The organism is Erwinia typographi (genome assembly GCF_000773975.1).
In the GTDB taxonomy this organism is placed as follows: domain Bacteria; phylum Pseudomonadota; class Gammaproteobacteria; order Enterobacterales; family Enterobacteriaceae; genus Erwinia; species Erwinia typographi.
Genome location: NZ_JRUQ01000016.1, coordinates 57,672 through 113,281 on the forward strand (window position 1 = coordinate 57,672; position 55,610 = coordinate 113,281).

Annotated in this window: 59 protein-coding genes (2 of these 59 cut by a window edge); 29 read left to right on the forward strand and 30 right to left on the reverse strand. The window is 54.0% G+C overall.

All coding sequences use genetic code 11. The features are described from left to right. The 6 genes from NG99_RS03515 to pyrE form a co-directional block, all read left to right on the forward strand. Window positions 1-1,557: the 3' portion of a lysophospholipid acyltransferase family protein gene (locus NG99_RS03515; RefSeq protein ID WP_034888477.1), read on the forward strand. The gene continues 138 nt to the left of window position 1, outside the view; the window shows 1,557 of its 1,695 coding nt (coding positions 139-1,695); the start codon falls outside the window, past its left edge; its stop codon occupies window positions 1,555-1,557. Window positions 1,558-1,607: 50 nt separating this feature from the next. Then, complete coding sequence (locus tag NG99_RS03520; RefSeq protein ID WP_034888479.1) at window positions 1,608-2,570, forward strand: HlyD family secretion protein; 963 nt, start codon at window positions 1,608-1,610, stop codon at window positions 2,568-2,570. Beyond that, entirely contained in the window at window positions 2,563-3,486 is a 924-nt protein-coding gene (locus NG99_RS03525; RefSeq protein WP_034888481.1) for an ABC transporter ATP-binding protein, read from the forward strand. The genes NG99_RS03520 and NG99_RS03525 overlap by 8 nt, the downstream gene beginning before the upstream one ends. Continuing rightward, a complete protein-coding gene (locus NG99_RS03530) occupies window positions 3,467-4,606 on the forward strand; it encodes an ABC transporter permease (protein WP_034888483.1) in 1,140 nt (379 codons plus the stop codon). The genes NG99_RS03525 and NG99_RS03530 overlap by 20 nt, the downstream gene beginning before the upstream one ends. 152 nt (window positions 4,607-4,758) lie before the next feature. After that, window positions 4,759-5,475, forward strand: coding sequence for a ribonuclease PH (gene rph, locus NG99_RS03535; RefSeq protein WP_034888484.1), 717 nt, complete (start codon window positions 4,759-4,761; stop codon window positions 5,473-5,475). Window positions 5,476-5,529: 54 nt separating this feature from the next. Continuing rightward, a complete protein-coding gene (gene pyrE, locus NG99_RS03540; protein WP_034888485.1) occupies window positions 5,530-6,171 on the forward strand; it encodes an orotate phosphoribosyltransferase in 642 nt (213 codons plus the stop codon). 37 nt (window positions 6,172-6,208) lie between these two features. Here pyrE and slmA read toward each other — a convergent pair whose 3' ends face one another. From slmA to coaBC, 3 genes are all read right to left on the reverse strand, one after another. Beyond that, window positions 6,209-6,805: a nucleoid occlusion factor SlmA gene (gene slmA / locus NG99_RS03545; protein WP_034888487.1), complete on the reverse strand. Its 597-nt coding sequence runs from the start codon at window positions 6,803-6,805 to the stop codon at window positions 6,209-6,211. Between the two features lie 120 nt (window positions 6,806-6,925). Continuing rightward, on the reverse strand, window positions 6,926-7,384 hold the full coding sequence (gene dut, locus NG99_RS03550; RefSeq protein ID WP_034888489.1) for a dUTP diphosphatase: 459 nt from the start codon (window positions 7,382-7,384) through the stop codon (window positions 6,926-6,928). Beyond that, a complete protein-coding gene (gene coaBC / locus NG99_RS03555; RefSeq protein WP_157032542.1) occupies window positions 7,362-8,573 on the reverse strand; it encodes a bifunctional phosphopantothenoylcysteine decarboxylase/phosphopantothenate--cysteine ligase CoaBC in 1,212 nt (403 codons plus the stop codon). The genes dut and coaBC overlap by 23 nt, the downstream gene beginning before the upstream one ends. Before the next feature lie 198 nt (window positions 8,574-8,771). On the opposite strand from coaBC, the gene radC reads away from it, so the two are divergent. From radC to mutM, 4 genes are all read left to right on the forward strand, one after another. After that, window positions 8,772-9,443 carry a RadC family protein gene (radC, locus tag NG99_RS03560; RefSeq protein WP_034888615.1) on the forward strand — a complete coding sequence of 224 codons (672 nt, stop codon included), beginning with the start codon at window positions 8,772-8,774 and terminating at the stop codon, window positions 9,441-9,443. Window positions 9,444-9,726: 283 nt separating this feature from the next. Next, window positions 9,727-9,963 carry a 50S ribosomal protein L28 gene (gene rpmB, locus NG99_RS03565; protein WP_034888493.1) on the forward strand — a complete coding sequence of 79 codons (237 nt, stop codon included), beginning with the start codon at window positions 9,727-9,729 and terminating at the stop codon, window positions 9,961-9,963. A gap of 16 nt (window positions 9,964-9,979) precedes the next feature. Further along, window positions 9,980-10,147 (forward strand): 50S ribosomal protein L33, encoded by a 168-nt coding sequence (gene rpmG, locus NG99_RS03570; protein WP_001051798.1) that lies wholly within the window; start codon window positions 9,980-9,982, stop codon window positions 10,145-10,147. A gap of 85 nt (window positions 10,148-10,232) precedes the next feature. Next, window positions 10,233-11,042, forward strand: coding sequence for a bifunctional DNA-formamidopyrimidine glycosylase/DNA-(apurinic or apyrimidinic site) lyase (gene mutM, locus NG99_RS03575; RefSeq protein ID WP_034888494.1), 810 nt, complete (start codon window positions 10,233-10,235; stop codon window positions 11,040-11,042). 8 nt (window positions 11,043-11,050) lie between these two features. Here mutM and coaD read toward each other — a convergent pair whose 3' ends face one another. The 8 genes from coaD to NG99_RS03615 all read right to left on the reverse strand — a co-directional run bounded on the left by coaD (window position 11,051) and on the right by NG99_RS03615 (window position 19,423). Further along, window positions 11,051-11,533: a pantetheine-phosphate adenylyltransferase gene (gene coaD, locus NG99_RS03580; protein WP_034888496.1), complete on the reverse strand. Its 483-nt coding sequence runs from the start codon at window positions 11,531-11,533 to the stop codon at window positions 11,051-11,053. Then, window positions 11,530-12,315, reverse strand: a complete 786-nt coding sequence (locus NG99_RS03585; protein WP_034888497.1) for a glycosyltransferase family 2 protein — start codon at window positions 12,313-12,315, stop codon at window positions 11,530-11,532. The genes coaD and NG99_RS03585 overlap by 4 nt, the downstream gene beginning before the upstream one ends. After that, complete coding sequence (waaA, locus tag NG99_RS03590; protein ID WP_034888498.1) at window positions 12,316-13,590, reverse strand: lipid IV(A) 3-deoxy-D-manno-octulosonic acid transferase; 1,275 nt, start codon at window positions 13,588-13,590, stop codon at window positions 12,316-12,318. A 102-nt stretch (window positions 13,591-13,692) separates the two neighbouring features. Beyond that, entirely contained in the window at window positions 13,693-14,826 is a 1,134-nt protein-coding gene (locus NG99_RS03595; protein ID WP_034888500.1) for a glycosyltransferase family 4 protein, read from the reverse strand. Beyond that, the gene (gene rfaQ / locus NG99_RS03600; protein WP_034888501.1) at window positions 14,819-15,901 is read right to left on the reverse strand and encodes a putative lipopolysaccharide heptosyltransferase III; all 1,083 of its coding nucleotides are present in this window, start codon (window positions 15,899-15,901) and stop codon (window positions 14,819-14,821) included. The genes NG99_RS03595 and rfaQ overlap by 8 nt, the downstream gene beginning before the upstream one ends. 76 nt (window positions 15,902-15,977) lie before the next feature. Next, window positions 15,978-16,979: a glycosyltransferase gene (locus NG99_RS03605; protein WP_034888502.1), complete on the reverse strand. Its 1,002-nt coding sequence runs from the start codon at window positions 16,977-16,979 to the stop codon at window positions 15,978-15,980. Between the two features lie 2 nt (window positions 16,980-16,981). Beyond that, complete coding sequence (locus tag NG99_RS03610; protein WP_034888503.1) at window positions 16,982-18,085, reverse strand: glycosyltransferase family 9 protein; 1,104 nt, start codon at window positions 18,083-18,085, stop codon at window positions 16,982-16,984. Window positions 18,086-18,334: 249 nt separating this feature from the next. Next, window positions 18,335-19,423, reverse strand: a complete 1,089-nt coding sequence (locus NG99_RS03615) for a glycosyltransferase (protein ID WP_034888617.1) — start codon at window positions 19,421-19,423, stop codon at window positions 18,335-18,337. Window positions 19,424-19,746: 323 nt separating this feature from the next. Between NG99_RS03615 and NG99_RS03620 the strand changes: the two genes are divergently transcribed. After that, on the forward strand, window positions 19,747-20,817 hold the full coding sequence (locus NG99_RS03620; protein WP_232298157.1) for a polysaccharide deacetylase family protein: 1,071 nt from the start codon (window positions 19,747-19,749) through the stop codon (window positions 20,815-20,817). On the opposite strand, the gene NG99_RS03625 is transcribed toward NG99_RS03620, so the two are convergent. From NG99_RS03625 to rfaD, 5 genes are read right to left on the reverse strand one after another with little or no spacing between them, the layout of a single operon-like run. Further along, window positions 20,814-21,974, reverse strand: a complete 1,161-nt coding sequence (locus NG99_RS03625; RefSeq protein WP_034888505.1) for an O-antigen ligase family protein — start codon at window positions 21,972-21,974, stop codon at window positions 20,814-20,816. The two genes, NG99_RS03620 and NG99_RS03625, sit on opposite strands and share 4 nt — an antisense overlap. Beyond that, window positions 21,961-22,854: a sugar glycosyltransferase gene (locus tag NG99_RS03630; RefSeq protein ID WP_034888507.1), complete on the reverse strand. Its 894-nt coding sequence runs from the start codon at window positions 22,852-22,854 to the stop codon at window positions 21,961-21,963. Before NG99_RS03630 ends, NG99_RS03625 begins: the two co-directional genes overlap by 14 nt. 3 nt (window positions 22,855-22,857) lie before the next feature. Continuing rightward, a complete protein-coding gene (rfaC, locus tag NG99_RS03635; RefSeq protein ID WP_034888509.1) occupies window positions 22,858-23,823 on the reverse strand; it encodes a lipopolysaccharide heptosyltransferase RfaC in 966 nt (321 codons plus the stop codon). Continuing rightward, on the reverse strand, window positions 23,811-24,872 hold the full coding sequence (gene rfaF / locus NG99_RS03640) for an ADP-heptose--LPS heptosyltransferase RfaF (protein ID WP_034888511.1): 1,062 nt from the start codon (window positions 24,870-24,872) through the stop codon (window positions 23,811-23,813). The genes rfaC and rfaF overlap by 13 nt, the downstream gene beginning before the upstream one ends. Before the next feature lie 12 nt (window positions 24,873-24,884). Then, window positions 24,885-25,817, reverse strand: a complete 933-nt coding sequence (rfaD, locus tag NG99_RS03645) for an ADP-glyceromanno-heptose 6-epimerase (RefSeq protein WP_034888513.1) — start codon at window positions 25,815-25,817, stop codon at window positions 24,885-24,887. A gap of 255 nt (window positions 25,818-26,072) precedes the next feature. On the opposite strand from rfaD, the gene NG99_RS03650 reads away from it, so the two are divergent. Next, a complete protein-coding gene (locus NG99_RS03650; RefSeq protein WP_232298159.1) occupies window positions 26,073-27,245 on the forward strand; it encodes a glycine C-acetyltransferase in 1,173 nt (390 codons plus the stop codon). 11 nt (window positions 27,246-27,256) lie between these two features. Then, entirely contained in the window at window positions 27,257-28,285 is a 1,029-nt protein-coding gene (gene tdh / locus NG99_RS03655) for an L-threonine 3-dehydrogenase (RefSeq protein ID WP_034888514.1), read from the forward strand. Between the two features lie 40 nt (window positions 28,286-28,325). On the opposite strand, the gene NG99_RS03660 is transcribed toward tdh, so the two are convergent. From NG99_RS03660 to envC, 4 genes are read right to left on the reverse strand one after another with little or no spacing between them, the layout of a single operon-like run. Then, on the reverse strand, window positions 28,326-29,234 hold the full coding sequence (locus tag NG99_RS03660) for a hypothetical protein (protein ID WP_034888515.1): 909 nt from the start codon (window positions 29,232-29,234) through the stop codon (window positions 28,326-28,328). Then, a complete protein-coding gene (locus NG99_RS03665) occupies window positions 29,227-30,462 on the reverse strand; it encodes a glycosyltransferase (protein ID WP_034888516.1) in 1,236 nt (411 codons plus the stop codon). Before NG99_RS03665 ends, NG99_RS03660 begins: the two co-directional genes overlap by 8 nt. A gap of 54 nt (window positions 30,463-30,516) precedes the next feature. After that, window positions 30,517-31,449 (reverse strand): divergent polysaccharide deacetylase family protein, encoded by a 933-nt coding sequence (locus NG99_RS03670; protein WP_034888518.1) that lies wholly within the window; start codon window positions 31,447-31,449, stop codon window positions 30,517-30,519. Window positions 31,450-31,452: 3 nt separating this feature from the next. Beyond that, window positions 31,453-32,760 carry a murein hydrolase activator EnvC gene (gene envC / locus NG99_RS03675; protein WP_034888520.1) on the reverse strand — a complete coding sequence of 436 codons (1,308 nt, stop codon included), beginning with the start codon at window positions 32,758-32,760 and terminating at the stop codon, window positions 31,453-31,455. A gap of 326 nt (window positions 32,761-33,086) precedes the next feature. Between envC and NG99_RS03680 the strand changes: the two genes are divergently transcribed. The 4 genes from NG99_RS03680 to cysE all read left to right on the forward strand — a co-directional run bounded on the left by NG99_RS03680 (window position 33,087) and on the right by cysE (window position 36,034). Beyond that, on the forward strand, window positions 33,087-33,518 hold the full coding sequence (locus NG99_RS03680) for a rhodanese-like domain-containing protein (protein ID WP_034888522.1): 432 nt from the start codon (window positions 33,087-33,089) through the stop codon (window positions 33,516-33,518). Between the two features lie 142 nt (window positions 33,519-33,660). Then, a complete protein-coding gene (gene secB, locus NG99_RS03685) occupies window positions 33,661-34,125 on the forward strand; it encodes a protein-export chaperone SecB (protein WP_034888523.1) in 465 nt (154 codons plus the stop codon). Further along, window positions 34,125-35,144 (forward strand): NAD(P)H-dependent glycerol-3-phosphate dehydrogenase, encoded by a 1,020-nt coding sequence (gene gpsA / locus NG99_RS03690; RefSeq protein WP_034888525.1) that lies wholly within the window; start codon window positions 34,125-34,127, stop codon window positions 35,142-35,144. Before secB ends, gpsA begins: the two co-directional genes overlap by 1 nt. A 68-nt stretch (window positions 35,145-35,212) precedes the next feature. Then, a complete protein-coding gene (gene cysE, locus NG99_RS03695) occupies window positions 35,213-36,034 on the forward strand; it encodes a serine O-acetyltransferase (protein ID WP_034888526.1) in 822 nt (273 codons plus the stop codon). Between the two features lie 3 nt (window positions 36,035-36,037). Here cysE and trmL read toward each other — a convergent pair whose 3' ends face one another. Genes trmL through cpxR form a run of 3 tightly spaced genes read right to left on the reverse strand, consistent with a single transcriptional unit; the run spans window position 36,038 to window position 38,626 of the window. Then, complete coding sequence (gene trmL, locus NG99_RS03700) at window positions 36,038-36,511, reverse strand: tRNA (uridine(34)/cytosine(34)/5-carboxymethylaminomethyluridine(34)-2'-O)-methyltransferase TrmL (protein WP_034888527.1); 474 nt, start codon at window positions 36,509-36,511, stop codon at window positions 36,038-36,040. Between the two features lie 43 nt (window positions 36,512-36,554). Beyond that, window positions 36,555-37,931 (reverse strand): envelope stress sensor histidine kinase CpxA, encoded by a 1,377-nt coding sequence (gene cpxA, locus NG99_RS03705; RefSeq protein WP_034888529.1) that lies wholly within the window; start codon window positions 37,929-37,931, stop codon window positions 36,555-36,557. Next, window positions 37,928-38,626, reverse strand: coding sequence for an envelope stress response regulator transcription factor CpxR (gene cpxR, locus NG99_RS03710; RefSeq protein ID WP_034888531.1), 699 nt, complete (start codon window positions 38,624-38,626; stop codon window positions 37,928-37,930). The genes cpxA and cpxR overlap by 4 nt, the downstream gene beginning before the upstream one ends. Window positions 38,627-38,777: 151 nt before the next feature. Between cpxR and cpxP the strand changes: the two genes are divergently transcribed. The 7 genes from cpxP (at window position 38,778) to NG99_RS03745 (ending at window position 45,078) form a co-directional block, all read left to right on the forward strand. Continuing rightward, window positions 38,778-39,287, forward strand: a complete 510-nt coding sequence (gene cpxP / locus NG99_RS03715; protein ID WP_034888533.1) for a cell-envelope stress modulator CpxP — start codon at window positions 38,778-38,780, stop codon at window positions 39,285-39,287. A 217-nt stretch (window positions 39,288-39,504) separates the two neighbouring features. Further along, window positions 39,505-40,149: a metal-binding protein ZinT gene (zinT, locus tag NG99_RS03720; protein WP_034888535.1), complete on the forward strand. Its 645-nt coding sequence runs from the start codon at window positions 39,505-39,507 to the stop codon at window positions 40,147-40,149. A gap of 352 nt (window positions 40,150-40,501) precedes the next feature. Next, entirely contained in the window at window positions 40,502-40,801 is a 300-nt protein-coding gene (locus tag NG99_RS03725; RefSeq protein ID WP_052130539.1) for a hypothetical protein, read from the forward strand. 115 nt (window positions 40,802-40,916) lie between these two features. Further along, on the forward strand, window positions 40,917-41,819 hold the full coding sequence (gene fieF / locus NG99_RS03730) for a CDF family cation-efflux transporter FieF (protein WP_034888537.1): 903 nt from the start codon (window positions 40,917-40,919) through the stop codon (window positions 41,817-41,819). A gap of 209 nt (window positions 41,820-42,028) precedes the next feature. Next, window positions 42,029-42,991 (forward strand): 6-phosphofructokinase, encoded by a 963-nt coding sequence (pfkA, locus tag NG99_RS03735; RefSeq protein WP_034888539.1) that lies wholly within the window; start codon window positions 42,029-42,031, stop codon window positions 42,989-42,991. 140 nt (window positions 42,992-43,131) lie between these two features. Further along, window positions 43,132-44,124: a sulfate ABC transporter substrate-binding protein gene (locus tag NG99_RS03740; protein ID WP_034888541.1), complete on the forward strand. Its 993-nt coding sequence runs from the start codon at window positions 43,132-43,134 to the stop codon at window positions 44,122-44,124. Window positions 44,125-44,313: 189 nt separating this feature from the next. Beyond that, window positions 44,314-45,078: a CDP-diacylglycerol diphosphatase gene (locus tag NG99_RS03745; protein ID WP_034888543.1), complete on the forward strand. Its 765-nt coding sequence runs from the start codon at window positions 44,314-44,316 to the stop codon at window positions 45,076-45,078. Between the two features lie 39 nt (window positions 45,079-45,117). Here the strand turns inward: NG99_RS03745 and yhjD are convergent, their stop codons facing one another. Next, window positions 45,118-46,122 (reverse strand): inner membrane protein YhjD, encoded by a 1,005-nt coding sequence (gene yhjD, locus NG99_RS03750; protein WP_034888545.1) that lies wholly within the window; start codon window positions 46,120-46,122, stop codon window positions 45,118-45,120. Window positions 46,123-46,179: 57 nt separating this feature from the next. Next, window positions 46,180-47,079 (reverse strand): LysR family transcriptional regulator, encoded by a 900-nt coding sequence (locus NG99_RS03755; RefSeq protein WP_034888547.1) that lies wholly within the window; start codon window positions 47,077-47,079, stop codon window positions 46,180-46,182. Between the two features lie 115 nt (window positions 47,080-47,194). On the opposite strand from NG99_RS03755, the gene NG99_RS03760 reads away from it, so the two are divergent. After that, the gene (locus NG99_RS03760) at window positions 47,195-47,953 is read left to right on the forward strand and encodes an SDR family NAD(P)-dependent oxidoreductase (RefSeq protein WP_034888548.1); all 759 of its coding nucleotides are present in this window, start codon (window positions 47,195-47,197) and stop codon (window positions 47,951-47,953) included. Between the two features lie 109 nt (window positions 47,954-48,062). Here NG99_RS03760 and NG99_RS03765 read toward each other — a convergent pair whose 3' ends face one another. From NG99_RS03765 to NG99_RS03775, 3 genes are all read right to left on the reverse strand, one after another. Then, window positions 48,063-48,914 (reverse strand): PhzF family phenazine biosynthesis protein, encoded by an 852-nt coding sequence (locus NG99_RS03765; RefSeq protein WP_034888550.1) that lies wholly within the window; start codon window positions 48,912-48,914, stop codon window positions 48,063-48,065. Between the two features lie 137 nt (window positions 48,915-49,051). After that, window positions 49,052-49,450, reverse strand: coding sequence for a VOC family protein (locus tag NG99_RS03770; protein WP_034888552.1), 399 nt, complete (start codon window positions 49,448-49,450; stop codon window positions 49,052-49,054). Window positions 49,451-49,522: 72 nt separating this feature from the next. Further along, window positions 49,523-50,197 carry an EthD domain-containing protein gene (locus NG99_RS03775; protein ID WP_034888556.1) on the reverse strand — a complete coding sequence of 225 codons (675 nt, stop codon included), beginning with the start codon at window positions 50,195-50,197 and terminating at the stop codon, window positions 49,523-49,525. A gap of 140 nt (window positions 50,198-50,337) precedes the next feature. Between NG99_RS03775 and NG99_RS03780 the strand changes: the two genes are divergently transcribed. From NG99_RS03780 to NG99_RS03790, 3 genes are all read left to right on the forward strand, one after another. Continuing rightward, complete coding sequence (locus NG99_RS03780; RefSeq protein WP_034888558.1) at window positions 50,338-50,904, forward strand: TetR/AcrR family transcriptional regulator; 567 nt, start codon at window positions 50,338-50,340, stop codon at window positions 50,902-50,904. Between the two features lie 153 nt (window positions 50,905-51,057). Next, the gene (locus NG99_RS03785) at window positions 51,058-51,387 is read left to right on the forward strand and encodes a YciI family protein (RefSeq protein ID WP_052130540.1); all 330 of its coding nucleotides are present in this window, start codon (window positions 51,058-51,060) and stop codon (window positions 51,385-51,387) included. A gap of 161 nt (window positions 51,388-51,548) precedes the next feature. Next, the gene (locus tag NG99_RS03790) at window positions 51,549-52,172 is read left to right on the forward strand and encodes a glutathione S-transferase family protein (protein WP_034888561.1); all 624 of its coding nucleotides are present in this window, start codon (window positions 51,549-51,551) and stop codon (window positions 52,170-52,172) included. A 2-nt stretch (window positions 52,173-52,174) separates the two neighbouring features. On the opposite strand, the gene NG99_RS03795 is transcribed toward NG99_RS03790, so the two are convergent. Continuing rightward, window positions 52,175-53,632: an aminotransferase-like domain-containing protein gene (locus NG99_RS03795; RefSeq protein ID WP_034888563.1), complete on the reverse strand. Its 1,458-nt coding sequence runs from the start codon at window positions 53,630-53,632 to the stop codon at window positions 52,175-52,177. 135 nt (window positions 53,633-53,767) lie between these two features. Between NG99_RS03795 and NG99_RS03800 the strand changes: the two genes are divergently transcribed. After that, entirely contained in the window at window positions 53,768-54,352 is a 585-nt protein-coding gene (locus NG99_RS03800) for a LysE family translocator (RefSeq protein ID WP_034888565.1), read from the forward strand. 42 nt (window positions 54,353-54,394) lie between these two features. On the opposite strand, the gene mqo is transcribed toward NG99_RS03800, so the two are convergent. Beyond that, window positions 54,395-55,610, reverse strand: partial view of a malate dehydrogenase (quinone) gene (gene mqo, locus NG99_RS03805; RefSeq protein WP_052130541.1) — the 3' portion only. 404 nt of this gene lie beyond the right edge of the window; only the last 1,216 of its 1,620 coding nucleotides appear in the window; its start codon lies beyond the right edge, outside the window — the gene reads right to left on this strand; it ends in the stop codon at window positions 54,395-54,397.

Below are 55,610 nucleotides of genomic sequence, written 5' to 3' on the forward strand. Positions count from 1 at the left end.
GTGGAATGGGTTGCGGCAGCAGCAAAAACCCTCAGATTTCACTGTGAGATTGACGATGATGATTATCATAATCTTCCTCGTAGCGGTCCGGTAATCATCATTGCTAATCATCCTACCGTCATGGATGGGATGGCCGTCATTAATACCCTTTCCAGAGTCAGAAAAGATGTGAAAATTGTCGCCAATCATGTTTTGTCTCTTATTTTTCCTGCGACGAAGTCTGTCTCTGTTGGCATCAGAAATATGCACGGGAAAATGAGCCATAAACAATTTCGGGAGATGAACGATCACCTGAAGCAAGGTGGCGTATTGGTGATTTTCCCGGCTGGGCGGCTGGCAAAACTGACTCTCAGGGGGCTACGCGAGTCACCCTGGCAGGCTGGATTTATCCAACTGGCAATGAAAAACAATGCGGCCATTGTTCCGGTACATCTTAAAGGCTACAACACCCTTCGCTATTACCTCACCGCGTTAATCTGGCGCCCGTTATCCAACCTGATGATTATTCATGAATGCCTGCGGCATCGGGGGAAAACCCTCCGCGTGAAAATTTGTCAGCAAATCGATCTTTCCACGATCGATCGCCGTGAAATTGACTTCTCACAGACCACGTCAGAACTCCAGCGGCATCTACAGCAGACTGGCAATAACTTGCCAGGCCTTGTGCCCACCCGGCCTCCGCTGTCTGGCCCAGTCGACCGAAGTGAACTGACTACTATTCTGGAACGATGCGAAGTGATGAAAACGTGCTGCGATGGGAAAAGGCTTTATCTTTTTCTTTATCAGGATGAAGTTGACCTTCCCCTGCTTCACGAACTGGGGCGTCTCAGAGAGTTCTCCTTCCGCGCTATTGGGGCTGGCACTGGAGAGTTGCGCGATAACGATATCTACGATCGGCATTATTATCACGTTATCCTCTGGGATACGGAACGGCTGGAAATTGCCGGTTCTTATCGACTGGCTCCCGCAGGGGAGCAACTGGCAAAAAAAGGCCTTGCGGGCCTTTACAGCCACAGCCTGTTTAACTACCAACAAAGTGATTTTCCTCAGGTTGAAAAAAGTATCGAAATAGGAAGGGGCTTCATTCAGTCTGAGTATCAAAAAACCAAAGCATTAGATGAACTCTGGAAAGGCATCTTTATATTCATAAATCGCCACCCTGATTACAAATATTTGTTAGGCGTATTGTCCATACCTGGAATCTACTCACTTCAGGCCAAAAACCTTATCGTCTGTTTTTATAATATTTACTTCCCATTCGGCAAGAAAATATGTAACTCTCAGCGGGACTACGTTGTCGATGATGAAAGTATTGCGGGGTTTTTTATGGGGGATGATATCACCAGCGACTGGAAGCGTTTAAATAAGAAGCTGGATGAGCTGAATTGTTCGCTTCCCTGGCCTTACAAACAGGCAGCGAAATGGTATTCGGACGGAGGATCAGCGATGTGCGGCTTCGTTGAAGATCACCATTTTAATACGCTGGCGGGGCTGAATTTTTGCGATATAGAAAAGTTAAAAAAAATGTATTCACGCCACTATCTTAAAAATTCGTAATCGCACCACAGGATCTCTACCCATTGGATAGAAGAGACCGGGGAACTGTAATGGAATTATGGTTGAAAATTATATTCTTTTTAATGCTGCTGCTCAACATAACGGCGTGTGAAGATGCTGACTCTGGTCACCTTTCCGGCTATACGCATGGCGACTTTATCTATCTTTCACATCCCCAGTCAGAAAAAATAGATCAAATCATGGTGAAGAAAGGAGATCTGGTCAAAAAGAATCAAAAACTGGTAGAAATGGAGAGTTTTGCTGCTGACAATTCACTGCGTATTGCTGAAAAAAATCTTCAGGCTGAAAGTGCTCTGCTGCTGAATATGCAGTCCGGGGAACGTGTTGAAGAGCTGAACGTTGTGCAGTCGCAGCTGGCCCGAGCCCGCTCGGCTGCGAATCTGGCGAAGAGCCAGCTTGCCAGGAACCTGCACCTCTATAAAACCGGGGTAATTTCGGCCGTTGAGTGGGAGCGCATGTGGGACGATAGTGCGCAAAAAAATGCTCAGGTCACCGAATTGATCTCGCTTTTAGAGGCAAAAAAATTACCGGCTCGCACCGCTCAGCTACAAAACCAGGCATCGCGCGTTGACTCAGCCAGGCTAGAAAGAGACAAAGCGCAGTGGAACTATCAGCAGAACATCATTGTGGCGCCTGAGGACGCGCGCGTTTATGACATCATTTATCATCCCGGTGAGCGGCCAACGGCTGGCAGGCCAATTATCACGCTGCTCCCACCCGAAAACGTTAAGGTCAGGTTTTATATTCCGCAGTTGAAACTGGGGTTGTTCCAGCCGGGTATGCAGGTCAGCGTACGCTGTGATGGATGCCAGCCCGTCTCCGCCACGATTAACTACATCAGCCCTCAGGCAGAATATACTCCCCCGGTTATTTACAGTACTAAGCGCCGTGAGAAGTTACTCTTTATGGCGGAAGCCGCGATTGCCAGGGAGCAGGCGAGTTTCATTAAAATTGGTCAACCGGTCAGGGTGGAGATCGCGGCTGGTGAATGATTTCTGCATTGACGTTAAAAATCTGAATAAGCACTTCGGCAATCAGCACGTAGTGAAAGATTTTTCTCTGCAAATTGGTAAAGGGGAGATCCATGGATTTCTCGGACCCAACGGCAGTGGAAAAACCACCTCTATCCGCATGATGTGCGGGCTCCTCACCCCAGATTCGGGCAGCGGGCACTGCCTGGGTATGAATATTTTTACCCAGCGCGATCTGATAAAAAGACGCATTGGCTATATGACCCAGCACTTCTCCATGTGGGGGAACCTCACCATTCGGGAGAATCTCATGTTTATCTCCCGGCTTTACGGTCTGGAGCGACCCAGAGCGATCGTCGAGCGTACCTTATCAGAGCTGGGGTTGCTCTCACGCCAGCACCAGCTGGCGAAAGTCCTTTCTGGCGGCTGGAAGCAGAGAATGGCTCTGGCGGCCTGTTTGCTGCACAAACCCTCTTTACTTTTTCTTGATGAGCCGACGGCGGGAGTGGACCCCAAAGCGCGCCGGGAATTCTGGCAAACGCTGCATCATTTGTCGGATGACGGCATCTCAATTCTGGTCAGTACTCACTATATGGATGAGGCCGAACGCTGCCATAAAGTTGCCTACCTTTCCTATGGCAACCTGCTGGCCAGCGGTACCATTCAGTCCATTATTCAGGCGCAGAATCTTACCACGATGAGGATCTCTGGAAGGGGACTGAGCGCGTTGGAAAACCGCTTACAGCGCCGTGATGGCATTGAGCAAACGGTGATATTTGGCAACAACCTCTTTGCCACTGGCAGAGACAAACAGAAGCTACAGGCAATCCTTGCTGAGGTCATTCCGGCTGGTTATGACACTTGTCGCGTCGACACCACACTTGAAGACGCTTTCGCCTGGCTAATGAAAAATAACAATGAAAAATCCTTTAATTAGATTTTCCGTCAGACGTTGGTTTGGCGTGGTATTAAAAGAGCTGCATGAGCTGCGGCGCGACAGAGTCAGCATTGCCATGGTTTTCCTGACGCCTCTCCTGCAACTGATTATCCTGGGTTATGCCGTCAATATGGACCCGCACAACATCCCCACCGCGCTGATCAATTATGATGGAGAAAGGATGAGCCAGGTATTTGTGACGGCGGCTCAGAATACCGGTTATTTTTCAATGGTTCCGGTGTCATCAGAAGAGGAGGCGAACAAAGCGTTTGTCCATGGCGATGTGATCTTTATCGTCACCATCCCACAGGGGTTCAGCCAGAAAATATTGCGCGGGGAGAAACCTCAGCTGCTGATCCAGGGGGATGCCATCGATCCGATGACCACCGGAAACGCGCTAAGCGCGATTGTTCAGGCTGCAAAGTCTATGTTTAGGCGGGATATACCAGAGGCCTTGCGGGGAGCAGAATCCAGCGATGACATTGAGTTGGTAATCCACCGCATGTTCAACCCGGAAGGCATTACGCAATATAACACCATCCCTGGGATTATTGGCTCAATACTGAGTACCACATTAATTCTGATGACGGCGCTATCCATTACCCGGGAGCGGGAAAATGGCGCGATTGAAAATCTTCTTATTTCGCCGGTGACCGGATTAGAGATGATTATCGGAAAAATTACTCCTTTCGTGATGATTGGACTATTTCAGTCGGCGATCATTCTGCTCTGCGCGGTAATGGTCTTCAGGATACCGCTGCTTGGCAACCTGTTCCTGCTTTTTATGGTGCTGATGATTTATGTGTTTCTCTGTCTGTCCATCGGTACTGGCATCTCCAGCGTGGCGCAAAATCAGCTACAGGCGCTGCAAATGTCCTCATTCTATTTTATTCCATCGATCATGATGTCAGGATTTATCAGTCCGTTTATCAGTATGCCCGCCTGGGCGCAGGCTATTGGGTCATGCCTGCCGTTAACCTATTTTATCCGGCTGATAAAAGGAATAATGCTGAAAGGTTATTCTTTTACCGAACTGTTGCCGGATCTGCTGCCGCTAATCGTCCTTGCCATTGTGGTCACGGGGATCGGTCTGAAGACCTATCGTAAAACGCTGGACTAAAGGGGTAACGGCAGGGCCAGCGACAGATTTTTGGCGAAAGGGCGGCTCTGTCTGGCAGGAAAAGCCCTTCGTCGGACAAGCACCAATAGGCATCAGACGCTGAAATCCGTATAATGCGCAGCCAATAACGATTTACTAGCCGGAGAGAAACCATGCGTCCAGCAGGCCGTAGCGCACATCAAGTGCGCCCCGTCACACTGACCCGTCACTATACCAAACATGCTGAAGGTTCAGTGCTGGTTGAATTCGGTGATACCAAAGTGCTGTGTACCGCGACCATTGAAGAGGGCGTGCCGCGCTTTCTGAAGGGGCAGGGGCAAGGCTGGGTAACCGCAGAGTACGGGATGCTGCCGCGCGCTACCCACAGCCGCAACGCCCGCGAGGCCGCGAAAGGCAAGCAGGGGGGCCGTACCCTGGAAATTCAACGTTTGATCGCCCGCTCGCTGCGCGCCTCGCTGGATTTGAAGGCGCTGGGCGAGTTCACCATCACCCTGGACTGTGACGTTCTTCAGGCCGATGGCGGAACCCGCACCGCTTCGATTACCGGAGCCTGCGTTGCGCTGGCCGATGCACTCAATCATCTGGTGGCGACGGGTAAGCTTAAAGCGAACCCGATGAAGGGAATGGTTGCCGCGATTTCGGTCGGGATCGTTAATGGCGAAGCGCTGTGCGATCTGGAGTATGTGGAAGACTCTGCCGCTGAAACCGACATGAATGTAGTGATGACGGAAGACGGCCGCATGATTGAAGTGCAGGGAACCGCAGAGGGCGAGCCGTTCAGCCATGATGAGCTGCTCCAGCTCCTCGCGCTGGCGCGAGGGGGCATTGATTCCCTGATTCTGGCGCAGAAAGAAGCGCTGAAAGACTGATTTTTCCAGGCGACCAGAGAGTCGCCTTTTTTATGACAAGCAGAGGACCAAGACATGAAAGCCTGGCAGCGCCAATTTATCGAATTCGCCATCAACAAGCAGGTGCTGAAGTTTGGTGAGTTTACGCTGAAATCGGGGCGAAAAAGCCCTTATTTCTTCAATGCTGGTTTGTTTAACACGGGCCGCGATCTGGCGTTACTTGGGCGTTTCTACGCGCAGGCGCTGGTAGATTCCGCCATTGATTTCGACCTGGTCTTCGGTCCGGCGTACAAAGGGATCCCGATTGCGACCACCACCGCTGTCGCCCTGGCCGACCACCACGATCGCGATGTACCCTACTGCTTCAACCGTAAGGAAGCGAAAGATCATGGTGAAGGCGGAACGCTGGTAGGTAGCCCGCTTCAGGGGCGCATCATGCTGGTTGACGATGTGATTACCGCAGGCACCGCTATTCGCGAATCGATGGAAATCATCGCGGCGCATAACGCCACGCTGGCTGGCGTGTTGATATCGCTGGATCGTCAGGAACGCGGTCGGGGTCAGGAGTCGGCTATTCAGGAAGTAGAGCGGGATTACGGCTGCAAGGTGATTTCGATTATCACTTTGAAAGAGCTGATCGCTTATCTCGAAGAGAAGCCTGAGCTGGCGGACCATCTGGCGTCCGTTCGCGCCTATCGTAAAGAATACGGTATTTAATACTTTTGCGGGTCAGTTTGCGCAGACCCGCACTGTCTTAAACCAGCTGAGCAGCGAGCAGCGGCCAGCGGGTGTCAAAGTCTACCGTTGGACGATAGCGAAATCCTGAACGAACAAAGCGCGACAGTAACCCTTCGCAGAAGGCCAGCAGCTGGCTGGCCAGCAGCGTTTCATCGGTGACAAAACCTTCACCTTCCCGCATCTTCTGCTCACGCAGCACCTGGCGAAGCTGCACTTCAATCCGCTCAAACAGCTGATTAATCCGTCCCTGCAGGCGATCCTGTTCAAACATCAGCGCGTGCCCGGTCAAAATGCGCGTTAAACCCGGGTTCCGCTCACCAAAGCCGAGGATCAGCTGGACGATCAGACGCAGGCGCGGCAGCGTCTCTTTCTCATCTTTCAGAATCAGATTGATGCGCGTAATCAGACTGTCTTCAATAAACTCAATCAGGCTGTCAAACATCCGGGTTTTGCTGGGAAAATGCCGGTAAAGTGCCGCTTCCGACACCCCGACGTTTGCCGCCAGTTTTGCTGTCGTAATTCGTTGACTGCCATCGCTTGATTCCAGCATTTGCGCCAGAGCCTGCAATATTTCTTCGCGACGATTCCTTTTCGCACTTTTTTTCTCTGCCATGACCTGAAAAACCCCTGAAATATCACCTTGAACGGGCAACTGCCCACGCAACGTCCGCGAGCAATATGCTCGCGGCGGAAATAAGGATAAGTTAATCGCTATGGATCTGTCGGTTGACGCTTACTGACGACCGGAGTGACCAAAACCGCCCTCGCCACGATCGCTGGTGTCAAAATCTTCCACTAAATTGAATTCAGCCTGAACCACCGGGACAAAGACCATCTGAGCTATACGCTCGCCCGGCTCAATGCTGAAAGCTTCCTGACTGCGGTTCCAGACGGAAACCATCAGCTGACCCTGGTAGTCAGAATCAATCAGGCCAACCAGGTTACCCAGCACCACACCGTGCTTATGGCCAAGCCCTGAACGGGGAAGGATGACGGCGGCCAGCTGCGGATCGCCAATATGAATGGCCAGACCGGTTGGCACCAGCGTGGTAGCGCCAGGCGCCAGCAGAATGGCGTCATCCAGGCAGGCCCGCAGGTCAAGGCCCGCGGAACCTGAGGTGGCGTAGGTCGGCAGAGGGAAGGCTTTACCTACACGCGGATCTAAAATCTTAACGTCGATTTTTTTCATCATAAAGGCTGACTATCTCGTCTAATAACTGTTGGCCAAGGAGTGACTTATCGCTGAGCGGTAAGGCTTTTTCTCCCTCCTGCCAAAAAAGATGCAGGGCATTGGTATCACTATTGAAACCCTGCCCGGCTTGCGAAACATCGTTGGCGCAAATTAAATCCAGGTCTTTACGTAGCCGTTTTTGCTGCGCGTATTCTTCCACATTCTGGGTTTCTGCCGCAAACCCGACTACGTAAGGGCGGCTTTCCGTCATGTGGGCTACCCCAGCTACGATGTCGGGGTTTTTTACCATTTTGAGGGTGACTTCATCACCCTGTTTTTTTATTTTTTCTACCGCAACTTCAGCTGCACGGTAATCTGCGACCGCCGCCGTGCCAATAAAAATGTGCTGTTTCGCGGCGCTTGCCATCACCGCGCTCTGCATTTCTAAAGCGGTCATTACGTCCACTCGCTTAACCCACTGCGGCGTTTTTAATGCCACGGGGCCGCTGACCAGGGTGACGTTCGCCCCGCGTTTTGCTGCGGCTGCGGCAATGGCGAAGCCCATCTTACCTGAGCTGTGGTTAGTTATGAACCGCACCGGATCAAGCGCCTCGCGCGTTGGACCGGCGGTGATCATAATGTTGAGATGTTTCAGATCGTTGACGGGAGAAAACCAGGTGGCGGCTTGATCAACAATCGTCAGCGGGTCCAGCATCCGGCCAGGCCCGATATCGCCGCAGGCCTGGCTGCCGCTGTCTGGCCCCCAGATTGGCAACCCCCGGTCGGCCAGTATCTGGAGATTATGCTGCGTGGCAGGGGCGCGATACATTTGTTGATTCATCGCGGGCACCACCGCGACAGGGGCCGCCGTTGCCAGACAAATTGTGGTGACCAGGTCGTTGGCCATGCCAGCGGCGATCCGCGCAACCAGGTCGGCCGTCGCCGGTGCCAGAATCACCAGGTCGGCCCATTTCCCCAGCTCAATATGGCCCATTGCCGCTTCGGCGGCCGGGTCCAGCAGGTCATCAGACACCGGATAGCCGGAGACGGCCTGTAGGCTCAGGGGCGTAATAAAAGCTTTGGCGGCCTCCGTCATCACTACGCGCACCTCGGCTCCGCGATCCCGCAGGCGCCTGACCAGTTCTGGCGCTTTATAAGCCGCAATGCCGCCGCTTACGCCCAGCACAATGTGTTTACCGGTTAATCCCATCATCTTGCACTCCGCCCTGTAGAGTCAGCCTGGTGCGGCTCACGGCCGCCACAATAGCGGTATTTTACCATATTCAGCCAGCGGTGCCCGTTAGCACAACGTAGCCTTTGCGAGGCAAGTCGCGGAGTCAGGCTCAAAGCATGGAAAAGTACTGTATATAATGCCATGATTATTCTGGCTGAGGAAGTAGGGAGACCGATGATGAATAACTGGCTGGAGAGGCCGCCAAGAGAGAAGCTGCTGGCAGAAGGGGTTGAGACGTTAACGGATACCGAACTGCTGGCTATATTTCTGCGAACGGGTGCGGGCGGTACACATGTGATGGCGCTGGCAGAGCAGCTGATTCGCACGTTTGGCTCTTTATACTCCCTGATGACGGCGAAACGGGAAGTTTTTAACGAGATCAAAGGAATAGGTGATGCCAAATACGCGCAGATCCACGCCATTGCTGAACTGGCGCGCCGCTTTTTTACCTGCGCGCAGGCGCAGGAACGGCAGGTAGCCAGTGGGACAGCAGAAATGCTCAACTACTTTTACAGCAAGCTGGCGCACCGGGAGCGAGAAATTTTTATGGTGGTGTTCTTCGACAACCAGCATCGTGTTATTCATTCCAGCGAGATGTTTGCCGGAACGATTGATCGCGTTGAGGTTCATCCCAGAGAGATTGTCAAAGAAGCGCTGGCGCGTAATGCCTCCGCGATAATCCTCGCGCACAATCATCCTTCAGGTATCGCCAGGCCCAGCAAGGCTGACCACACGGTGACGCGGAAGGTTGTTGCCGCCTGCCAATTGCTGAATATCCAGGTGCTGGACCATATTGTGATTGGACGCGGAGAATCCGTTTCTTTTGCCGAACGAGGCTGGATTTGACCTGCCTGGTTCTGCCGCAAAAGCGTCTTTTTGCCCGCCATTAAGGGGAGAGAAGCGTTCAAATGAAGCAATTTTGCGCGATCCAGAGGGATCTTTATCTGTTCGGGACTTGAGCAGCAGCGGCGCAGGGCGTATACTACGCCACCTTTGAGAATCTCGGGTTTGGCATTTGGGCCTGCTCAGCGGGTTCACATAGAACTCGCCTGGATGGGCTAAGAGCCTGACGAGGCGGCCAAAACCTTTTTTTTAAAGCTCGAGCTGATTTGATTTTTGGAGAATAGACATGTCACGAGTCTGCCAAGTAACTGGCAAGCGTCCGGTAACGGGTAACAACCGTTCCCACGCAATGAACGCGACGAAACGCCGTTTCCTGCCGAACCTGCACTCTCACCGTTTTTGGGTTGAGAGCGAAAAGCGCTTCGTTACACTGCGCGTCACTGCCAAAGGCATGCGCGTAATTGATAAAAAGGGTATTGAGACGGTTCTGGCCGATCTGCGTACCCGCGGTGAGAAGTACTAAGGTAAGGAACTGAAACATGGCTAAAGGTATTCGTGAGAAGATCAAGCTGGTTTCTTCTGCTGGTACAGGTCACTTCTATACCACCACGAAGAACAAACGTACTAAGCCGGAAAAACTGGAACTGAAGAAATTCGATCCGGTTGTCCGCCAGCATGTGATCTATAAAGAAGCTAAAATCAAGTAATTGATTGTAGTGGATAAAAAACCCGGCTTCGGCCGGGTTTTTTGTTTTTGGACGGGGAAAAGCGTTGTTAACGGGAGACGAGTAAATGCCGGAGTTACCTGAAGTTGAAACCAGCCGTCGCGGAATTGAACCGCATCTGGTTGGGGCCACTATTCTTCACGCTATTGTCCGTAACGACCGGCTGCGCTGGCCGGTCTCCCAGGAAATTCATAGCCTCAGCGATCGGCCGGTGCTCAGCGTGCAGCGCCGGGCGAAATATCTGCTGATAGAACTGGCTGAGGGCTGGATAATTATCCACCTTGGCATGTCGGGAAGCCTGAGAGTGTTGCCGGAAGAGCTCCCCGCGGCAAAACACGACCATGTGGATCTGGTGATGAGCAATGGCAAAGTATTGCGCTATACCGATCCGCGCCGTTTCGGAGCCTGGCTGTGGTGTGCCGATCTGGCCGCCAGCAACGTGTTGGCCCATCTGGGGCCTGAGCCGCTGAGCGAAACCTTTTCCGCTGAGTACCTGTTTGAGAAGTCGCGAAACAAGCGCACGCCGGTTAAGCCATGGCTGATGGACAATAAACTGGTGGTGGGCGTAGGGAACATCTATGCCAGCGAATCTCTGTTTGCCGCCGGGATCTTGCCCGATCGTCCGGCAATGGTTCTGACCCGAAATGAGGCCGATCTGCTGGTCAGAACGATTAAAGCCGTGCTGTTACGGTCGATTGAGCAGGGCGGCACAACGCTGCGAGATTTTCTGCAAACGGACGGCAAGCCGGGGTATTTCGCTCAGGAACTCCAGGTATACGGTCGTGCTGGCGAACCCTGCCGGGTATGCGCAACGCCGATCAAAAGTGCTAAGCACGCTCAGCGCAGCACCTTTTACTGTCCCCGCTGCCAGAAATAAATGTTGGCTCAGGCCTGGAGCCTGGCGAGCAGCGCCGAGTAGACCGGCTGCGGTAGAAAGGCGCTCACATCGCCATTGTGACGAGCCACCTCTTTTACCAGGGAGGAGGAGATAAAGGAGTATTGCTCTGAAGGCATCAGAAAAACGCTCTCCAGCGACGGCAGCAGATGGCGGTTCATATGGGCCAGCTGAAGCTCGTATTCAAAGTCAGACACGGCTCTGAGGCCGCGAACCAGCACGTTAGCCTGCTGAGCGCGGGCGAAATTCGCCATCAAATCGCTGAACCCCACCACCTCCACATTCGGCAAATGGGCAACGACCTGCTGCGCCAGCGCAACACGCTCCTCAAGCGAAAACATCGGCTTTTTACCCGGACTGGCGGCGATAGCCAGCACGATACGATCGAACATCAGTGCGGCGCGCGTAACGATATCGAGGTGGCCATTGGTCATCGGGTCGAAGGTGCCGGGATAGATCGCTTTGGTGCTCATAGACCGCCCTTACCGGAAGCGTGAGAGGTGTGATTCAGCGCCCAAAGCGCCGCGTATTTATTGAACGTGTATTGCGCATTGACCACCGACAGCAGCCAACCCTGTTTACCATCCAGAAAGCCCGCGCGGAGCACCAGCGTTTTAAAGAAGGCGCCAATAGTGTGCAAGAAAATGGCAAAAACGCCGCAGCGCTTCCCCTGATGATAGCGCTGTTTTGCCCAGGCTTCAGCATAGGCGAACTGTTTCCACTGGAAGGTGGAAAAATCGCGGCAGGTCAGATGCAGCAGGTCGCCTTTCAGCGGCGTTACCACCGCCCCCTGGGTCTCCAGCGATTCATGGACCTGATGATCGTTGTATTGAAAGCTGGCGGGATACAGCCGGGTGACTCTGTCTGGGTACCAGCCGCTGTGGCGCATAAAGCGGCCCAGGAAAAGGTTGCGTCGGCCCAGACTGTAGATGGCGCCGGGGGCTGGCTGCTCCAGCGCGGCTTCTATCGAAGAGCGGAGCTGCGGGGTGACGCGCTCATCGCTGTCGATCATTAAAATCATCGGGTGCGTAGCGTAGCTTTGCGCCAGCTGGCGCTGTTTACCGTAGCCGTGCCATTCGGTGGCGTGAAAGACTTTCGCTCCGTGCCTGGCGGCAACCTGAGGGGTTCCGTCGCTGCTGCCGGAATCCAGCAGGATAATTTCATCGGCCCAGCTAACCGACTCCAGACATTCAGGCAAAAGGTCGGCCGCATCTTTGGCGATCAGCACTACGGACAGGGCCAGGCGTGAAGACATTTAGTGATTCCGCTGTGGCAAATGGGGTTCGAGTAACTGTAGCAGACGTTGCAGCGCGCCCTGGTTCTGATGCAGGACTTCCACCGCATGACGGCCATAATAGAGGCGATAATCCTCATCGGTCAGCAGTGTGCCAATCTCTTTGTCCAGAGAATCGGCATCGGTAACGGTGATCAGGCCGTCCGCCTGCTGCAACTTGGCGCAGATATCTTTAAAGTTGAAGGTGTTGGGACCCATCAGCACCGGAATGGCATGGGCGGCCGCTTCCAGAGGATTATGCCCGCCGCGTTCAACGAGGCTACCGCCGACGAAAGCCAGATCGGCAATCCCGTACAGCAACATCAGCTCGCCCATCGTATCGCCTATCACCACCTGAGTGCTGCCGGAAGGGATCTCACCGCTGCTGCGCAGGGTAAAGCTGAAGCCTGCTTTCTGCGTCATTTCACGGGCGGTAGAGAAGCGTTCAGGATGGCGGGGCACCAGTATCAGCAGCAGGGTAGGAAACCGTGCCAGCAGCTTACGGTGCGCTTCCAGAATAATGCTCTCTTCGCCCTCATGCGTACTGGTCGCAATCCATACCGGACGGCGGGGCGCCCACTGACGGCGCAGAGTAATTGCCCGCGCCGCCAGCTCGGGAGTGACGGAGATATCAAATTTGAGGCTGCCGGTGACGGTCAGATGAGAACGTTTTAAGCCAAGGCTGATAAAGCGCTCGCCGTCCTCCTGATTTTGCGCGGCGATAAGCGTAATGCGCTGCAACAGGCGCTGCATAAATTTGCCGAGCTTTTTATAGCCCTTTGCCGACCGCTCGGACAGACGGGCATTAGCAATCACCAGCGGAATTTTTCGCTGGTGCAGGAGGGCGATCATGTTAGGCCAGAGCTCGGTTTCCATAATGATCACCAGCCTGGGGTTCACATTATCCAGAAAGCGATTCATTGAGCCGGGCAGATCGTACGGCAGGTAAACGTGGTGCACATCCTTGCCGAATGCGGAAGCCGCACGCTCAGAACCGGTCGGCGTCATAGTCGTCACCGTGATCGGCATTGAGGGATAGCGATGACGCAGTGCCCGCACCAGCGGCACGGCGGCCAGCGTTTCGCCAACAGAGACGGAGTGCAACAGAATGCCGTCCGGCTTCACTTTGCCTGCGCAATAGCCATAGCGTTCTGCCCAGCGTTTTCGGTAGGCGGGGGCCTTCCGGCCGCGAAGCCAGAGCCGGAGCCAAATCAGGGGCTGAATGAGATAAAGCAGAACGGTATAAAGTGTTGTCATCACAGTGTTTATTAACAGCGGAGAGACTCGCGCCAGAGTATGCCAGAAAAGAGGAATAATACGGCATGTTAGCAGATAAGTCGTCCCCGCTCACACTTCTTATCAGGGCTGCTGCAACACTTGTTGATATAACGCATGAAGCTGGTTAGCCAGATGCTGTGGGGAGCAGGGTAGTACACGCTCACGGGCAAGATCGCCCATCCTGCTGTCCTCCGTGCGCAGCGGGATGGCTTTAATCGCTGCGGTCAGCGCAGGGACATCCAGAGCATCGCAGACAAATCCCTGCTCGCCATTCACGATAAATTCGGCACCGCCGCAGGTTGAGCTGGTAATGACCGGCAGCGCGCAGGCCATGGCTTCCAGAATAACATTAGGGAACGGGTCATAAAGGGTGGGTAACAGCAGGCCATCGGCCGCGTGATAAAAAGGGATCACGTCGTTTTGAACGCCGAGGAAATGCACGCGCTTCTCGCACCCCAGGCGCCGGGCCAGGCTGGCATAACGTGATTGCTGCTTATCCTGACCGACCACCAGCAGATGGGCGTCCGTTCCGGCCAGCGCCTCCAGGCTGGCCTTCAGCCCTTTGCGCTCAAAACCAGAGCCGACATAGATAAGAACCCTGGCACTGACGGGCAGGTTAAGCCGTTCGCGCGACTGCTGGCGCTGTCCGGCCGTCGCCGGTAGAAAGCGAGTTGAATCGATAGCATTATAAATAACCGCAAACTTCTCTTCAGGCACCTGGAAGCAGCGGATGATGTCATTTTTCACCATCTGCGAGTTGCAGATGATTTTTTTCAGCGACGGCGAACGGAACATTGCCTCTTCCGCTGCCATGACATAGCGATGATAGCCGCTTAGCTGGGTTAGCAGGCGCTGGGCTGGCGAGACGATACGCGCTCGTTGCGCCAGCCAGACACGGTGCACGCCGTCGCCCGCCCGGAAAATATCGCAGCCTTCAATACGCTCGTGGCTCTGCACGATATCAAACTTCTCGCGCTGCCAGCAGGCCCGGGCCGCCTCGGCAAACCCCCGCTCGCGGGAAATTCTGCCCCATTTTTTGGGGTTGCAGATATGCAGGTGCCACGCAGGCTTAGGTTCTCCCTGCCAGCTGCGGGTGATGATATTTAATTCCAGGCTGTCGTCATCCAGCGCTTCAAGCGCGCGTGAAATAAAACGTTCGGCGCCGCCGTCAGGGCGATATTTCTGGCGCACGATCGCCAGTCTGACTTTACTCATCCAGATAATTCCTTGCGGCGTTCACTACATCTTCCAGCGGGATAGCGGAGAGATAACGCGTTTCGGTTTTGGTATCAATGCTGTCAGGCGAAGGCAGGGGAGCGTAATCTCCTGCCCAGATTACCCGGTTGTTTTCGCCCCATGGACGCCACTGCTTCAGCTTGGTGGGGCCAAACAGAGCGATACAGGGCGTGTTCAGCGCGGCGGCCATATGCATGGGGGCGGAATCCACGCCGATAAATAGCTTCGCGTGATCGATCAGGGCGGCAAGCTGTGGCAGGGTCAGTTTACCGGCCAGCGAGATCGCCCGGCGGTTCTGGCACAGGGAAAGAATATTGTCGATCATCGTCAGCTCTTTCTTATCCGGTGCGGCGGTGAGCACGATATCCCACTCGTCTGAGGCCAGGCTGTCAATCAGCGCAGCCATTTTGTCATCTTCCCAGCACTTGAAAAGCCAGCGCGAGGTGGGCTGAATAACGATATAGGGCTTCGCGGACGGCTGAAGTTCAGCCAGCAATGCCTGAGTTGTCTGCCCGTCAGTTTCCGCGTAGTGCATTGAGGCGGAGTATCCCTCAAGTGGGATATTAAGAGGCGTCAATGCCACCAGGTTTTGTTCAACCGTATGCAGTTCGCGGTGGCGTTCAGTGCTGACCCGGTGCGTATGCGCCAGGCGCCATATCGCATTCTGCCGCTTGCGATAATCAAACCCAATCCGCATTTTTGCCCCAGAAAACGCGGTAATAATCGCGCTTCGCCACTGATCGGCCAGGTTGATCACCAGATCGTAATGACGCTGGCGAACGGCGTTAACCAGCGCAACTTCATGCTTAATGTGCTGCCAGGCACCCTCTTTCTTCCAGTTCCGATCGATAAAGTGAATATGGCGGATGTCCGGATGAGCCTGAAGCATTGGGCGCGTCTCTTTATACAAAAGCACGTCGATGCTGGCCTGAGGGTACTGTTGGCGGAGGGCGCGGATTACCGGCGTAGTTAGCAGCATATCGCCATGATGGCGGAGTTTAATCAGCAGAATGCTTTTTGGCGTAAACATCGGACTCGGTTGAAGAGTGGCCATACTCATGAGGTCTCAAAGTGTAGTGGGCCGATTGTAAGGGAAACTTTGCGGCTGGAAAACCCCGCGGGCTTTGCCATCAGGCCTTGCGCCAGCGGTAAATGCGGCTCAGCCACAGCAAAAGCTGATACCACTGGCGAAGGCCCCTGGCATTGCGCAGCATACGGCCCGGCGTTTTGCTGGCGATCAGATAGGCGATCATCATCTGGCGGGCCTCAGCATCCGGCTCGCGGCGAATAGAATGGCAAACGGTCAGCGCCTCTTTTGTTACCTGGCGGTACAAAGGTGCGGAGATCCGCACTTTGCTTTTATACCGCTGGTTTATCTCATCCAACATGCGGGCGATTTTTAGATAGTGGCGCTGATACTCCACGTTGCGCGCACCGGTACGCTTCTGATTGCTGATGGAGAGATCGTGAACGTAATAACGATACATCACCTCTTCGCTATAGCGTACCCGGCGGGCATTCAGCATCAGTTCTGTCGTCCAGGGGATATCCTGGTGATGCAGGCCCGGCTCAAACTGTAAATTCAGATCGTTGATCAGCGAGCGGCGATAGATGCCCAGCCAGACCACATGCAGATAGCGGTTTGTCGCCAGCGCTTTGCTGAGCCATTCGGCACCGCTAAGGACTGAGGTAGAGCGCAGGCGATCGGTCGGGATCAGCGGCTTTGCTTTATCCCCGCCCCAAAATACGCGCTCGGCATTGCACTGCGCAATATCCAGGTCGTCCGCCTTCGCCATGGCCATTAGCCTGCTGTACATCTCTGGCGCCAGCTTATCGTCTGCATCAGGAAAGGTGACATACTGGCCCTTCGCCATGGCCATTCCCGCGTTGCGTGCCCGCGATACGCCGCCATTCTGCTGGTCGATGACCTGAACATGCGCATACTGGGCGGCATAATGATGGGCCATCCCGGCAGACTCATCCGTTGAACCATCATTGACGATAATGATCTCTATGGATGGCAGGGTTTGCGCCAGCAGCGAAGCCATAAAAGCCTCAAAGCTTTTACCGGCATTGTACATGGGAATAATCACGCTCAGCTCAGGCGCTGAGCTCTCAGAGTGCGGCTTCATACTCAGGGTAAGATCTTCTCTTTTGGGATAAACTGGGGCTTGCGCGTACAGATAAAATCATAAATATCATCCAGTTTACGCTGGTCCAGGGCAAACAGCTGTTCAGCTGGATGATTAAATTTGTAGAGCGCGTGAAAAACAAAGGAGGTCGGCGCGATGTGGTCTGGGCCCATCAGCAACACATCCCCCAACGGGCGCTGCTCTTCAACGCAGCAGGGACCGTAAATCAAAATCACCGGCACGTTCTGTGAGTCGGCTATGTAGACGTTCCCTGAGTCTGAAGCCACATAAAAATCCATCAGGCTGATAGCGTAGGGCAACCCTTCCAGCGAGACTTTACCAATCAAATTCACCAGATTGTCGCGCTCGCCTACCACCTTATTGAGCTCGTTTAAGTAGTTAAGTTCATTCGGCGAACCAAAAACATAGAACAGGCAGGGCAGCTCGCTCAGGCGATCAAACAGGCTTTTCCAAATCGCCGGTGGGATTGTTTTGGCCTGATTGCCCGCAGAGATGCTGATCCCTATTTTGATTTTATCCGTGCAAAACAACTCTTCAGGCGTATCAGCCGGTTTCACGAGGGGTTGCGTGGCGTGCTTGGGATAACTCGCTTTGGTCAACGAACGATCGGCCAGCTTCAGGTAGTTTTCCAGCGTCAGGGTCGATTTCTCATGCTCAACAACTCCGCTGGCGGTGAGATAGAAGATTTCCTGATACCACCTGCGGCGATACATCGACAGGAACTGTTTGTTGCCGGCGTTACAGCAGGCGGCATAAAAGAGGTTCACGCTATTGGGATGCAACAGGTAGACGTTTTCATAGCGATTCATCAGGCGGAAGGCCAGCTTAAGCTTGGCTAACGTACTGGTTTTGTGGTCTTCGATATAAAAGATGTCATCCAGCGTGTCGTCATTCCGCGCCAGAGGCGCAACGGCGCGGCTCAGCAATGCATCGCTGTGCTTAAGATGAGTGAGGAGCGGCGTGATGTTAATAAAATCGCCGATCTTGGCCGTCTGGATCACCAGATTGCGCTTCTTTTTGGGATGCCGCAGCTTCCTCAGCAGTTTGCAAGGCAGCATAATCAAGAATAAGAAAACATAATTCACGCTCTGTTCTCCCTGAACGAGCTGTTAAAACCGCTATATGCAGTCTGGGCCGCTTTGCTTCCGGCCATCAGCAGAGGTAATGTGCAAAAGTATTCCAAAGAGCTCTGATATCCGTTCCTGTGAATGAGCGTTATCATGGGCTAAAACCTTAAATGATGAGTAACCAAAAAGTGGCGTTGATTTGCCAGTATGTCAGACGGCAGCGGCTTAGTTTACCCCTGTTATGGGGGGGGCCGACGTCGGGATTTGTTAGTTAACATTAATTAAATCAAGGTACTGTCTGCAAATTGCATCAATACTGTAAACGTCCAGACTGTGCTGTGAAAATTCCGGTGGATGCTGGTAAACCTCCCTGATGGCAGCCGCCAGCGAATCGTCGTCCATCTCCGCCAGCCCTCTCGACAGGTCTCCGGTCAGGATGCTGGCTGGCCCGCCCGGACATTTCGTACTCACGACGGGCGTCTGGCAGAGTAATGCTTCAACCAGCACATTTCCAAATCCTTCGCTATCAGAGCTGACAATCAACAGTCTGGCGCTGCGAATATAGGGATAGGGATTACTGATAAAGCCTTTAAAAATAACGCGGTGACTAATTCCTAACGCCACCGACAAATCCTTGATTGCTTTAGTCGCCTTGCTGCTCCCTTTGCCAATCAGCACCAGCGGCGCGTCGACGCCGCTTTTAGCATAGGCCCGAAGCAGCCGATCATGGCGCTTGGTCTGATGAAAGCGGCCAACGTGGACCAGATAGTCTTTACCTGCCAGGCTGCACGGCGCCAGCGAGAGGGCTTCAATGGCCTTAAACTCAAAAGGATTGAAAATCACCCGCTCATGGCTGGGCCTGACCTTAAAGGACCGCTTCAGATCATCCACGACGTACTGAGAAACGCCGATGATATTTCGACCCTGATAGACGCAGCGCGTTTTGAATTTCTTCAGCCACAGCGAGAAGCCCTGACGATTTGCAAGATAAGAGGCCGAAAAAACGCCGTGCAGGCAGAACCAGGTTTTCTCTGGATCGAGGTGCGGGCAGCGGCGGACAATGCGGTCCGTTTTATGCAAATGGGAGATGATCAGATCAAAGGCGCCTCCGCGCTTTTCTTCCGCCATAATTTCGTTATCCAGCTGGCTGGCGCGGCGGCTCAATTCAGTCAGTTTCCGCCAGGGCTTTCGGCAGTTGTCCTGTACGACATGATAATCAAGTCCTGCTGGAATGGTGTAGTCACAGACTGCGCGCAGTGAGAATAGCGAAACCCGATGCCCGCGCTCAATCAACCCTTTCGCCAGGGTGAGCACGACTTTCTCTGCTCCCCCGCCGGGTAAGCCATCAATGATCATCAAAATGCGCTTGGACAATTTTTTACCCTTTACCATAAAAATACTGCGATGAAGGCGACGAGCACGCCTGCTGCACAAGTACCACTAACCGCTTTTGGTTACGGGCAGATCCTTCTGCTGTATTGATTATAATGCGAAGTATAAGGCGATGAACCGGGGATTATCCCATTTAGTCGTTTTCATTAGCTATTTTTATCTCAAAAAATTAATGGGATGAGCGATACGGCAGATGCGACAGCGGCGAGCCTCCTCGCAAATCTCTTTGCGTCCCTATTGTTCGCTGCGTAACATACCCTCAGACTAAACAGACACCCGGAACCGGCATGAGCACACCCGCATTTTTAATCACCATTGACACGGAAGGCGATAACCTGTGGCGAAATCGTTCCGGCCTGGTTACCACCAACAATGCGGGTTATCTCTCGCGTTTCCAGCAGCTTTGCGAGAAATATGGTTTTAAGCCCACCTGGCTGACCAACTATGAGATGGCGATTGATCCGGTTTATCAGGAATTCGCCCGGGATGTGATTGCCCGCGCGCAGGGTGAGGTGGGCATGCATCTTCATGCCTGGAACAGCCCGCCTGAGTACAAACTGACCGATGACGACTGGCAGTTTCAGCCCTACCTGATTGAATACCCCACAGAGGAAATGCGCCGTAAAATCGCCTTTATGACCCAACTGCTGGAAGAGACCTTCCAGACTAAGATGCTGAGCCATCGGGCAGGGCGCTGGGCGTTTGATGAGCGCTATGCGCAGTTGCTTATTGAGTTTGGCTATCAGGTTGACTGCTCCGTTACGCCGGGAGTGAACTGGCGATTTTCATCCGGCGCGCCGCAGGGCAAAGGCGGGACGGATTACACCCATTTCCCACGGCAGGCCTATTACCTGGATGCTGAAGATATCTCGCGGACAGGCTCATCGCCATTGTTAGAGGTGCCGATGAGCATTCACTACAAGCACTCGGGGCTGATGAACAGCATTAAGCAGGGCTACGATCGCTTGCGTGGCAAACAGCGAAGCCCCTCGGTTCACTGGCTTCGTCCCACCGGCGGCAATGTACAGCAGATGATCCATGTAGCGGAAAAAACGCTGGCGACCGGATCGGACTACGTTGAATTTATGCTGCACTCGTCGGAATTTATGCCGGATGGCAGCCCTACGTTTAAAGATGAGGCTGACATCGATCGGCTCTATGCCGATCTGGAGCAGTTATTTAGCTGGCTGCAAAGCCGGACCCTGGGAATGACGCTGGCAAAATATGCTGAGAGAAAAGGACAAAGGGCAGGGGGGGGTCTTATCAAGAACAATGAGTCCGGGCAGGATTCATTAGCCAGGCGCAGCGATCGCATGATGGCTAATGAACCCTCAGAAGCCACGGTGGATAAACGCTAAGCCACCTTGTTTATTCGTTTCCCGGCCAGACTGAAGGCCAGCGGGAACCAGAAAAGATACCAGTATTCAGTAGGGTTACCGATCGCGAAAATACCCTGTGAGAGGTAAAAAATCAGCATAAAGATAAATAACGCCAGCTCAAACTGGTTCCCTTCTCTCGCTGACCCGATCAGGTTTTTCAGGCCATGACCCAACACTAATAACAACAGAGCCAGCCCCACGATGCCGCCTTTGAGCAGTGTTCCAAGGTAAAGACTGTGCGTTGTTCGTATGTGCTCACCTGAATAATTGGTAAATTCAAGATGATAGTCAAAGCCATGCCCAAAGAACGGGGCCTCAGCCACCAGTTGCAGCGTGTGCTCCCATATACTTAACCGCAGGAAACTCTGAGTATAGAGTTCACTAAAACGCTGGATGATTTGTTCGCCCATTACGGAGTCGAGTAAAAGGGCTGACAGTCCCCCTGCCGTGACGGCGGCATAAAGGAAATGCTTTTTATTGATCTTCCTGAACGGCAAGGTGATCAGGAGCGATAAAGCTAGCGCAATAATAGGACCGCGACTTTGCGATATGGCGATAACACCAAAAAAAACCGGAACGACCAGCAGTATGGCCCTATTCCCTTTCTCTTTTAGCGCCATAAAGCTGAGGATAACGCCAATGGCAGCATAGCCAGAAAGGTCGATCACATTTTCAGGCCCTGGGTGATGGTTAGATACTATCCTTTCGACCACAATCGAGTGATACTCAAAAATAAGGCAGTAAAGGGACAGGATCAGAATCCCTGCTATGCTGGAGAGTAAGACATAATATCGCTTTTCGCTATCCAGCATCGTGGTCATCATGCCAAGAAACAGAAATAAATAGAATGAGTGCGTCAGCGAAGATTCAATGTTTGAGGGTTTAGAACCCCACAGATTGCTGAAGGAAAAATAAACGAGAAATAGCGCTACGTAAATGAAACCTTTCTTTCTTTCCCTGTCCAGTATGAAGGTTTTTCTTGATTCAGGAATGAAGATCAGACTAATAGTAAAAAGGAGTAATGAAATATGAAAAAGATTATTAACCTTGGTGTAACCACAAAATATAGCACTGAAGAATAAAAAGGCGAGAAAAAATGCAACATTGGCTCTTTTAATATTATTAGAAGATATCATTATAGTTAACCTTCTCAAAAATCTCGTCTTCAATGGCGCTAGCCAGAGAGAGATTGACGACTCTTATATTTTCACTTTTCATCACCTGACTGGCGTGACGAAATGAGGGACGTATTATGCTATCAAGCTTCTCAGATAAGAAACTGGGGAGTTTTTCGCGTTCGTTTTCATAAAAACGAGGCTGATGGAAATTATTCATATCCAGGCCAACCAGATAGATTAATTTGAACCCAAGAAAGCTTAACAGTTGAAATGCCCAGTAGGCGACGGTACCCGCATCAAAAATGCCGCTGCGAATATCTTTGTTGAACCCTATTTGGTTTTCAGAAAAAACAATGCTATCACGGTTTGCATTTTTAGTGTGAAGTTCGCTGTCCTCAATTTTTGGCTGGTAGACTTTGCAGGCAATATCTTCAATAGCCACCAGACGACATTTTATCGCTTCAAGAGAAAAACAATCTATAATTCTGGCTATGCCGTGTACCGTTGTGAAAAAGATCAGGCTTTCGTTTTTTATAATCTCAGCGATAATATCCGACCGCCGATCGATAAAGCCCATATCGACAATAAGATACAGGGTGAAGCTAACCTGATTATTTAAAAAGTAAGCGCCGTTTACGCCCAGTGCAGGCATTTCGGGGAAGACCTCAAAAGAGATGTTCTTTACTGACGGTCCAGTGGCGGTTAGCAGAACCTCGCCAGAATAGGCGTTTTTTAGCGCTGATAATGGCACCAGGGGAACTGATTTTTTTTTATAGGCCAAACGGACAATTTCACCCGTAGAGGAACGGGTAATTTTTACATAGGGCCACAGATTCTCGTTATGACGAAATGCTCTTGGATGGGAATAGCGGTAAATTTGCTTAAAAAACGTACCCATTGTTTAGACTATTTCCTTCAGCATTGCAGCAACGCGGTCGGCACTGATGGAGGCCATGCTGCTTCCCTGCTCAGGGCGCAGCACGCACTGATTCTTACCGTATCCACCGATTAATCCTGGGTCCGTGGGGCCGTAGAGCGTGATGTTAGGGCGGTCCAGCGCGGCGGTCAGGTGGCTCAGCCCCGTATCGACTGAGACCACGGCTTTGGCGCCAGCCAGCGTTCGTGCGACCTGCTCAAGGGTCAGCCTGGGGAGAACTTCGACAAAGCTATAGCCTTCCGCCAGCCTGATCGCGCGCTGATGTTCGTGCTCCGTGCCCCAGGGGAGCTTAATCTTCAGCCCGCTCTCTTTGAGTAAGCCAGCCAGCTCACGCCAGTGGCTCTCCGGCCAGTGTTTGGCATCACGCGTAGTGGCATGCAGAAATACCAGGTATTGACCAGCGTCCGCAGGCAGTTCGTTCAGGAAGTGCTGGGCAATGGCATAATCCCCGATGGTGTCGGGCAGCGGATAGCCGAGGCTTTTAGCAAACAGCTCGCGGGTTCGCTGGACGGCATGTTGCTTTTTACTGATTTCATGGCGCTTGTCATACCACCAGCTGGCAAACGATTCACGCGCGCTGCGACTGTCCTGGCCATGCTTGATCCCTTTGGCGATGCGCGTAACCAGCGCGGCGCTTTTGATTAGCCCCTGGGCATCGATCACCAAATCGTATTCCCGCGACTGGACTTCACGTTTGAACAGAAAGCGCTCCTCGCGGACTTCGCTACCAAACCAGTGTTTACGCCAGCGGCGAATCGCCAGCGGGATCACCTTATCCACCGCCGGATGCCAGGCGGGGATTTGGGCAAACCCTTCCTCGACGGCCCAGTCGAAGCGGATGCCGGGAATAGCGTGCATGGCATCCGTTAGCGCGGGGAGCGTATGCAGCACGTCCCCCATTGAGGAAGTTTTGACAATCAGGACGTGCATGCATTCTCCTGGCTTGCTGGCAGCAACGTGTTCAGCTCGGCAGCCACTCGTTCCGGCGTAATATCAATCAGGCTCTGATGATAACCCTGTTCCGCTTCCCCTTTACGTACCTTATGGTAACCGGTGATCAGGCGGATGACGCGCGCCTTGTCGGAGAGCGGCGGCGTAAAGTCAGGACTACTCGGGCCATACAGCGCAACCAGCGGGCGATCTAACGCTGCGGCAATGTGCATCAGCCCGGAGTCATTGCTGACTACCGCATGGCAATGGGCCAGCAAAATGACGGCCTGCTCAAGCTGCGTCTTGCCTGCCAGATTGCGACAGTGCTCACGGGAGTCGGGTTGCAGACTTTGCAGGATCTGCTCGCCAGTTTCCTGATCTTTAGCCGAGCCAAACAGAACGATTTGGTAGCCGCTATTTATCAGGCTCTGCGCCAGAGCGGCATAGTGATAGTGCGGCCAGCGCTTGGCCGGGCCAAATTCCGCGCCGGGGCAGAAGCCGATTGCCGGACGCGCTGAGGAGAGGCCAAATTCTGCGGCCGTCGTCAGTTTTTCAGCGTCGTTGACCTGTAGCTTTGGCCACAGCAGCGGCTGCGGAAGCTCTGCCGCGCGGCTAAAACGCTGTTTGTCATAGGCAAGAGCAACGTAGCGTTCAACCATCAGCGGCCAGGCCGCTTTATCCAGCACGCGAACGTCGTTAAGCAGGCCGTAGCGCATCTCGCCGCGCCAGCCGGTGCGGGTTTTGATATCGGCAAAGAAAGGAACCAGGGCGGATTTAAACGAGTTCGGCAGGATATAAGCCCGATCGTAGCCTTTGCTACGCAGGGCTTTACCAAGCCGACGACGTTCGCCCAGCTCAAGCGCGCCGTGGCCCAGCGGCATCGCCAGCGCTTCGTTGACCTCCGGCATACGTGACAGCAAAGGACGGCACCACGCGGGCGCCATCACATCAATCACGGCATCAGGTTCAGCGGCCTTCAGCGTACGATAGAGACTTTGCGACATCATCATATCGCCAACCCATGAAGGGCCGATTACCAGAATTTTCATTGCCGGATCCCGTTACGCCTTGCGGTTCAGCCACGCCATGTATTCGGCTACGCCTTCGGCCACGGTTTTGAACGGCTTATCATAGCCCGCCGCCCGCAGTTTGGTCTGATCCGCCAGGGTGTAGGCCTGGTAACGCCCTTTCAGTTTTTCCGGGAACGGAATGTATTCTATTTCGCCCTTCTGGTGGTAGTTCAGCGCGGCATCCGCCACTTCCTGGAAAGACTCAGCCCGGCCAGTCCCGCAGTTAAAGATGCCGGAAACGTTGTTTTCAAAGAACCACAGGTTAACCGCCGCTACGTCTTCCACGTAAATAAAATCACGCTTGAAGCCGTCGCTGCCTTCGAAAAGCTTAGGATTTTCGCCGTTATTCAGCTGCGTATTCAGGTGGAAGGCAACGCTTGCCATGCTGCCTTTATGGCCTTCACGCGGACCATAGACGTTGAAGTAGCGGAAACCACAAACCTGCGAACCGGCCTCTGGCAAAATCTGGCGGACATAGTGGTCGAACAGCATTTTAGAATAGCCGTAAACGTTCAGCGGCTCTTCATACTGGCGTTCTTCAATAAAGTTGTCATTACGTCCACCGTAGGTGGCGGCAGAAGAGGCGTACAGGAACGGAATTTCATGCTCCAGGCAGTAGTGCAGCAGCTCTTTGGAGTACTGATAGTTGTTTTCCATCATGTACTTGCCGTCCCATTCGGTGGTGGAGGAGCAGGCACCTTCATGGAAGATCGCCTCAACATCGCCAAAATCTTCATCGGCCAGGATGCTGATAAGGAAGTCTTCTTTATCCATGTAATCGGCAATGTTCAAATCCACCAGATTGGCAAATTTGGTGCCGTCTTTGAGGTTGTCTACCACCAGAATATCGGTATGGCCCTGGTTGTTCAGGGCTTTGATAATGTTGCTACCGATAAATCCTGCGCCGCCGGTGACGATGATCATAAGCTTTAACCTTTAAAAGAGAAGGGTGAAACAGGAGGTTTCACGCGCTAATGTTTCTTATCATAACATCTCATCCAGCGGCAGACAGCCAGATGACTCCGTAACCTGATGTAATTGTCGTAAATTGGCGTTAATAACGCTGCGAAAATCACACTCCACGATCTGTATCCTCGTTCCATTGTCTTTCCTTCAGTAAGATATTCCGCTACCAGAGCGTTTTGGAGTATGAAAATGTCATCGCCATTTTATCAGTAGATTTCGCAGCAGTTACGTGAGGTTGAGCAGGAAGGGTTGTTTAAATCAGAGCGCCCGATTGCCTCCGCTCAGCAGGCCGCTATTCAACTGGAAGGCGGCGTCAAAGCCATCAACTTCTGCGCCAATAACTACCTTGGCCTGGCCAATCATCCAGCCCTGATCGCGGCGGCGAAAGAGGGTATGGACAGCCACGGTTTTGGCATGGCGTCGGTACGCTTTATTTGCGGAACTCAGGATATTCATAAGCAGCTGGAAAAACGGCTGGCCGGGTTTCTTGGCATGGAGGATTCAATCCTTTATTCCTCCTGTTTCGACGCCAACGGCGGCCTGTTCGAAACGCTATTAGGGCCGGAAGACGCCGTCATTTCCGATGCGTTAAACCACGCTTCGATTATTGATGGCGTGCGGCTTTGTAAAGCGAAACGTTACCGTTATGCCAACAATGATATGACCGAGCTGGAAGCCCGGCTGGAAGAAGCGAAAGCGGCGGGCGCACGCCATATGATGATCGCCACCGACGGCGTGTTCTCCATGGATGGGGTGATTGCTAACCTGAAAGGCATTTGCGATTTGGCGGATCGCTACGGCGCGCTGGTGATGGTGGACGACTCCCATGCGGTTGGCTTTGTCGGCGCGGGCGGTCGCGGTACTCATGAATACTGCGATGTGATGGGGCGGGTCGATATTATTACCGGTACGCTGGGCAAAGCGCTGGGCGGTGCGTCCGGTGGCTACACGGCAGGGAAAAAGGAGGTAATCGAATGGCTTCGTCAGCGCTCCCGACCCTATCTGTTTTCTAACTCGCTGGCCCCGGCAATCGTTGCCGCCGCTTTGCGGGTGCTGGATATGCTGACCGAGGGTGACGGCCTGCGACAGCGCCTGTGGGACAACGCGACATTTTTCCGGGCCGAAATGACCCGTGCCGGTTTCACCCTGGCCGGGGCCGATCATGCCATCATCCCAGTCATGCTGGGAGAGGCCAAAATAGCGCAGGAGTTTTCAAGGCTGCTTCAGCAGGAGGGCATCTACGTCACCGGCTTCTTTTATCCGGTGGTGCCAAAAGGACAGGCGCGTATTCGCACGCAAATTTCTGCCGCCCACAGCCATGAACAGCTGATTCACGCGGTCGACGCGTTTAGCCGTATCGGTAAGAGACTGGGCGCGATCGCCTGAAAGGAGCCGTGATGAAAGCGTTAGCAAAACTGCGGGCGGAAGAGGGGATCTGGATGATCGATGACGCGGCGATCCCTGAACCAGGCCATAACGACCTGTTGATTAAGATCCGTAAGACCGCCATCTGCGGCACGGATGTGCATATCTATAACTGGGATGAGTGGTCGCAAAAAACCATTCCCGTGCCGATGATTACCGGTCATGAATATGTTGGCGAGGTGGTGGCTATCGGCCAGGAGGTGAAGGGGTTCTCGTTGGGCGATCGCGTCTCCGGCGAAGGCCACATTACCTGCGGACACTGCCGCAACTGTCGCGCAGGCCGGACGCATCTTTGCCGTAATACAGTTGGGGTAGGCGTTAATCGTCAGGGATGCTTTGCGGAGTACCTTGTGATCCCCGCGTTTAATGCCTTCCGCATTCCCGATAATATTTCTGATGAGCTGGCGGCGATTTTCGATCCCTTTGGCAACGCGGTGCACACGGCGCTCTCTTTCGATTTAGTCGGTGAAGATGTTCTTATTTCCGGCGCGGGTCCGATTGGGATTATGGCTGCGGCTATCTGTCGGCATGTCGGCGCGCGGCATGTTGTTATCACCGACGTCAACGAATATCGCCTGGAGCTGGCGCGCAAAATCGGCGTCACGCGGGCGGTGAACGTCGCCAGGGAGACGCTGGAAGAGGTGATGCGCGAGCTGGGCATGACCGAGGGTTTTGATGTGGGGCTGGAGATGTCCGGCGCGCCAGCGGCCTTCCGCAGCCTGCTCGGCGTGATGAATAACGGCGGACGCATTGCCATGTTGGGCATTCCCGCAACGGAGATGGCGATTGACTGGAATCAGGTGATTTTCAAAGGGCTCTTTATCAAAGGTATTTATGGGCGGGAGATGTTTGAAACCTGGTACAAAATGGCGGCGCTGCTCCAGTCGGGGCTGGATATCACGCCCATTATTACCCATCGCTTCGGCATTGATGATTTTCAGGCAGGGTTTGACCAGATGCGCTCCGGGCAGTCTGGCAAGGTGATTCTGGACTGGTCCTGATCGGAAAGGGCTGGCAGGATGCCAACCCTTGATCCAGGCTTTACTGCTGCTTTTCCGCATCGGTCATATAACGAACCTTGCGGGTGTAGTCCTGGCCTCTGAAGCTTAAAGGAGTAGCGGCCGAGTCGAGATACTTTTGCCATTCAGACAGCGGAAAGCCGCCGTGAGCGCCGACCACTTCAGTTGGGATCGCCGCCGTGCTGCCGCCAATCTTCTTCGACACGGGCCAGTTCATCCACTCTCCCAGGTTCACCGTTTTCAGATCCAGCATATCCAGCAGCGCCGCCAGCGGCAGCTGATCGGTGGGCGGCTGCGAGTCATCCATCAGTTCCCAGGTATCCTGAAACAGCGTCAGCCACAGCGGGCAGATGCGTTTCCAGGTCCGCCGCGTGGCGGCGAGAAACGCCCCGTTGACGTGATCGACGAGGTAGGGACGGAAGCTGTTGCGGTAATAAGCGGGGCGGTTTTTTTCCGGCGTATTAGCCAGCTTAGCGATCATTTTCCCCTTACGGAAACTGGCGTAAATGTGGCCGTCGTTCATCTGAATATCCGGCATTTTCAGCAGGTTCAAATCTGAATCGATCATCAAAACCCCTTCCGTTGCGGCCTGCAAAGGGGCCTGAAGCTTGATCAGCCGGCTGCGATAAATCTGCTTGTAGCGGTAGTTTTCTTCCCGCACCGGCACGTCCAGCGTCACTACCCTGGTTTTTGGCGGCAGTTCGCCGAACTGCTCTGACTTCTGATCCGCAACAATGACGATTTCTTCGGCTTGCAGGGCAAAGCGCGACGCAAACAGCGCGCTTAATTTTGCCTCTTCAACATAGTCAGCGCCGGTACAGGGGATCACTATTGAGGTCACGGGTATTTTTCCCTGAACCTCTTTATTGAGATAAGAAAGGTTGTGGCGCGAACGAATATAACGGAACTGAGGATCGAAAAATTCAAACATGGGGAGATCTTCCCTGAGACGCATTTTTTAAGAGAGTTTCCACGCCAGCGACATAGTGCTCAATAGCATAATGTGCTTTGACGCTGGCGTTAGCCTGCTCCACCAGCCCGGCTCGTTTACCGGCGTCAAGATAGAGCGTCTTCATCTGTTCAAACAGCGCATCTGTGTCACCGTAGTCGAAGAGCAGGCCGGTTTGATTCGCAGAAATCAGCTCGGCGGTGCCGGTCACATTGGAGCCGATCACCGCCGTCCCCAGCAGCATCGCTTCCAGCACCACGCGAGGTAACCCCTCACTCTTCGACGCAAGGATAAAAACATCAAGCGCTGCCAGATAGTTTAGCGCATCAGGCCGAAAGCCGGTGAAAATCACCCGATCCGCGATGCCAGCCTGTGCGGCCTGGCGCTTCAGGGCCTCTTCTTCCGGGCCTTCGCCCAGTATCACCATGCGCCAGTCAGCCTGAGGGAATTCAGCGGCAAATTTTGTCAGCGCCTGCAAAATATGGTGGTTGGACTTCCGCGGAATCAATGACCCAATACTGCCAAAAACAAAAGTTCCACTCGCCAGATTGAGCAATTGATGGCGCATTGCCTGGCGTTCTGGCAAGGCCTGCCTGGTATCAATAGCATTGAATACGGTAAAGCATTTTTGCGGGTCTACGCCGTTCGCCAGCAGGACGTTACGCACGCCATCAGACACCGCGATGATCGCGTCGCCACGATGGTTTACCAACTCGACCAGCTCGCGGTTCAGTACGGGTTCAATACGGCAGTGCTGAACGACGGCGATCGGTAACCCAGCCGCAGCCAGATAGCCCTCAGCATTCGAACCGGGCTGGTTATTCATATAGAGCAGATCGATGTCGTACTGAGCAATAGCCTGGCGGATGCGCTGTGCATTCGGTTGAATACGCCAGAGCCTGTCCACCCAGCGCGTTGCTTTCTGGCGAAGGGAACGATTGAAGAAGACCAGCGATCTCAGGAGTTCTTTAGCCACCTTGGCCCAGCGCGGCTGTTTGCGCTGATCGATGAACATGACCGGAATATCCAGCGATGACAGCACGTCGCCAATGGTGTCGCCCTTGCCGCGGCGATAATTGTGATAGAAGCAGCAGCGGATATCGAACGTAGCCCGATCGATGCGTTTTAGCAGCTCAAGCATACTGTTAGTGCCGCCGCCCCATTCATTACCCGTATCCAGCAAAAGAATTTTTTTACGTCGTTCGGTCATGTGACGGCGACTCACCAGATCTGCGCCCCTCCAGCAAGGGACGCAGTAGAGAAATTAAGGTTGAGACCCGATATTGAGCTTCAACCCAGAAAAGTTTGTTTTGATATAGCGCATCCCGTCGCTGTTGCCAATGCTTTCGGCGACAACGTTCAGCGCGAGGGTCGCCGGTACGGGCTTCAGCGTTACCGGGCAGGTTTTCACGCCGCGGAACGGATTGCGCGGCTTGCCGGTTGGTCCTGGCGGCAGCGGTTTATTGTTGACGATTTGCGGCTCATTCAGCAGCTGGCTGGGTCGAACCAGAGTGATATCCGCCGGAAGCGTTGGCAGCATTTGCAGCAGCACTTTCACCGTAGTGGGATGCGGATGACCAATGGCGATGGCGGAGCCATCACGCTGCGCCAGCCGCACCGCACGAGTAAACTGGGTGCGGATGTCCGCCTCGTTCTGCGTGTCGTCAAGGAAAACCCTACGCTTAATCACTTTTACGCTGGTGCCTGCTGCGGCGCGGGTTGACTGGCTGTTGCCGATCGTCATGCTGTCGAGGAAGTAGAAGTTGTAGTGATCGAGCACCTGCATCACTTTCTGCATTCCCGGCAGGCTGGACGTCATGGCGCTGCCCATATGGTTATTCAGGCCTACGGCATAGGGCACTTTGGCGGCCGCCTCATGGACGATCCGCTCAATTTCCGCACTGGACATGTCAGGTCGGAGCGTGTCTTTCTCCAGCGGCTGCTTGCTGAGGGGCGCCATCGGCAAATGGATCAGCACCTCATGGCCAAGCTGGTGGGCCTTAGTCGCCATCTCACGCGCGTGCGGAGCGTTAGGGAGCACGGCGACAGAAATATTTTTCGGCATTTGCAGGACCTGATTTTCCGGTGCCGGGCGGTAGCCAAAATCGTCAATGACGATAGCGAGTTTTCCGGCATGTGCCGTGCAGGTCAGCAGCAGACCGGCCAGCGCGCCGCTAATTTTACGAAGCTGTGACAAAAGTTATTTTCCCAACCACGGTAGTGGATTGACGGCCTGTCCCTGACGTCGGATTTCAAAATAGAGTGAAGGCGTGCCCTGACCGCCGCTGGTCCCGACCAGTGCGATTGGCTGTCCTGCCTTAACCTGGGTTCCCACGCTCACCAGCGCACTTTGGTTGTAGCCGTAGAGACTCATATCTCCCTTACCATGTTCCACTACCACCACCAGGCCGTAGCCCTGAAGCCAGTCGGCCATCAGTACCCGGCCATCGGCGATGGCTTTCACTTCGGTGCCTTCGGCGGCGTCGATCACCAGGCCTTTCCAGCGAAGCTCGCCCTGAAGCTGTTCGCCAAAGCGGTGTTCAATTGAGCCTCTGACCGGCCATAGCGCCTGACCTGAAGGGCGCCCCAGACCCCCGGTTCGGGCCATCAGGGAACGCTCGCCTTCCGTCGGCTTATAGGTTGTGCCTTTGCTCTTCGCCTGGGCCTGACGCTTGCGGACCGCTTCGGCCTCGCGCGCTTCCTTCTCGGCCCTGGCCCTGGCTTCACGCTCCGCTTTGGCAATTTTATCCCGCAGGCGGCTTTCGTTTTCCCGCATGGTAACCAGCTGCGCCTGGTCTTTCTCCAGGGAGGATTCGAGCGTCGTCAGGGTTTTCTTACGGGCTACGCGAGCGCCTTCCAGCTTCTCCCGCTGTGACTGCTGCTGTTCCAGCAGGGATTTCTGCTGAGCCTGTTTATCCACTAACGACGCCTTCTGCGCAGAGAGATCGCTGCGGGTCTTTTTCAGCTCGTCGATCGATTTCTGACGGGCCTCATTAAGGTAGCCGAAATAGGCGAGAATGCGCTCACTGCGCTGGCTCTCTTCTCCGCTGAGGATCAGCTGCACGCCGCTGTGTTGCCCCTGACGGAATGCCGCATCCAACTGTTCGGCCAGCAGTTTTTCCTGACGGGCCTGCTGCGTCTGTAGCTTGCCGATGGAAGCGGTCAGGGAGGTAATATCTTTATTAAGTCCGTTGAGGCCCAGTTGCGTTTCGCGCAGCTGACGGCTGGCCTGGGCAATCACTTTTTCCTGGCTAGTCAGCTGTGCGAGGAGCTTGCCGCGCTGCTGCTTTTGCTGCTGTACGCTCTTTTCCTTCGCCGCGATATCCTGCTGCAGGCTTGAAAGCTGCGATTTGCTATCGTCAGCGGCTGAGCTGGCAAATGGCGACAGCAGAAGGCCGGCGCACAGCACGCTGGCAGACAGGGTGAAGGCGTGAGATCGCAACGGAGCGCCGGTGGCCGCTCCGTTACCCTGGGTCCGTAAATGTGAAACTGTCGCTTTTTCCCTCATAGGACAGGATTATTCCACGATGAACAGCAGCTTACCAGACATCTGTCGGGGGTTTTGCGTTTCCAGTAGTGACAGAGCGGCCGGTTCCCGTAGCGGAGGCGGGGAATCTTTGGCTAATTCCGACGCGGTTTTGTACAACAAATAACCGCTCAGGATCGACGTGAACACAGGCTGACAGAGACATTTACACTTAAGGCATTTTTTTTTGGGAATCTGCCCCAGAAAACGCAACTCTGACGGCTTCACGACTGTACATGGCAGCACTGGCAGGTATACTCAGAAGCCTTGTTTTAGCTTATTAACCCTTTCGGGAGTTGTTACCCCTCATGCAAGATATTATGCAGTTCGCAGGCAGCCATACCCTTCTCAGTCTGGCGTGGGTTGTCCTGCTGGTTTTGGTGATCGTGACCACCGTTAAGGGCATGTTCTCCAAGGTAAAAACGATTAGCCGCGGCGAAGCCACCCGTTTAATCAACAAAGAAGAAGCCGTGGTTGTCGATGTGCGTGGGCGTGATGACTACCGTAAAGGCCATATCTCTAACGCCATCAACGTGCTGGCAGCCGACATCAAGAAAGGCAGCTTTGGCGAGTTAGAGAAGCATAAAGCCCAACCTGTTATCGTGGTCTGTGCCAACGGCACGTCCGCAGCAGACCCAGCGGCTCAGCTGAGTGCAGCCGGTTTTGACCAGGTGTTTGTGCTGAAAGACGGCGTGTCCGGCTGGAGTGGTGAAAACCTGCCGCTGGTTCGCGGTAAATAACAACGAAGTAACGATGTGCAGCGCCCTCTGGCTGCTGCGGCGACCTGTTCGCGTTCGATGGTCTTTAAGACCTCGAGCTGCTACTAAAATTAAGACGGGCAGTGGCGCAATAACGGATTATTAACCCATAGGATTACTTAACATGTCTGAACAAAACAACACCGAGATGGCTTTCCAGATTCAACGCATCTACACCAAAGACGTCTCCTTTGAAGCGCCTAATGCTCCTCAGGTTTTCCAGAAAGAGTGGGAGCCGGAAGTGAAGCTGGATCTGGATACGGCGTCCAGCCAACTGGCGGACGAAGTCTATGAAGTGGTACTGCGCGTAACCGTTACCGCCACCGTAGGCGAAGAGACGGCTTTCCTGTGTGAAGTCCAGCAGGCCGGCATTTTCTCTATCTCTGGCATTGACGGTAACCAGATGGCGCACTGCCTGGGTGCATACTGCCCGAATATCCTGTTCCCGTATGCACGCGAATGCATCACCAGCCTGGTTTCTCGCGGTACTTTCCCGCAGCTTAACCTGGCACCCGTGAACTTTGACGCGCTGTTCATGAACTATCTTCAGCAGTCAAACGAAGGTGCCGCTCCTCAGCAGGATGCATAATGCCTCACGCTAACGTCTCAATGAGCGTCCTCGGTGCCGGTTCTTACGGCACCGCTTTAGCCATCACGCTGGCCCGTAACGGGCACAACGTGGTGCTGTGGGGACACAACCCGCAGCATCAGGCCCAGCTTCAGGCCGATCGCTGTAATGCGGCTTTCCTGCCCGATGTGCCTTTTCCTGATTCGCTGAGCCTTGAAACCGATCTGGCGGCCGCTATTGCGGCAAGTCGCGATCTGCTGGTGGTGGTTCCCAGCCACGTTTTCGGCGATGTTTTACAGCAGATCAAACCTCATCTGCGCGCCGACTCACGGATAGTCTGGGCCACTAAGGGCCTGGAAAAAGAGACCGGTCGCCTGTTGCAGGACGTGGCGCGTGAGATCCTTGGGCCGGATATCCCTCTGGCGGTGATTTCTGGCCCGACGTTTGCCAAAGAGCTGGCGGCGGGTATGCCAACGGCCATTGCGCTGGCGGCGACGGATACGGTATTTGCCGACGATCTGCAAAGTCTGCTGCACTGCGGTAAAAGTTTCCGCGTTTACAACAATCTGGACTTTATTGGCGTTCAGCTTGGCGGCGCGGTAAAAAATGTGATCGCTATTGGCGCGGGTATTTCTGATGGTATTGGCTTTGGCGCCAATGCCCGCACGGCGCTGATCACTCGCGGCCTGGCAGAAATGACTCGTCTTGGATCGGCGCTGGGAGCCGATGCCGGTACGTTTATGGGCATGGCGGGATTAGGCGATCTGGTGCTGACCTGCACCGATAACCAGTCGCGCAATCGTCGCTTTGGCATGATGCTGGGTCAGGGTATTGACGTTGAAACGGCGCAGCAATCCATTGGTCAGGTGGTGGAAGGTTTCCGAAATACCAAAGAAGTGAAGGCGCTGGCCGAGCGCTGCGGCGTGGAAATGCCGATTACCGAGCAAATTTATCAGGTACTGTATTGCGAAAAAAATGCGCGAGAGGCAGCATTGAGCTTGCTTGGGCGTGCAAGGAAAGACGAAAACAGCACCAGTTGAGAAAGGAATGTACAGTGATATAGCGTACTGGACGTTGTCGGGCGCTGTTTTTTGATCGGGAGAGAGCAATGTCGTGTATCGAGCCTGAACAGGTCTGGGATTATATTAAAGCGGAAGCGAGGGCACTCGCAGACTGCGAACCGATGCTGGCCAGCTTTTATCACGCTACGCTGCTCAAGCATGACGACCTGGGAAGTGCGCTAAGCTATATGCTCGCCAATAAGCTCTCGAATCCGATCATGCCCGCCATAGCTATTCGCGAGATTGTGCAGGAAGCGTACAATCAGGACCCGTCGATGATCCAGTCTGCCGCCTGCGATATTATGGCCGTCCGCCAGCGCGACCCCGCCATTGATAAATACTCCACGCCTTTGCTCTATCTGAAGGGGTTCCACGCGCTTCAGGCATACCGCATCGGGCACTGGTTGTGGAATGAAGGCCGGCGCGCGCTCGCCATTTACCTGCAAAACGAAGTCTCGGTTTCTTTTGCCGTCGATATTCATCCGGCAGCCAGAATTGGCCGTGGGATCATGCTCGATCACGCCACCGGGATCGTGGTCGGGGAAACGGCGGTGATCGAAGATGATGTCTCGATCCTCCAGTCGGTAACCCTGGGAGGAACCGGTAAAACCAGCGGCGATCGCCACCCTAAAATTCGTGAAGGGGTGATGATTGGCGCCGGGGCGAAAATTCTCGGCAATATCGAAGTGGGTCGGGGAGCGAAAATTGGCGCAGGCTCCGTTGTGCTGCAGCCCGTTCCGCCGCATACCACTGCGGCTGGCGTGCCGGCCCGCATCGTCGGCAAACCAAGCAGCGACATGCCCTCAATGGAAATGGATCAGCATTTTAACGGCACGGTTCCGGGCTTTGAGTTTGGCGACGGCATCTGACCGCTACTCCTTCACCGCTGCGCCAGCATAACCCAGCTGGCGCCACGCTTCATACACCACCACCGACACGGCATTAGACAGATTCATGCTGCGGCTGTCTGGCTGCATCGGAATGCGGATTTTTTGCTGCGCTGGCAGCGCATTCAGAATGTCTGCCGGTAACCCTCGCGTTTCTGGTCCAAACACCAAATAATCGCCCGGCCGATAGCTTACTGCGCTATGCGCTGGCGTGCCTTTGGTGGTCAGCGCAAAAAGCCGCTGAGGGGCTTCGAGATGCAAAAAAGCGGCATAGTTGTCGTGATGCTTGATCGAGGTAAATTCATGATAATCAAGGCCAGCCCGGCGCAGGCGCTTGTCATCCCACGCAAAGCCAAGCGGTTTGATGAGGTGCAGCTGGAAGCCCGTATTAGCGCACAGGCGAATGATATTCCCGGTATTGGGTGGGATTTCAGGTTCAAATAAAACGATATTCAGCATCGACAACGGCCCTCAGTAGCGAGGGCCGAAGCATAGCAAATAATCAGGCTTTGCTGGAATAGAGCGGTAGCCACATTGTCAGACGCAGGCCGCCAAGCGGGCTGTCATCCGCTTTAACCCAGCCCCGGTGCTGTTGGATGGCGGTATCCACAATCGCCAGCCCCAGCCCCGTGCCACCGGACTCTCTGTCGCGCGCTTCATCGGTGCGGTAGAAAGGCCGGAAAATCTGCTCGCGATCTTCTGCGCTCACGCCCGGACCATCATCATCTACGTGAATGGTAATCCCCTGTTTATCCACGGAAAAACTGACGGAAATTTTTGAGTGGGAGTAGCGCAGCGCATTGCGGACAATATTCTCCAGCGCGCTGTCCAGCGCGCTGGGGTTGCCGTAGAGCGGCCACGGACCAGGCGGATACGGCACCTCCAGCGTTTTGCCCATCTGTTCGGCTTCAAACTTTGCATCGTCCAGCACGCCGGACCAGAGATGGTTAGCCTTCATCGCCTCGCTCACCAGCGCATTTTTATGCTGCGTCCGGGAGAGCACCAGCAGATCGTTAATCATGCCGTCCAGACGCTGAGCCTCCATTTCGATGCGCTGTAACTCTTTGCCCTCTCCCTGACGCCGCCGCATCAGGGCAGTAGCCAGCTGAAGGCGAGTCAGCGGCGTGCGCAGCTCGTGGGAGATGTCCGACAGCAGGCGTTGCTGACCGGTCATCATCCTCTCCAGCGCGCTAACCATCTGGTTGAAGCTGGCGCCGGCAGCCTGAAATTCCTGCGGCCCCGCCTCCAGCTCGGGACGCTGCCGCAGGTTACCGGCGGCCACATCATCGGCGGCATGCTTAAGTTTACGCGCCGGTTTCGCCAGGCTCCACGCCAGCCAGAGCAGCAGGGGGGAGCTGATCAGCATGGTGACAATCAGCAGCAGAAGCGGGCGATCGAAGAGCAGGTTGATGAAGTCCAGCTGAGAGCTGCCGGCTGGGCGGATCAGGTAGAGCTGGTAGTTATCTTCCCCGTCCCGAACCGAGAAAGGGCCAACCATTTCAACCCGGCCATATTTCTTTTTTTGCGGATGATCGGAATTATCAGACTGGCCGATAAAGTTACGAATTACCTGCATTTCGCTGTGCTGCGCGCCAATCACCCGGCCTTCGCTGGTGACCAGCAAAAGGCGCTGGCCTGGCGGAGCCCATTTGTCGATAGCGCGAAACAATCTACGCCACCACATCAGGTCGTTGGGCGGGTCCTGCATCAGTTCAGCTTCAACGTGTTGCTCAATCATGGTGCCCTGTCGCTGCTCGTTATCCAGCAGCGGCGTCATCTGACGGGTATCCAGCTTTGGCACCATTAAAACCAGCATCAACACCAGTGCCAGGGTCAGCCAAAAAATGGCGAAGATGCGGGTGGTCAGGCTTGAGATCATGTAGCAGAAACCATCAGGTAGCCACGTCCACGCAGAGTTTTAAACCAGGGATGACCATCCTGACGGTCCGGCAGCTTCCGGCGCAGGTTGGAGATATGCATATCGATAGCACGATCGAAAGGCGTCAGGCGTTTACCCAGCACTTCCTGGCTGAGATGTTCACGGGAAACCACCTGGCCCAGATGCTGAGCAAGCAGATAGAGCAAAGTGAACTCGGTGCCGGTCAGATCGAGCGTCAGGCCGTCAAAGCTGGCTTCCTGACGGCCAGGATTGAGACGCAGACAATCCACTTCCAGCGTAGGAGAACTATTGTCGTGCTGCTGTTGCTGCTCGCTCCAGTTCGAACGGCGTAGAATAGCGCGTATGCGAGCCACCAGTTCACGATCGTTGAACGGTTTCGGCAGATAGTCGTCCGCGCCCAGTTCGAGGCCCAGAACGCGATCCAGCTCGCTTCCTCGCGCGGTCAGCATGATGACCGGCGTTTGATGTTGCTGACGGAGCTCCTTCAGGGTGTCGATACCGTTTTTCTTCGGCATCATCACGTCAAGTAGTAACAGGTCGATAGAGTTATCCAACAGGGTCAGCGCCTGTTCACCGTCGCCGGCAACCAGGACATCAAACCCTTCCATTTCAAGTAATTCTTTCAGTAGCGAAGTCAATTCGCGGTCATCGTCAACCAACAGGATCTTATTCATTTTTATTGCCCTCCGCAGGCAAAATACCGTGAACGAATGCTGTCATTCCATGACTTTACGTAGTTTTACACCGCCTGACGCATGTTTGCAGCTGGCCCCGTAGACTGGCTCTCGTTGAATCGAAAAGTGGAAACCAACCTGGGAGTAAACGATGCGCAAAGTTACCGCCGTCGTTGTAGTTCCGGCGCTGATACTCAGTTTCTCCGCCGCGTGGGCTGCAGAAGTGACGACGACTGACGAGATGCATCAGGACAACGCGGCGACACGCAGTATGACGCAAATTCCGCAGAGTCACATGTTTGATGGCATCAATCTCACTGAACAGCAGCGTCAACAAATGCGGGATCTGATGCAACAGGCGCGTCATGAGCGTTCTCCCATAAGTATTAACGATTTAGAGCAGCTGCACGAGTTGATTATTGCAGATAAATTTGATGAAACGGCCTATAAAGCGCAGTTAAACAGGATTGCACAGGCGGAAGTGGCGCGGCAGGTAGAAATGGCACGCGTGCGCAACCAGATGTATCACCTGTTAACGCCGGCTCAGCAGGACGTTTTGAACCAGAAACACCAGCAGCGCATGAGTGAAATGCGCAAGCTAACGAACATGCAGCAGGCATCATCGCTGCAGGCAGTGAGCAGTACCGGCAGTAACCAGTAACATAGTATCCCTGTTTTTCCTTGCCATAGACACCATCCCTGTCTTCCCCCTCATGATGAGGGGGTTTTTTTTGTCCATCATTTCCCTGTCAATCTAATAAAAACAGCCAATTAAAAAAATCTCTAACGGCCTGTAAAAGTCTTCATCGGCGGGTGGTAATTTAAATTGTTATGTTATATCGTAACATTTCATTGCCAATGATGACCTGGGAAACGTTATGATCATGAAGAAGTCCGCCTTTTTACTCGGTATGGGAGTTTTGCTGAGCAGTACACAAACTTTCGCTCATGCCCATCACCACGGTAAGCCGCTGACCGAAGTAGAGCGCAAAGCAAGCGAAGGGATCTTTGAGGATAAAGATGTGAAGGACAGACCGCTGTCCGACTGGGATGGCGTCTGGCAGTCGCTCAATTCTTATCTGCAGAATGGCGATCTGGACCCGGTACTGGAGAAAAAAGCGAAGCAGGGCGGCAAAACCCTGGCAGAATATCGGGCTTATTACCAAAAAGGCTACGCCACGGATATTGAGACGATCGGTATCGAAAATAACGTCATGGAATTCCATGTCGGTAAAGAGGTGAAGTCGTGTCGCTATGAATATGCAGGATTTAAGATCCTCAACTATGTCTCCGGCAAAAAAGGGGTGCGCTACTTGTTTGAATGTAACGATGCGCAGTCCACCGCGCCAAAATATGTTCAGTTTAGCGACCATATTATCGGCCCACGTCGGTCTCAGCATTTTCACATCTTCCTGGGGAATACCTCCCAGGACGCGCTGCTGAAAGAGATGGACAATTGGCCAACTTTCTATCCCTACGGCATGACGAAAGCGCAGATTGTGGACGAAATGCTTCATCACTAGATTTAAGGTGAGTTTTCTCATTATTGTCTGCTCATTGACCAGGTGTGCATCGTCGCCATTGATGCACACACAATCCCGCGAACGCATTTTTTTTAATGTGTACAAACATGTTACGTTGAGAGACTTTTTTGATAGGGTTCACTTCGCTTATTAATTCTGTCAGGAAGACTCAATATTATGGCTGTTATTCCGCTTATGCCCCCAGGTGGGTTCTCTCTATTAGCAAGGAATCTTCTGGAAGCCCGCCATCGTGGAATGCCGCGTAACATGGCTTCACCTGGTGTTTACTACTGGTTTTATCAAAAAGTACGTAATAAGGGGTCATGGGATTATAAGCAGCAAGGGATAGATTATGCCAATCGACACCGCTATTAAGTGGGGGCACAGGATACTAACGGTTGTTCTGTTGCTTATAGTGATCGTAGGTGGCTTGCTGTGGTATTCCGAAAATGCCCCGCGCGATGATCATTTACTCAGCCAGAAACAGCTGTCAGAAGATGTCTGGCTGTACGTCACGAAATATCAGGATGCGGGAGCCACTGACTCTGACGTTTATCGCTACTATCTGAATAAACGCCTCAGTGATCCGATGACGGTACTTAAGAAAACGGCTCCCTTCCTCCAGGCTGATACCGGTAATGCCCCGTGTTGATCTGAATGCATATGCTGCAAATCCCTGGAAATAGCCAACGCCCCCGCCATCATGGCGGGGCTTTTTTTTGCCTGAAATCCAGTATACTGACGCACTCAACTTACGGGAGTGTGGCATGGAACAACACTACGCACGTCTGGTGAACAGGGCTGCGCTGGCGGCCACCACCCTGGCGTCGCTACTGCTGCTGGTAAAGATTTTTGCCTGGTGGTATACCGGTTCAGTCAGCGTGCTGGCGGCGCTGGTGGATTCACTGGTGGATATTGCCGCCTCGCTCACCAATCTTTTTGTTGTCCGCTACTCCCTCCAGCCTGCTGACAGGGAGCATACTTTTGGTCATGGCAAGGCGGAATCACTGGCCGCGCTGGCTCAAAGCATGTTTATTTCCGGCTCCGCGCTGTTTCTTTTTCTCACGGGCTTGCAGCATATGGCTACGCCAGGCGAAATGCGTGCGCCGCTGGTGGGGATTATCGTTACCATCATTGCCCTGTTTTCTACCCTGGCGCTGGTGACCTTTCAGCGTTGGGTGGTCAAAAGGACCCATAGTGTGGCGATCCGTGCCGACATGCTTCACTACCAGTCTGACGTGATTATGAATGGCGCCATTCTGCTGGCGTTGGCGCTGAGCTGGTACGGCTTTAAGCGGGCGGATGCACTGTTTGCGCTGGGGATTGGGGTGTGGATTTTATACAGCGCGCTGCGCATGGGCCACGAAGCGGTTCAGGCGCTGCTTGACCGGGCGCTGCCGGATGAAGACCGTCAGGCCATTATCGATATCGCTTCCAACTGGCCGGGCGTGCAGGGCGCGCATGATATCCGCACCCGTCAGTCAGGCCCGACCCGCTTTATCCAACTGCATCTGGAAATGGATGACAGCCTGCCGCTGTTTCAGGCGCATAAGCTGGCAGACGAGGTTGAAAAGGCGCTGTTAAGCCGCTTTCCCGGCTCGGATGTGATCATTCACCAGGATCCCTGCTCGGTGGTCCCCGCCGAGCAGGCACAGGGCCTCAAGTTTTAATTTCTTTGAAAAATAAATGGGTTAGCCGAAGGAATGTAGGAAACGTGACGTGGCGCAAAAAAAATAGCTGAATGATGAGTGACCTGAATCAATTCAGCTTCCTGGCTTTGATATACTATTGCCATCATTAGTCGGTAAGCTCGCCCTCACGCGTCGACCTTCCACGGCGTTCAGAATTCTAATTTGCATCAACAAGTTCAGAGGTTGTCATGATTAAAAAAATCGGTGTACTGACAAGCGGCGGCGACGCGCCAGGGATGAATGCAGCCATCAGGGGCGTGGTGCGCGCCGCGCTGAGTGAAGGTCTGGAAGTGTGCGGTGTTTATGATGGTTACCTGGGTTTGTACGAAGATCGCATGGCTAATCTGGACCGTTACAGCGTTTCTGACATGATCAACCGCGGCGGCACTTTCCTCGGCTCGGCGCGTTTTCCCGAGTTCCGTGAAGAGCATGTGCGCGCCGTTGCCATCGAGAATATGAAAAAGCGCGGCATTGATGCGCTGGTGGTTATTGGCGGTGACGGCTCCTACATGGGCGCGAAGCGTCTTACCGAGATGGGTTTCCCCTGTATTGGCCTGCCGGGAACCATCGATAATGACGTAGCCGGAACGGATTACACCATCGGCTACTTTACGGCGCTGGAAACCGTGGTAGAGGCGATTGACCGCCTGCGTGACACCTCTTCATCTCACCAGCGTATTTCGATTGTTGAAGTGATGGGGCGCTACTGTGGCGATCTGACGCTGGCGGCAGCAATTGCCGGTGGCTGCGAGTTTATCGTGCTGCCGGAAATTCCTTACACCCGCGAAGAGCTGGTAGGGGAGATCAAAGCCGGGATCGCCAAGGGGAAAAAGCACGCCATTGTCGCGATCACCGAACACATTTGCGATATCGACGATCTGGCAAAATATATCGAAGCGGAAACCAAACGCGAAACGCGCGCAACGGTGCTGGGTCATATTCAGCGCGGCGGAGCGCCGGTGGCGTACGACCGTATTCTTGCTTCCCGCATGGGGGCTTATTCGATTGAGCTGCTGTTGAAGGGCTACGGTGGCCGCTGCGTCGGTATCCAGAACGAGAAAATGGTGCACCACGACATCATTGATGCGATAGAAAATATGAAGCGTCCCTTCAAAGGTGACTGGCTGGATACGGCTAAAAAGCTTTATTAATAAAAACAAGGCGCTGAAGCACGGCGCCTTTTTTATGGCGCTCTATATTCCATTTGGTTATGAAAGCTTTGTTTTAATTCTTTAATTCAAGATTAAGTTTGTGTCAGGCTCTCTTACAGAAAAAACTTTGGGAGAGAGTAATGAAGAAGTGGAGCGTGGGATTAACCCTGTTGCTGGCCTCAACCAGCGTGTTGGCAAAAGATATTCAGCTGCTGAACGTGTCGTATGACCCAACGCGTGAGCTTTACGAGCAGTATAACAAAGCCTTCAGCGCGCATTACAAGCAGGAAACCGGCGATAACGTGGTGGTCCGTCAGTCTCACGGCGGGTCAGGCAAGCAGGCTACTTCGGTAATCAACGGTATCCGTGCCGATGTTGTCACGCTGGCGCTTGAGTCGGACGTGGACGCCATCGCCGATCGTGGCCGCATTGATAAAAACTGGATCAAGCGCCTGCCGAACAACTCTGCTCCCTATACGTCGACCATTGTTTTTCTGGTCCGCAAAGGCAACCCTAAACAGATCCACGACTGGAATGATTTAATCAAACCGGGCGTTTCGGTGATCACGCCAAACCCGAAAACTTCAGGCGGCGCGCGCTGGAACTATCTGGCGGCGTGGGGCTGGGCACTCGATCAAAATAATGGCGATCAGGCCAAAGCCCAGGCTTATGTAAAAGCGCTGTTCAAGAATGTTGAGGTTCAGGATTCTGGCGCGCGTGCTTCGACCAATACCTTCGTTGAGCGCGGATTGGGCGACGTACTGATTGCGTGGGAAAACGAAGCTTATCTGGCGGTAAACAAGCTGGGTAAAGACAAGTTTGATATCGTCACCCCTAGCGAATCCATCCTGGCGGAGCCTACCGTTTCGGTGGTTGATAAAGTGGTTGATGAGCGCGATACCCGCAAAGTGGCCGAGGACTACCTGAAATACCTCTACTCGCCGGAAGGGCAGACTATCGCCGCGGACAACTACTACCGTCCTCGCGATCCTGAAGTGGCGAAGAAGTTCGCCAACACTTTTGCACCGGTTAAGCTGTTTACCATTGACAGCAAATTTGGCGGCTGGACTAAGGCGCAAAAAACGCACTTCGCCGACGGCGGCACCTATGACCAGGTGATGAAGCCCGAGTAATATTGTCCGGGCGGCGAGGCAAATTCGCCGCCCGGGTGACTTAACCCAAACGTTTTCCCCTCTCCGTTATCCCTTTCTGAACGCGATACTCCACAAGCAGAAAAATGGTCACCGCGATTGATTATTTGACATGATCTTCACCAACCGTTCGTTTACATTACGCACAGGTAATGACCAGAGGTTTCGATCATGCAGGGGCGAAAGCGTGTCCTGAGCGTATTAGGATTAGCGGGAATAATATTGACGGCCGGATGTGCCTCTATCGCATTGAATTACAAAAATAATTCTGACGCGCTGTGGAAGATAGTCAGTCAAAAATGCGTTCCTGATCAACAGCAAAATCATCATCCTGCGCCCTGCCGTTTGGTTGATCTGCGCAATGGCTTCGTGGTGCTAAAAGATCGTGAAGGACCTCTGCAATTTTTGTTAATGCCCGTTGAAAAAATCACCGGTATTGAGAGTCCGACATTACTCAATCCCGCTACCCCGAATTTCTTTGCCGAGGCCTGGCTTTCACGTCATTACATGGAAGAGAAACACGGTGCGCCGATTGAAGATACGTCGGTTGCTATAGCCATCAATTCGCTGCGGGGAAGAACCCAGAACCAGCTGCATATCCACATTTCCTGCCTGCGGCCGGATATTCGCCAGCGCCTGGACAGCCTGAGCCCAACCCTGACCAGCCTGTGGCAGTCTGCGCAGCTGGCGGGTCATGACTATCAGGTACGTACGGTGACGTCGGATGACATCAAAAAGATTAGCCCGTTTCTCCGTATCGCCAACGAGCTACCCGGTGCCCGGGAAGAGATGTACAAATACGGTATAGCCATTGCCGCGTTACCGGACGGCCGTCGTGTGATGATGGTGATCAAACGGAATCTGCTGCTGCTCAATAAAGGCTCTGCCGAAGAGTTGCAGGACCACAGTTGCAGCATTCTGAAGCTGAAACCGTAAAGGGCAACGGGCGTTGCCCTTCAGAAACGGCGGGAAGACTCAGGCCTGTTGCGTGGCCGACTCCGGCTTGTCATCCTTGTACTTTGCTGTGGCAATCCAGGCTGCGCAAAACAGCGTCAGACGCGCAAAGAAGTAGAAAAATGCCATCAGTCCCAGCACGGACCCGAAGGCCGCGCCGGAGGGCGACGACGCCAGCTTAGGCAAGGTTAGCGTCATAATAAATTTAATCACTTCAAAGCCAATTGCCGCCAGCAGCGTCCCGCGAAATAACGCTTTCTTACGCGGCTTGTGGCGCGGCAGAATCCAAAAAATCCACAGAAACAGCAGATAGTTAGCCAGGATCGAAATCGACAGCGCGATCAGCGTCATTGCCGGTCTGAGCCACTCAATGCCTTCCAGCCCCAGCGCCCGGACAATGGCCGCCTGCGCTGCGCCGGCGACAGAAGTCAGGGACAGCGTGACGATCAGCGCCAGCACCAGCCCGGTTAGCGAGATAAAGTCGCGGGTATATTTAAACCAGACTTTCTCTTTGTCCTTCTCTTTACGCTCCCAGACATCACGCGACTGGGCGCGGATCGCTTCGCGTAGATTGCCCATCCAGCTAATACCTGAGTAGAGGGCGATAAACAGCCCGGTCAGCCCAACCGTGGTGCGCTGTTGAATCGCCGTGTTGACGGTGTTTTTCAGCGTCGAAGCCAGCGAGGGATCGCTGATATTATTAACGATCTTATTGATCAGTTCGGTCAGCAGATCCTGATTAGATGCCAGCACAAAACCGACGGCGGCAAATGAGACCATCAGAATCGGGATCAGCGACAGAAAGGAGAAATAGGTAATTGCCGCGCCAAACTGACTGCCGAGCCGGTCGTTAAAGCGTTCACCTGCGCGGATGAAGTGCGCGACGGACGGGATAGCCTGAAACCAGCTAACCAGTCTTGAAATGCGGGTGATGGATTTGTCGACGGTTTCGTTGCCCGTTTTAATATTGATCAGCGGCTTTTGCTTATCAGCGTGCTGGATTTCAGCGGATTGGTTTTCCTTCATGTCACCTTCTCTGTTTCCTTAAAATACGTGTTTCTGTCTGAAATTATAGTCAGCCAGTCAGGCTATGTACTTTTTCATTGCCTGCGTAAGCCATTCCATAAACACATGAACCCGCCGGGCCAGGTTGCGGCGATGCGGATAGATCAGTGAAATGGGCATCGGTTTCGCCCGAAAATGGGGCAGAACTTCAATCAGCTTTTTCTCTGCCAGCAGCTTTTTCATGCCCTGCACGGGGGCCTGAATGATCCCCAACCCGGCCAGGCAGGCCGCGCGATACGTCTGGGTGCTGTTGACGGTGACGGCACCCCCGGTCTTGATAAAGCGACAACTCTTCCCGTCGTAAAACTCAAATCCCTGAGGATGGCTTCCCAACTCCTGGCTATAATGCACCATCGCATGTTGCTCCAGGTCATCGAGCGTGGTGGGAAAGCCGAAACGGTTCAGATAGTCCGGGCTGGCGCAGTTGACGATATTCACCAGGCCTAGCGGGCGGGCAATCAGCCCGGAATTTTCCAGCGTGCCCGCTCTGATCACACAATCAAAGCCTTCGCGGATCACATCCACCCGTCGGTCGCTGCTGCTCAGCTCCAGCTCAATACCGGGATACTGCTGCAAAAAGCCCGGCAGCAGAGGCAGGATATAATCGGTGGCGAGGCTGACCGGCATATCCACCCGCAGGCAGCCGCTAAGCGTAGCGGGATCGTGCTGAAACAACGAATCCATCTCATCCAGCGTGGCCAGCACGTCCCGGCAGCGCTCGTAATAGACCATGCCATCCTGAGTCAGCTGAACTCGTCGGGTCGTGCGGTGCAGCAGCCGGGTCCCCATACTGTTTTCCAGCGCCTGTAGTTGGCGCGAGAGGCTGCCCTTAGGTAATCCGAGGCTGTCCGCCGCACGGGTGAAGCTCTGTAACTCCGCTACCCTGACAAAAACCTGCATTGCGTGAATTTTATCCATTTGTGCGCCCGTTGTTGTTCCGAACGAAACAGTGAAGCGTATATAGGGACATTTATAGATGATTACGCAGGTAATATCCTGTTTTTTGTCCACAGCAAATGAACCGGAGAGTAAAATGAGCCATAAAATCGCAGTAATCACCGGCGGCAGCCGGGGGCTGGGTGAAAATGCCGCCCTGAAACTGGCTGCTAAAGGCGTTGATATCATTTTGACGTATCGCAACAAGCAGCAGGAAGCGCAGCAGGTTGTACAGCGCATAGAGGCGCTGGGCGCCCGGGGCGTGGCGCTTCAGCTGGATGTTGGCGACAGCCAGCGCTTTGATGCCTTCGTCTCTGAAGTGCAGAAGCTGTTGAAAAATGTCTGGCAGCGCGAAAGCTTTGACTATTTATTGAACAATGCAGGAACGTCGCTGCACGCCGCTTTCGATGAGACCACGGAAGAGCAGTTTGATGAGATGGTGAACGTCCATTTCAAAGGCCCGTTCTTTCTGACGCAGAAGCTGCTGCCGCTGCTGGCAAACGGTGGGCGCATCCTTAATATCTCCAGCGGTCTTGCCCGCTTCAGTCTGCCCGGCTCCAGCGCCTATGCGTCGGTAAAAGGGGCGATGGAAGTGCTGACCCGTTATCAGGCGAAAGAGCTTGGCGCGCGCGGCATTGCCGTCAACGTCCTGGCGCCGGGCGCTATTGCCACTGACTTCAGCGGCGGGATGGTGCGTGATAATCCTCAGGTGAATGCTTTTGTCGCTTCACAAACGGCGTTAGGGCGAGTGGGCCTGCCGGATGACATTGGCGATGCCGTGGCGCAGATCCTCAGCGATGAGAGCGGTTGGATTAACGGTCAGCGTATTGAAGCTTCAGGTGGGATGTTTATTTGAGCCGTCAGGCGAGCAGGTCATCAGCAACCCTCTGCGTGAGGGGGGCTGGTTGCTCTCCAGGGTAACGCCCCTCCGCCCTGAGGGCGCTGGTATTGGCGCGCTCAAGCGCTCAGACCTTCAGCGTACCATCGATGACCGTTACCGTCTGTCCACCAATCCACACGCCGTCCGCTGCGTAAGTGACGCTCAGTCTTCCCGCACGCTGCATCGCCGTACCCTGACGCACCCGGTAGTCCAACTCCACGCCCTGTGCCTGAAGGTAGCGGGCCAGGCAGGCGTTGGCGCTGCCGGTAACCGGGTCTTCGCAGAATGAGCCTTGTTCCACCAGCAGGCCACGCACTTCGTACTGTTCTTCCACCCCGTCCAGCGGCCCGAAAGGCATCACGCCATTTACCTGCGCCTTATGCAACAGCCTTTCGAACTCCACGATATTGGGTTTAATCGCCAGCACCGCCTCGGCCGATTGCATGGGCACCAGCAGCCAGCGAATGCCCATATCAGCCACCATCACCGGCAGCGCGGTTTCCAGCGCATCGCTGTTCAGCGCGCTACTAAGAGGCGCATCGTTGAACCCGGTCAGCGTGGCTTCCGGCGCGGAAAAAGCCAGCGCGCCGTCGGCGGCAATTTTAATTACCACCAGCCCAAGCCCGCACTCCTGCACGATCCGGCCAGCATGTTTTAACGCCACGCCAGCTTCAAGCAGCGCGTGAGCCGTGCCAAGCGTAGGATGACCGGCGAAGGGCAGCTCTAAATCGGGCGTGAAGATTCGTACCCGGTAGTCGGCATCCGGGTTTTCTGCGGGTAACACGAAGGTGGTTTCGGACAGGTTAGTCCAGCGGGCGATAGCCTTCATCTGCTCATCGCTCAGGCCGTTGGCCTCAAGGATCACCGCCAGCGGGTTACCGTTAAGGGGCGAAGAGGTAAAGACATCAACCTGTTTAAATGCGCGCAATAGTGTCATCGCTTACGTCCTTATGGTTGGAATACTGCCAGCGTACCAGGAAATCTGCCCGGCGGAGCTGCTGGCAGTCACAATGTTAAGGCAACAAGGGCGCAAGCCTGTGATGCTTCAGCATCGTCTGTCGTGCTGTCTGTTGTTCACCTTATCTGAAAGCGTTTCCTGGCTTCTTCGGTAACAGGCGTAAACAGGCTGACAAGCGTCCCTTCAGGATCCCGGAACTGAGCCGCCATATTACCCCAAGGCAGCATTCGTGGTTCGTGAACGATGTCCACTTTATCTTTAAGCCTCTCGTATTCCTGCTCCACATTATCAACAAGAAACTCAAGGATGGCGGTACGGTTTGCCCCCGGCTCCGCGCTGCCCGCTTTGAACAGCGCAACGGTTTCAACACTTCCGACAGCGACAGTCGCCACCGGCGTGGCTATCTCGGCAAAAACCGGTGCCAGCCATGTTGCCTTAACTTGCAGAACCAGTTCATAAAAACTGACGACCATTTTCACATCACGGGCAATCAATCGGGTAGACATGAATTTCATAAAAAAACTCCTTCACCGGACGAAGATGTCGCCTGGTTTGTTTAATAGCGTTGGACATACAAGTACGAGCTTTCAGATGAAACGCTCTGCCTGAAATAATCCCGTATAGCCGCCCTGACCGCAGGACTGTAACCTGTGCCAGGCCTCCGGATTGCTGGAAACGCCCTGTTCGAAATCGCTGACCGTTGGCCACCACAGCTGGCGGATAAATGTAATGGTATTATCATCCGGCAGCGGGTGTAATCCCGCATCCGGTATGGCCAGGACATGCCGGAGCGCATTCACACTCTCACTCAGTTCAGACTCATCTTCGTGCCTTAGAAATGTAGCATTTTGTCCTTTAACAACCTGAATGAGTTTAACTGAAATTGGCTGCTTTGATTCCCGCCAGGGCCAGCCGGCTTCGGTGTGCTGGCCGGACTGAAGTACCTCTTCACGCATGAATCCAAGACCGGTATTTTCGACAAAGTTAGGCTCATCAGGCCTGAGATAATTCAGATAGGCGGGATCGGATGACAGGCCGGAAATATCGTGCGCATTCTCAAAGCCCACTTCAACAATCCCGTCCAGCGACTGCTGACCTGCGTCGATAAAAGGTGTGTCAATACGGTGACATTGGATATAGCTGGTAATATTGGCAATACCGCGTCCCCATGTTCCATGCGGGTGACGCCAGTGGTCATGGAAAAAACGCTTCTCAACGTGAGGCAGGCTGCGAATAGTCACAAACATTTTAATGGCACTCATTATTTTTCTCCCGTTGAGACACAAATACTTTGGTTCCCATCAATACATTTGCTGCGCGACAAATGCGGTAATTCAGCATTTACTGGCTGTTTATAACAATATAAACTAACTGTCATAGACTGACAATGTGGAAAATAACTATGGTACGTAAAGCTGAAAACGCCCGGGAACGCTTTGGACGGGCAGCCCTCCAGCTTTTCCAGCAACAGGGTTATGCCGGGACGACCGTATCGCAAATAGCCTCTGCCGCAGGCCTGACGGAAAGAACCTTTTTTCGCTATTTCGTCGATAAGCCGGAAGTGCTGTTCTGGCATTCAGAAGAGATCCAGTCAGGTGTGGTGAGGGCCATTCATGCTGCTGGTGAAGGTAATCCACTGGACATAGCGCTGGCGGCACTGCAAACCATCGGCGAATTTTTTGACGGGAATCGTGCGGAGGTGGCTATCCGACATGCCATCATTGACGCAACGGTTGAGTTTCAGGAAAGGGAACTGATGAAAATGTATCAGCTGGCGGAAGCCATCTCTCTGGTACTGACGGAGCGGGGCGCCAGCAGCTCTCAGGCCAGAATGACGGCCAGTATCAGTGTGACACTCTGGCGACTTGCAATTAATGATTGGCTGGTGGCGAAAGTGGACTGCGCATTTTCACTGACGCTCATGCACACCAGAGCCGCGCTGGAAGAAATAATCATCACCGATCGTTAACGGACGGCAGAAATAGTTACCAGGGCATGATATGAAAATAATGGTTACCAGTGCTCCGGGTTATATTCATTCTGCCGGGACGCCTGAGCTACCAACTGGTGGATATACAATTAAAGCAAGGGTTTACTCATCGATGAAACAACAGGTGGCGCTATGCTGACCCCGAATGCTTTGCTCAAAATGGTTTCACTAAAGACTTGTTATATCATGCTCCGCTCGGTGGTTGTGCCAGCGCGAATACACGAGGCAATGGATGATCATCATCGCTGGCTCTACCAACTTGAAAGCGAAGGAAAAATTATTTTATCGGGGCCAACATTCCTTCAGGATGAATCCCCGGATGCCGGGGTTACCCTGTTTGTTGCAAAAGATTTTGAACACGCCGAAGCGCTGGCGGTACGAGACCCACTAGTGACGTCGGGAGCTGTCACATTTCAAATCAGGCGATGGGAACTTAAAGAAGGAATCCTTCTTGCTAAATAAGCGGTAGTATCATTGCTGGCCTTCATAGCTAACCAAAGTCTTCTGCCCCTCAGTGCCGGTAAAGTACTGGAGATGCGGCGTGTCTGGGAAAGACTGTGTTCTCAGCCTGACCGTATCAGGGGTATTAATAGCCAAAACCTGAACAAAAAAGTGGCGGAACTATGCTGAAAATACTGGGACGAGCCTCGTCAATCAACGTCCGCAAAGTGCTCTGGGTTTGTGAAGAACTGGGTATTACCTATCGTCGTGAAGACTGGGGCGAAGGATTCAAGTCTCCCCAGGAAGCCGCCTTTAAGAGCATGAATCCTAACGCCATGATCCCCGTTATCCAGGAAGGGGAGTTTATTTTGTGGGAGTCCAACGCCATTATTCGCTATCTGGCTAATGCCTGGGGCGGCGGCTGGCTGTATCCTGAGGAGCCCCGCGCCCGCGCCCCGGTCGATCAGTGGATTGACTGGCAGGCTACCGAACTGAATACCTCCTGGCGCTATGCGTTTATGTCGCTGGTTCGCCAGTCCCCGGCGCATCAGGATCCCCGCCTGCTGGCGGCGGCCTGTAAAGGCTGGGCGCACACCATGAGCATTCTTAATGGTCAGCTGGAGCGAACCGGTGCCTATGTCGCGGGCAGCGCATTCTCCCTGGCGGACGTGCCGGTGGGGCTGTCGGTCAACCGCTGGTATGAGACGCCGCTGGAACATCCTGACCTGCCCGCGGTTCGCGCTTACTATGAGCGGCTGACCGGGCGTAAAGGTTATGCCACCTGGGGACGCAACGGTACGCCTTAACCTCACATTATACCCGCGTCGAGCCCGCTGAGTTCGCAGGCCAGCGCTCCGGTTCGCTTGAGCGCCCAGGTGTAGCGTTCGTCAAAGGGATAGCAGCAGGAGAGGCGCAGCGCGCTGTTGCCGCGTTCGCTCAGGGTATAAAGCGCTCCCGGCGTCAGGCAAATCTTCTCCTGAAGCAGCCGCTGAAACAGCTCTACGGTATCCACCGCGGTCGGCAGCTCGACCCAGAAAACAAACCCCCCGCTGGGCTGCGTAGCCTGCGTTCCCTGTGGAAAGTGGCGGGCGATCAGGCCGCGCGCCTCATCCAGCTGTGCGGCATAGCGGCGGCGCAGCGTGCGCAGGTGATGGTCGTAGCCGCCAGACGCCAGAAAATGCCCCAGCGTTTCCGAAAGCAGGCGTGATTCGGCCAGCGAGGAGACTGATTTGAGCCTCGCCAGCTCTTCACTGAAGCGCCCGGCAGCAATCCAGCCGATATGGAAATCCGGCGCCACCGTTTTGGTAAAGCTGGCGCAGTGCAACACCCAGCCTTCGCTATCGAACGCTTTAACCGCAGGGGAGAGCGGCCAGCAGAACTGTAGCTCGCCGTAGAGCCCGTCCTCAATCAGCGGAACCTTGTGTTGATTAACCAGCTTCGCCAGGCGTTTTTTATCTTCCAGCTTCATGCTGCAACCCAGCGGATTCTGCACGTTAGGCATGGCGATCAGCGCCTGCAAGCGTTTCTCTCTCAGCAGCAGTTCCAGCGCATCCAGCGAAAGCCCGTGCTGGGGATCGGTTGGGATTTCCAGCACCTTCAGCCCGAGGCTAGCCAGCAGAGGGAAGAGATAAAAATAGGTTGGCGTCTCGACCCCTACGCAGTCACCTGGCTTTGTCACGGCCCGCAGCGCCAGCTGGAGCGCCTCCATACAGCCATGCGTCAGGGTAATGTCTTCGGCCGTCAGCGCCATGCCCAAATCCATTGAACGCCTGGCGATTTCTCGCCTTAGCCGCTGGCTACCCGGCGGCAGAGCATAACGGCCAATCAGCTCCGGCTCTCTTCGTAGCAGCGAAGCCATAATGCGGCTGATCTTAGCGGTAGGAAAGAAGTCGCTGTTTTGCGGGCAGGCCAGCGAGATATTGGTATAGTCTGCGTGGTTCTGCGCGGCAAAAACGGCCTCGATCAGTTCCAGCTTTTCACTGCCCGGCGAGCGGACTTTCGCCTGTCGGTCGCCGCTGATTTTGACCGAGGGAAGCTGTCCGCGCACATAATAGCCCGACTGCGGTCGTGCTTCGATCAGGCCGCGATCTTCAAGGATTCGGTAAGCCGTCAACACCGTATTGATGCTGAGCTGGTGGCTGCTGGCGCAGCGGCGTATAGCCGGCAGGCGGCTGCCGGGCAGGAAAGTGCCGTTGTGAATAGCCTCCGCCAGCGATTCGGCCAGCCGGTGATAGAGCGTACTTTCCTGAGCGTCAATGATGGACACAGTCGCCTGCCTGAGTGATGGGTACAGTTAAAGTGATTGGAGCATTGTACTCATTACAATAGTGTATTTCTGAATCTGTTACCATTACTCCAGCCGCTCTACCATGGTGTTCTCATTTGTCAGCAGGACACAACCATGCTCGATCCCTCTTTTTTCAGTTATGTCACCGTGATGTCGATTACGCCAGGCCCCAACAACCTGATGCTGGCTACCTCTGGCGTCAATTTTGGGCTGCGCCGCACGCTGCCCATGCTGATGGGTATTTTGGTCGGCTGTGCGATCCAGACGGCGATCGCGGGGCTTCTGCTTGAGGTGCTGCTGGTGTGGATGAGCGCCGTCCGTCTGCCGTTAACCCTGCTCGGAGCCGCCTATCTGTTCTGGCTTTCCTGGAAGATTCTCCGCTCCGGCGCGCCTGAGATGAGGGAGAAAGCCCAGCCCATGACGCTGCTGGGCGGCGCGATGTTTCAGGCTATCAACCCGAAAGCCTGGCTGATGGCAACCAACGTGGCGCTGATGTACACCGTCAACAGCGGTATTCCGGTGGTGATGATCGGTTTTATGGCGCTGAATTTACCCTGCATTCTGATTTGGGCGGCAATGGGCGATCGGCTGGGCAAACATTTGCAGGTGGCGTGGAAGCTGAATTTATTTAATGCCGTGATGGCTATTTCGCTGGTGATGACTACCTGCTGGATGCTGATAGAGGCATTCCGTCAGTAGCAAAAAAAGGGCGGAAAGTCCGCCCTTAGAGTTGGAGCGTTGCTACTTGCCGATGACTGCGGCGTCGGCCTCAGAGGCTTCGTCGTTGGCTGCAGAAGTTGGCGTATAGTCCAGCTGCAGGATACGGCTGGTTTCTGCCATGACTTTCTCCGTAGCGGCCACGTTGCCGTTCAACTTCTTGCCGTTAGAGGGGATCAGGGCGGTCAGCTTGGTCTGCCACTCGACCGAACTGAATTTGTCTTCAAAGACTTTCTTCATCAGATCGAGCATGATCGGCGCAGCGGTGGAGGCACCCGGTGACGCCCCCAGCAGCACAGAGAGGGTGCCATCCTGCGAGGTCACCACTTCGGTGCCCAGCTTCAGCACGCCGCCTTTTTCCGCATCTTTCTTGATGATCTGTACGCGCTGTCCGGCCTTCACGCGACGCCAGTCTTCCATGCGGGCTGCGGGAAGATAATCCTGTAGCGCTTTAAGCCGATCGTCATCGGTCAGCATCACCTGGCCGATCAGGTATTTCACCAGATCAAAATTACTCAGGCCTACGTGCAGCATTGGCTTAATGTTTGACGAGGTTAGCGAGCCAAACATATCCAGCAGCGACCCTTCCTTAAGGAATTTGGTTGAGAAGGTGGCAAAGGGGCCAAACAGCAGCGTTTGCTTACCGTCCAACATGCGGGTATCCAGATGCGGCACCGACATCGGCGGCGCGCCGACAGAGGCTTTGCCGTAGACCTTCGCCTGGTGACGTTTCACCACATGAGGATTGTCGGTGACCAGGAATTCGCCGCCCACCGGGAACCCGGCATACGCTTTTGCTTCCGGGATACCCGATTTCTGTAGCAGCGTCAGTCCTGCACCGCCAGCACCGATAAATACGTATCTGGCGCACAGGATTTTTTGCTGGCCGTTGTTGTTCAGATCGGCAACCGTAACGCTCCAGCGTCCATCCTCGTTGCGCTTGATGTCGCGCACTTCATGCCTGGTTTTCAAGCTGAACCGCGGGCTTTTTTGCAGCGATTCTACCAGCTGATGCGTGATTTCACCGAAGTTCACGTCGGTGCCGGTCAGAATGCGGGTAGCCGCTACGCGTTCGCCCGCTTCGCGGCCCTCCATCATCAGCGGTATCCATTCCCTGATCTGCTCAGGATCTTCAGAATATTCCATGCCGCGGAACAGGGTACTTTTCTGCAGGGCCTCATAGCGTTTTTTCAGGAACCCAACGTTGTCTTCGCCCCAGACAAAGCTCATGTGCGGTACG

Excerpts from the sequence above, each read along its gene's own strand:
- NG99_RS03520 (WP_034888479.1), top strand. The coding sequence starts at position 1,608 with ATGGAATTATGGTTGAAAATTATATTCTTTTTAATGCTGCTGCTCAAC.
- NG99_RS03530 (WP_034888483.1), top strand. The coding sequence starts at position 3,467 with ATGAAAAATCCTTTAATTAGATTTTCCGTCAGACGTTGGTTTGGCGTG.
- rph (WP_034888484.1), top strand. The coding sequence starts at position 4,759 with ATGCGTCCAGCAGGCCGTAGCGCACATCAAGTGCGCCCCGTCACACTG.
- pyrE (WP_034888485.1), top strand. The coding sequence starts at position 5,530 with ATGAAAGCCTGGCAGCGCCAATTTATCGAATTCGCCATCAACAAGCAG.
- slmA (WP_034888487.1), bottom strand. The coding sequence starts at position 6,805 with ATGGCAGAGAAAAAAAGTGCGAAAAGGAATCGTCGCGAAGAAATATTG.
- dut (WP_034888489.1), bottom strand. The coding sequence starts at position 7,384 with ATGATGAAAAAAATCGACGTTAAGATTTTAGATCCGCGTGTAGGTAAA.
- coaBC (WP_157032542.1), bottom strand. The coding sequence starts at position 8,573 with ATGGGATTAACCGGTAAACACATTGTGCTGGGCGTAAGCGGCGGCATT.
- radC (WP_034888615.1), top strand. The coding sequence starts at position 8,772 with ATGATGAATAACTGGCTGGAGAGGCCGCCAAGAGAGAAGCTGCTGGCA.
- rpmB (WP_034888493.1), top strand. The coding sequence starts at position 9,727 with ATGTCACGAGTCTGCCAAGTAACTGGCAAGCGTCCGGTAACGGGTAAC.
- rpmG (WP_001051798.1), top strand. The coding sequence starts at position 9,980 with ATGGCTAAAGGTATTCGTGAGAAGATCAAGCTGGTTTCTTCTGCTGGT.
- mutM (WP_034888494.1), top strand. The coding sequence starts at position 10,233 with ATGCCGGAGTTACCTGAAGTTGAAACCAGCCGTCGCGGAATTGAACCG.
- coaD (WP_034888496.1), bottom strand. The coding sequence starts at position 11,533 with ATGAGCACCAAAGCGATCTATCCCGGCACCTTCGACCCGATGACCAAT.
- NG99_RS03585 (WP_034888497.1), bottom strand. The coding sequence starts at position 12,315 with ATGTCTTCACGCCTGGCCCTGTCCGTAGTGCTGATCGCCAAAGATGCG.
- waaA (WP_034888498.1), bottom strand. The coding sequence starts at position 13,590 with ATGACAACACTTTATACCGTTCTGCTTTATCTCATTCAGCCCCTGATT.
- NG99_RS03595 (WP_034888500.1), bottom strand. The coding sequence starts at position 14,826 with ATGAGTAAAGTCAGACTGGCGATCGTGCGCCAGAAATATCGCCCTGAC.
- rfaQ (WP_034888501.1), bottom strand. The coding sequence starts at position 15,901 with ATGGCCACTCTTCAACCGAGTCCGATGTTTACGCCAAAAAGCATTCTG.
- NG99_RS03605 (WP_034888502.1), bottom strand. The coding sequence starts at position 16,979 with ATGAAGCCGCACTCTGAGAGCTCAGCGCCTGAGCTGAGCGTGATTATT.
- NG99_RS03615 (WP_034888617.1), bottom strand. The coding sequence starts at position 19,423 with ATGATCATTGATGGCTTACCCGGCGGGGGAGCAGAGAAAGTCGTGCTC.
- NG99_RS03620 (WP_232298157.1), top strand. The coding sequence starts at position 19,747 with ATGAGCACACCCGCATTTTTAATCACCATTGACACGGAAGGCGATAAC.
- NG99_RS03625 (WP_034888505.1), bottom strand. The coding sequence starts at position 21,974 with ATGATATCTTCTAATAATATTAAAAGAGCCAATGTTGCATTTTTTCTC.
- NG99_RS03630 (WP_034888507.1), bottom strand. The coding sequence starts at position 22,854 with ATGGGTACGTTTTTTAAGCAAATTTACCGCTATTCCCATCCAAGAGCA.
- rfaC (WP_034888509.1), bottom strand. The coding sequence starts at position 23,823 with ATGCACGTCCTGATTGTCAAAACTTCCTCAATGGGGGACGTGCTGCAT.
- rfaF (WP_034888511.1), bottom strand. The coding sequence starts at position 24,872 with ATGAAAATTCTGGTAATCGGCCCTTCATGGGTTGGCGATATGATGATG.
- rfaD (WP_034888513.1), bottom strand. The coding sequence starts at position 25,817 with ATGATCATCGTCACCGGCGGCGCAGGATTTATCGGTAGCAACATTATC.
- tdh (WP_034888514.1), top strand. The coding sequence starts at position 27,257 with ATGAAAGCGTTAGCAAAACTGCGGGCGGAAGAGGGGATCTGGATGATC.
- NG99_RS03660 (WP_034888515.1), bottom strand. The coding sequence starts at position 29,234 with ATGTTTGAATTTTTCGATCCTCAGTTCCGTTATATTCGTTCGCGCCAC.
- NG99_RS03665 (WP_034888516.1), bottom strand. The coding sequence starts at position 30,462 with ATGACCGAACGACGTAAAAAAATTCTTTTGCTGGATACGGGTAATGAA.
- envC (WP_034888520.1), bottom strand. The coding sequence starts at position 32,760 with ATGAGGGAAAAAGCGACAGTTTCACATTTACGGACCCAGGGTAACGGA.
- NG99_RS03680 (WP_034888522.1), top strand. The coding sequence starts at position 33,087 with ATGCAAGATATTATGCAGTTCGCAGGCAGCCATACCCTTCTCAGTCTG.
- secB (WP_034888523.1), top strand. The coding sequence starts at position 33,661 with ATGTCTGAACAAAACAACACCGAGATGGCTTTCCAGATTCAACGCATC.
- gpsA (WP_034888525.1), top strand. The coding sequence starts at position 34,125 with ATGCCTCACGCTAACGTCTCAATGAGCGTCCTCGGTGCCGGTTCTTAC.
- cysE (WP_034888526.1), top strand. The coding sequence starts at position 35,213 with ATGTCGTGTATCGAGCCTGAACAGGTCTGGGATTATATTAAAGCGGAA.
- trmL (WP_034888527.1), bottom strand. The coding sequence starts at position 36,511 with ATGCTGAATATCGTTTTATTTGAACCTGAAATCCCACCCAATACCGGG.
- cpxA (WP_034888529.1), bottom strand. The coding sequence starts at position 37,931 with ATGATCTCAAGCCTGACCACCCGCATCTTCGCCATTTTTTGGCTGACC.
- cpxR (WP_034888531.1), bottom strand. The coding sequence starts at position 38,626 with ATGAATAAGATCCTGTTGGTTGACGATGACCGCGAATTGACTTCGCTA.
- cpxP (WP_034888533.1), top strand. The coding sequence starts at position 38,778 with ATGCGCAAAGTTACCGCCGTCGTTGTAGTTCCGGCGCTGATACTCAGT.
- zinT (WP_034888535.1), top strand. The coding sequence starts at position 39,505 with ATGATCATGAAGAAGTCCGCCTTTTTACTCGGTATGGGAGTTTTGCTG.
- NG99_RS03725 (WP_052130539.1), top strand. The coding sequence starts at position 40,502 with ATGCCAATCGACACCGCTATTAAGTGGGGGCACAGGATACTAACGGTT.
- fieF (WP_034888537.1), top strand. The coding sequence starts at position 40,917 with ATGGAACAACACTACGCACGTCTGGTGAACAGGGCTGCGCTGGCGGCC.
- pfkA (WP_034888539.1), top strand. The coding sequence starts at position 42,029 with ATGATTAAAAAAATCGGTGTACTGACAAGCGGCGGCGACGCGCCAGGG.
- NG99_RS03740 (WP_034888541.1), top strand. The coding sequence starts at position 43,132 with ATGAAGAAGTGGAGCGTGGGATTAACCCTGTTGCTGGCCTCAACCAGC.
- NG99_RS03745 (WP_034888543.1), top strand. The coding sequence starts at position 44,314 with ATGCAGGGGCGAAAGCGTGTCCTGAGCGTATTAGGATTAGCGGGAATA.
- yhjD (WP_034888545.1), bottom strand. The coding sequence starts at position 46,122 with ATGAAGGAAAACCAATCCGCTGAAATCCAGCACGCTGATAAGCAAAAG.
- NG99_RS03755 (WP_034888547.1), bottom strand. The coding sequence starts at position 47,079 with ATGGATAAAATTCACGCAATGCAGGTTTTTGTCAGGGTAGCGGAGTTA.
- NG99_RS03760 (WP_034888548.1), top strand. The coding sequence starts at position 47,195 with ATGAGCCATAAAATCGCAGTAATCACCGGCGGCAGCCGGGGGCTGGGT.
- NG99_RS03765 (WP_034888550.1), bottom strand. The coding sequence starts at position 48,914 with ATGACACTATTGCGCGCATTTAAACAGGTTGATGTCTTTACCTCTTCG.
- NG99_RS03770 (WP_034888552.1), bottom strand. The coding sequence starts at position 49,450 with ATGAAATTCATGTCTACCCGATTGATTGCCCGTGATGTGAAAATGGTC.
- NG99_RS03775 (WP_034888556.1), bottom strand. The coding sequence starts at position 50,197 with ATGAGTGCCATTAAAATGTTTGTGACTATTCGCAGCCTGCCTCACGTT.
- NG99_RS03780 (WP_034888558.1), top strand. The coding sequence starts at position 50,338 with ATGGTACGTAAAGCTGAAAACGCCCGGGAACGCTTTGGACGGGCAGCC.
- NG99_RS03785 (WP_052130540.1), top strand. The coding sequence starts at position 51,058 with ATGCTGACCCCGAATGCTTTGCTCAAAATGGTTTCACTAAAGACTTGT.
- NG99_RS03790 (WP_034888561.1), top strand. The coding sequence starts at position 51,549 with ATGCTGAAAATACTGGGACGAGCCTCGTCAATCAACGTCCGCAAAGTG.
- NG99_RS03800 (WP_034888565.1), top strand. The coding sequence starts at position 53,768 with ATGCTCGATCCCTCTTTTTTCAGTTATGTCACCGTGATGTCGATTACG.